This is a genomic window from Streptomyces sp. NPDC003038 (genome assembly GCF_040611115.1).
Lineage (GTDB): Bacteria > Actinomycetota > Actinomycetes > Streptomycetales > Streptomycetaceae > Streptomyces.
The window spans coordinates 1-56400 of the sequence record NZ_JBEXNN010000033.1 but is presented as its reverse complement, the minus strand read 5'-3'; the positions used below and the strand labels follow the sequence as shown (position 1 = coordinate 56400).

The following is a 56400-nucleotide window of genomic DNA, read 5'->3' as shown; positions in this document are numbered from 1 at the left end:
CTGACGACCATCGCGCCGTACGCCTTCGCGATGGCGCTGGTCGGTCTGATGGAGTCCCTGATGACCGCGAAGCTGGTCGACGACATCACCGACACCCACTCCTCCAAGACCCGCGAGTCCATCGGACAGGGCATCGCCAACATCGTCACCGGCTTCTTCGGTGGCATGGGCGGCTGCGCGATGATCGGCCAGACGATGATCAACGTGAAGGTGTCCGGTGCCCGCACCCGCCTCTCCACGTTCCTCGCGGGCGTGTTCCTGATGGTGCTGTGCATCGCCTTCGGGCCGGTCGTCTCCGACATCCCGATGGCCGCCCTGGTCGCCGTGATGGTGATGGTGTCGTTCGCGACCTTCGACTGGCACTCCATCGCCCCGCAGACCCTCAGGCGGATGCCCGTCGGGGAGATCGCCGTCATGGTCATCACCGTGATCTGCGTGGTCGCGACCGACAACCTGGCCATCGGCGTCATCGTCGGCTCCGTCACCGCCATGGTCATCTTCGCCAAGCGCGTCGCCCACCTCGCCAACGTCAGCGCCGTCACCGGCCCCGACGCGGGCACGGTGGTCTACTCGGTCACCGGCGAGCTGTTCTTCGCCTCCTCCAACGACCTCGTCGGCCAGTTCGACTACACGGGCGACCCCGACAAGGTCGTGATCGACCTTTCCTCCGCGCACATCTGGGATGCCTCCTCGGTGGCCGCGCTGGACGCCATCGAGACCAAATACGCCCAGCGCGGCAAGACGGTGGAGATCATCGGCCTGAACGACCCAAGCGCCGACCTCCACGGCAAGCTCACCGGTGAACTCGCCAGCCACTGACCCCGCCCCGCGATGAACACGAGAGGACCCCGGCCCGTCGGCCGGGGTCCTCCGTCGTTCTCGGGTTCAGAGCTGAGCGGCTGTGCGGGTGGAAGAAGCGGAATCGGTAAAATATTCTAAAAAGTGACATAACCACCTGAGGCGGGCGCGGTCGACTGGGCGTCGTCCAGCCATTCCCGCACCCGTTCGGGTCAGGAGGGGCACGCAATGGATCCCTGGCTGCTCTGGTTGATCGCCGCAGCGCTGTTGGCTGTGGCGGAGATCTTCACCCTCACCGCCGCGCTCGGACTCCTCGGTGGAGCCGCGTTGGTCACGGCGGGATTCGCGGCGGTCGGACTCCCGCTGCCCCTGCAATTCGTGGTCTTCACCGTCGTCGCGACGGTCAGCGTGCTGTTCGTGCGCCCTGTCGCGTTGCGCCACCTCATCCAGCCCCAGGGAGAGCGATTCGGCGTTGACGCACTGGTCGGCAAGGCCGCCTACGTCGTCTCCGAGGTGACGGGCCGGGGCGGCAGGGTCCGCATCGGCGGCGAGGAATGGACGGCCCGCGCCTATGACGAGACGCTGGTGATTCCTCCCGGAACGACCGTCGATGTCATAGAGATCAGCGGCACCACCGCCCTCGTCTACCCCCGGGAGTGAACCATGGAAGCTTCGGCGTTCCTCGTCGCCGCACTGATCGTGGCGCTCTTCGCAGTCTTCACCGTGCTGCGGGCGGTACGCATCGTGCCCCAGGCACGTGCTCGCAATGTCGAACGGCTCGGCCGCTACCACCGCACGCTGAAACCCGGCCTCAATGTCGTCATCCCTTACATCGACCGCGTCCATCCCGAAATCGACCTGCGGGAACAAGTCGTCTCCTTCAAACCGCAACCGGTCATCACCGAGGACAATCTGGTCGTCGAGATCGACACCGTCCTGTACTTCCAGGTCACCGACCCACGAGCGGCCGCCTATGAGATCGCGAACTTCCTTCAGGCGGTCGAGCAGCTCACCGTCACCACCTTGCGCAACGTGGTGGGGTCCATGGACCTGGAGAAAACCCTCACGTCACGCGACACGATCAACAACCAGCTCCGTGGCGTGCTCGACGAGGCCACCGGCAAGTGGGGGTTGAGGGTCAACCGGGTGGAGATCAAGGCCATCGACCCCCCGCAGTCCATCAAAGACGCGATGGAGAAGCAGATGCGGGCCGAGCGCGACAAGCGGGCCGCGATTCTCGGGGCCGAAGGGCAACGCCAGTCCCAGATACTCACCGCCGAAGGCGACAAGCAGTCCGCCGTCCTTCGCGCGGAGGGCAACCGGACCGCGGAGATCCTCAAGGCCGAGGGCCAGTCCCGCGCCATCGACGAGGTGTTCCAGGCGGTGCACCGCAACGACCCCGACCCCAAGCTGCTCGCCTACCAGTACCTGCAGATGCTGCCCCACCTCGCGCAAGGCCCGGGCAGCACGTTCTGGGTGATCCCCAGCGAGGTCACCTCCGCCCTCCAGGGAGTCTCCCGCGCCTTCAGCGAGGTGCTGCCCCAGTCGCCGGCCACCCGCGAGAGGCCCACCGACGCCACGGCTGCCCAGGCTGCCGACGACGCGGCACGGGCCGCGCAAGCCGCTGCCGAGGCCCTCGCCGACGCGGCCAAGGCCGATGGCACCACCTCCGGAGCCTTCCCGGCCCGCCCCCTCACCGACGGTGGATGAGAGCAGGGAGACACCAGGACGAACGGTTCGCACTCCGCGCTGACCGGCGAACGGGTGGGCGGAGTCAGCCGTGTCCGCCGGATCCGCAGGCCCGCCGGTCATGTTTGGCAGTCGCAACCGGGACGGCAGCCGCACGGATCGGCCTCACCGCCTGACGCCGTCGCAGCGGCCGCTGGTGTAGCGCAGCAGCCCTTGCCCTGCCAGGCGTCGCGGCCTTCCTTGACCGCGATGGCGGCGATGAGGAGGCCGGCGAGGGGGTCGGCCCAGGACCAGCCGAGGGTGGCGTTGAGAAGCAGGCCCACCAGGAGGACGGCCGACAGGTAGGTGCACAGCAGGGTCTGCTTGGAGTCGGCGACCGCCGAGGCGGAACCGAGTTCGCGGCCGGCTTTGCGCTGGGCGGCGGACAGGAACGGCATCACGGCCAGGGACAGCGCGGCGATGACGATGCCGGGGACGGAGCGTTCGGCCTCGCCCGTGCCGGCCAGAGCCCGGGCGGCGTCGACGCTGACGTACGCGGCGAGCGCGAAGAACGAGAGGCCGATGATCCGCAGGGTGGTCTTCTCCCTCGCCTCGCGCAGGGCGTGCTCCCGGGCGGAGAACTGCCAGGCGACCGCGGCGGCGGAGGAGACCTCGATGACCGAGTCCAGGCCGAAACCGATCAGCGCGGTGGAGGAGGCGAGCGTCCCGGCGGTGATCGCGACGATCGCCTCGATGGCGTTGTAGGTGATGGTCACCGCGACCAACAGACGGATCCGGCGGGCCAGTACATCCCGGCGGAGCGCCGCCGGAGCCGTGCCGATACATATCTCGGCGGTCATCTCAGCAGCAGCCCTTCTCTATCGCGTCCGGGCAGGCCTTGTCCGCCTCGACCGCCACGACGGCGGCGCGCAGGTCGTCCAACGCGTGTCCGAGGCGTCCGTCGGCCAGCTCGTAGCGAGTGCGGCGGCCGACCGGCACCGCGACGACCAGGCCGCAGTCGCGCAGGCACGCCAGGTGGTTCGACAGCCGGGTCCGGGAGATCTCCAGGGCGTCAGCCAGATCGGCAGGGTGAGCCGGGGCCTGGCGCAGCGCGAGGAGGATCCGGCAACGGATGGGGTCCGCGAGGGCGCGCCCGAACCGCGCCCGCACGGCCTCCCGCACATGCCAGCCGCCCGGTTCCCGCCGATGATGGGTAAATGGACGTCACCGAGGTACTTCTGCCCGGTGTGGGCCTGCGCTACGAGTTCACCAACCACCGCGGTGACCGGCTCGGTGTGGTGGCCAGGCGAACGGGCGACTTCGAGCTGGTCGTCTACGGCGCAGAGGACCCGGACGAAGGGAAGCCGGTCCTCCAGCTCAACGGCGAGGAGGCTGAGACGGTCGCGGAGATCCTGGGAGCACACCGGATCGCCGAGCGGTTCGCCGACCTGGCCAAGGAGGTGCCGCGGCTGCTGTCCGTGCAGGTCAAGGTGGCCTCGGGCAGCACGTACGCGGGCCGGCCGCTCGGAGACACGCGGGCACGGACGCGGACCGGTGCGTCGGTCGTCGCGATCGTCCGGGGAGAAGACATCGTCGCTTCGCCCACACCCCAGGAGATCCTCCAGGGCGGGGATGTGCTGGTGGTGATCGGAACAAACGAGGGCATCACGGGCGTGGAACAGATCATCCGGGGCTGAGGCCCGTGCGTACACCAGTCGCGTTGTTCCTGGAGCTCGGCATCATCCTGGGCGCTCTGAGCGTGCTGGGGACGCTGGCGCGGCACTTCACGCTCTCGCCCATCCCGCTCTACCTGCTCGCCGGGCTCGCCGTCGGCGAGGGCGGGATCGCACCCGTGCCCGCCGCCGGTGAGTTCGTCGAGACCGGCGCCGCCATCGGGGTGGTCCTCCTCCTGCTCACCCTGGGCCTGGAGTTCTCGCTGCCCGAGTTCGCGGTCGGCATGCGGCGCCATGTGCCGTCAGCCGTGGTGGACCTGGGACTGAACGCCGTCCCGGGAGCTGTGGCGGGCTGGCTGCTGGGACTGAACGGAGTCGGGATTCTCGCGCTGGCCGGCGCCACCTACATCTCCTCCTCCGGCATCGTCGCCCGCCTGCTGGAAGACCTGCGGCGGCTCGGCAACCGGGAGACACCGGCGGTCCTGTCGGTGCTGGTCATGGAGGACTTCGCCATGGCTCTGTACCTGCCCGTCCTCGCCGTCCTCGCGTCGGGCGGCCAGTGGTGGCAGGCGGTCCTCGGCGTGCTCGCGGCGGTGGGCGCCGTCACCGTGGCTTTCACCGTCTCCTACCGCTGGGGCCACCACGTCGGCCGCCTCGTCTCCCACCCGGACGCCGAGCAGCTCCTGTTGCGGGTGCTGGGCCTGACCCTGATCGTCGCGGCCCTGGCCGAGGCCGTTCACGCCTCGGCCGCTGTGGGAGCCTTCCTCGTCGGCCTCGCCCTCACCGGCGAGACGGCCGCCCGTACCCGCGCCGTGCTCAGCCCCCTGCGGGATCTGTTCGCCGCCGTGTTCTTCCTGGCCATCGGCCTGTCCGTCGACCCCGGCGAACTCCTGCCCGTCCTGCCCGCGGCGCTCGCGCTCGCCGCCGTCACCACCGCCACGAAGGTGATGACCGGCAGGTTCGCCGCGGCACGTGATCACGTCGGGCGACGCGGCCGGCTACGTGCCGGCACGGTGCTGATCGCCCGAGGCGAGTTCTCCCTGGTGATCGTCGGGCTCCTCGGCACCATGCACGACCCCCTCGGTCCGCTGGTGACCGCCTACGTCTTCATCCTCGCCCTCGCCGGCCCGCTCCTGACCCGGCTCGCCGGCACCGTCCCGCTCGGGAAGAGCCGGCCTCCCGATGCGAAAGACGGCGCGGCGTAGCGGCGGGTGAACCCCGCCGGCATGCCGGTCCGTGCCCGCCGCCCGGGCCGCGTGCCTCACGGGCGGCCGACGGTCCCGGAGTCGTCCATCGCTTCCCGCGGCTCCGGCCGGGCCGGAACCAGGCCCGGCTCCAGCGGCATCTCAGGCGTCTGCCGGCGACGGCGCCCGGTGAGGTAGCCGGCGATCGGTTCGGTGTAGCGGGCGGTGAGCGGGCCGACGATGACCAGGACCAGGACGTAGGCGGTGGCCAGCGGGCCGAGGGACGGCTCGATGCCCGCGGTGACGGCGAGGCCCGCGATGACGATGGAGAACTCGCCGCGCGCCACGAGCGTTCCGCCGGCGCGCCACCGTCCCTTGACCGAGATCCCGGCGCGCCGGGCGGCCCAGTAGCCGGTGGCGATCTTCGTGCCGGCCGTGACCACGGCCAGGGCCAGGGCGGGGAGGATCACCGGGGGGATGCTGGCCGGGTCGGTGTGCAGGCCGAAGAAGACGAAGAACACCGCGGCGAACAGGTCCCGCAGGGGGCTCAGGAGGGTGTGGGCGCCCTCCGCGACCTCCCCGGAGAGGGCGATGCCCACGAGGAAGGCACCGACGGCGGCGGAGACCTGGAGCTGCTGGGCGAGGCCCGCGACCAGCAGGGTCAGGCCCAGCACCACGAGGAGGAGCTTCTCGGGATCATCGCTGGAGACGAAGCGGGAGATGACCCGGCCGTAGCGGACGGCGAGGAAGAGGACGAGCCCGGCCACGCCGAGGGCGATGGCGAGGGTGAGGCTTCCGGCGGCCAGGCTCACGCCGGCCAGGAGGGCGGTGATGATCGGCAGGTAGACGGCCATCGCGAGGTCTTCGAGGACCAGGATGCTCAGGATCACCGGGGTTTCGCGGTTGCCGAGTCGTCCGAGGTCGCCCATCACCTTGGCGATGACGCCGGATGAGGAGATCCAGGTGACGCCTGCCAGGACGACGGCCGCGACGGGCCCCCACCCGAGGAGCAGGGCCATGGCCGCACCGGGAAGCGCGTTGAGCGCCGCGTCGACCAGGCCCGCCGGGTACTGGGTCTTGAGGTTGGAGACCAGGTCGCTTGCGGTGTACTCCAGGCCGAGCATGAGCAGGAGCAGGATGACGCCGATCTCGGCGCCGATCGCGACGAACTCCTCGCTCGTGCCCAGCGGCAGGAGTCCGCCCTCCCCGAAGGCGAGGCCGGCCAGGAGGTACAGGGGTATCGGCGAGAACTGGAAGCGTCCGGCGAAACGGCCCAGCAGTCCCAGGGCGAGGATGATCGCGCCGAACTCGATCAGGAAGACAGCGGAAGAGTGCATCGCGCTCACTCCCGGCCGAGAATCGCGGCAGCGGCCTCGAGACCCTCACGGGTGCCGATCACGATCAGCGTGTCGCCGCCCGCCAGCCGGAAGTCCGGAGCAGGTGACGGTATGGCGCCCGCACGGCGCAGGATGGCGACGATCGAGGCGCCGGTCTCGGTACGGATCCGCGTCTCCCCCAGCACCCGCCCGTTCCAGTGCGAGAGGGAGGACAGCTCGATCCGCTCCGCCACCAGACCGAGGTCGGTCGTGGACAGCAGGTTCGGGCTGTGGTGCGAAGGCATCAACGCGTCGATCAGCGCCTCCGTCTCACCGGCCGTCAGCTTCACCGACAACGCGCACTCGTCCGGGTCGTCCCTGCGGTAGGCGTTCAGCGTCCGGGCGCCGTCACGGTGGGCGATCACCGACAGACGGCGATGCTCGCGCGTGGTGAGGTCGTAACGGACCCCTATGCCCGGTAGCGGAGTACTGCTCAGACGTGGAACAGGCACGGCGAACCCCCAGGCTTATGGCGTTGTCGGCGGCAGACGGGACGGTAACGGAAGGCACGCCCCACCCCCGTGATCCTACCGATCAGCTGATCACTCGAATCAGTTGCCCGCCGATCAGCGGCTGCGTCCCTCCGCGCGCGAGCGGGCCCGGCCTCCGCTGGAGGAGACGCCGGGCCCGCTCGCTGAAGCTCGGGCGTGGTCGCTCACGCCGCGCCGGATGACTACGCCAGGGCGTCGTCGCACGCGTCGCCCCGGCGGGCCGGGAGACGCGAAGCGTGCGCCGGATCAGTCGGTGGACAGCGCCTGAAGGAGGTCGGCGACCTGCGGGTCGGGAAGGGCGCGGGCGACATCCGCCTGGGCGACGATCCCGACCAGGCGGTGGCCGTCGATGACGGGCAGGCGCCGTACCTTGTGTTCGCTCATGGTCCGCAGGATCTCCTGCGCGTCGTCATCCGCCCCGATGGTGACCGCCTCGCCCTGGGCCAGCTCACCGGCCTTGACCTGTGCCGGGTCCTTGCCTGCTCCCAGGACCTTCACCACGATGTCGCGGTCGGTGAGCATGCCCTTGAGCTTGTCGTCCGTACCGCAGATCGGCAGTGCTCCCACGCCGAGCTCGGTCATCTTCTTGGCGGCGGCAAGGACCGTCTCCTCAGCGCCGATGCACTCGGCGCCCTCCGTCATGATTTCGCGTGCTGTAGTCATCAGGCGGTGTTCCTCTCTGCGGATGAACGAGGCGGCCCCGACGGGGGACGGGGCCTGCCCCGGCGGGGAAGGGGACTCGGGTGAGGCCCCGACCCCGCGGTGTCGGATCAGGTGTGGAGGCGGCTGTTGGTTCCGTCGTGCTCGTCGGCGTGGTCCTCGTTGAACCAGTAGTCCCCCGCCGCCAGGTACCGGAAGGAATGAACGCGCTCGCGGGGCAGGGCGACGGTGACCGCGCGGGTGCCGTCACTGCGGGGCTCAAGGGTGTGGGTGCCGGGCTGCCAGTCGTTGAAGTCGCCGACGACGCTGACCGGGCCGGGTGGGGTGTCGGCGGGCAGGACGAAGGTGACCTGGGCGCGGTCCTTGAGCTGCTGGCGTTCGAGCATGGCAGAGGCTCCTGAGGTCGGGGTGGCTGTTTCAGCTCATCCTCCGGCCCGCGCCCAGGGTCGGCACCCGCATGCGTCCGGGTGGGTTCCGTCTTCACCCGCCCGGCACTGCGCGTACGTGCCCGCCTTCGATCCCCGGCGACGCGGAGCCGGCCGGGGCCGCGTCGCGGGACGTGCCCGACGGCGGCTCGGCCCCGATGGGCAGCGTCGGGCGGCGTCGGGCGGCGTCGCTCGGTCAGCTGCCGACGGCGGTGACACCGAACATCAGGGTGCGGCGGCCGATGTCGTAGTGGACGCTCGGCGTGCTGCTGAGGAGGTCCTGAAGGACGTCGGCGTCATCGGCGTCGACGGTCAGTACCTCTTCCCAGGCGCCCTCGTCGAGGACGAGTTGCAACGTGAGGGTGCCTCGGGCGCCGGGTTCACCGGCGACCCAGGTGAACTGATAGTGGTTGAGCTGACGCACCTTGATGCTGTCGTCGGTGACGGGTTGTGTGACCTTGGGCATGACGATTCTCCTTGGGTGCCGTACGGCGGGCTCGTGCCGACAGGTTGGTGCCGGCGGGCTGGGTGGCGGAGAGCACCGGGCAGCGCACCGCAAGCGGCCGTGTGAGGGGGGCCGGGAGCTCCAGACGGCGCTGCCGGTACTGCCGGCTGCGGGTTAGCAGTGCCGCATCTCGCCGTGCCGGCCGGCTCGCGCGACGGCGGCGGCCAGAGCGCTGCCTCCGGCCGCGGGCAGGGTCGAGGCCGTCCTGCGAAGGATCCCCAGCTTCTGCTGCAGGGGGCGCTGCTGCTCACCGTGGAGGGCGTTGAGTACCAGCACACCGGCCGTCAGCGCCGGTACGGCCCACTGCAGCACCGTGAGCTGTTGCTGTGCCTGCTGCAATTCCATCGGGTGATCGGCGGCCGCCTCGGCGTCCTGGGGATCCGGGGACGTAGCGAGCTCGACCCTCTTGCCCAGCACACGGCTGTAGGCCGTGGCGGCCAGCGCCGCTCCTGTGAGGACCGTCTTGGCCATGGTGGAAGCCCCGACTCCGCTCTGGTAGGCCAGCCGGGCTCTGTTCGCGCCGAGGAGGCCCGCTCCGCCCACCAGGTGGGCGGCGATCGCGGCCGCGTTCACCGGTGTCCAGGCGGCCCAGCCCGCGCTGGCGAACCGCGAGGCGGGCATCGGCTCGCCGCCGATCTTCCTCGCCGCCCCGTTCAGCCCGACGGCTCCCATCAAAGAGCCCCCGAACCAGGCCGCCAGGCCGATGTCGTGCATGCTCCGCAGAACCGTGTTGCGCTCCGTCATGTGAATCCTTCCAGGCTCAGGTCCCTGCGGTCGCAGGGCACCGCACCAGCCTCAAGGTGATCGACGGCGTCGGCCAGATGAGGCACGCACATGGGCGAACCCGTTCCCCGGACAGCGGACGAAAGGGAAGTGACGACGGGCAAGTACGTCCAGCTCGGCCCGTGAAGACCCGGTACGGCTAGGAAGGCGCGGGCGAACCGCTCGAGCTGATGCACGGGGGTCTGGACACCGACGGACAGCATCTTGGTCGCCAGGAGTAGATCGTAGCTCCGGTTGACGTACTGAGGATCTCCGTGCGGAGACCAACGTCCTCCGGACCACCGTGCGGCGGCCCCGGCGGGGCAGCGACGTCGGCCCTGCCGAGCGAGCCTCGCGGGCCGCGAGCGGACCGGGCTGGTGGAGGGTACGTGTGCGCAGGGCGTGCGCCGGCAAGGGCCCGGTACGTCCGCGCGCCGCCCGTATGGGCGATCCCCGGTGGCCGCGGCGCTGGTACTTCTCTTCATGATCAAGGCCGGGCCTGTGAGTGCGGGCAGCCCGGGAGCAGGTGGGCCACACAACGCCCCCTTCACACGATGACAACCCAGGAGTCTCAATGACGAAGTCAAGCCGCTTGCGTGACCGGCGGGGCGGAGGTGAAGACTCGCCCGTCACGCAGCAGGGCCCACCACACGCTGGCCCGTCGGCGGGCCAGAGCGATGACGGCCTGGATGTGTTTGCAGCCCTCGCCGCGCTTCTTGAGGTAGAAGTCCCGGTGAGGGCCTCGCGGATGATGCTGGTCTGCGCGGACATGTAGAACACCCGGCGCAGACGGCGGCTGTAACGCTTGGGCCGGTGCAGGTTGCCGGTCCGCCGCCCGGAATCACGCGGGACGGGCAACAGCACGGCCGCCGATGCCAGGTGACCGGCGTCCCCATCGGGTCCGCCGTATCGACGGCTCCGGCGTCCTGACGAGGGTCGCCGGGGGCGGCCTGCGTAGCTTCGCCGGGTAAGGCGCGGCCGCGGTGCGGGCCCGCCTCGCTTTCCCGGCCGCCCTTTCGGTCGAAGCGGGCGGGGGTGTGCTCGTCGCCGACGGGATGAATCACCGGGTCCGCCGGATGAGCCCCTCGGGCATCATCGACGCCGCTGTGGGAGACGGCTCCCGCGGTGGAGGCCCACGACCACGTCCCCGCCAGCCGATCCCCCGCATCCTCGGCCAGGTCAACAGCTGTTTGCGCCAGTGTCTGTGCACCCTGGCCCGGTATGGGGTGGCCCTGCGCCGGCGCGAGTCCGCGCACGCCCGCGTACTGCTCGACACGGTCCGCCGCGCGGTTCACCCACACCCCGTACCTGCACCGACCACGAGTGCATCGGCTACACGGCCCAGGTAGCCGCCATCGACGGTGCCACCGGGCCGTTACACCGACGGCGAACTGAAGGTGGGCGCCGCCAACCCCGTCAAGCTCAAGGGCCGCGTCCTCCACCCCGAGGAGGACCAGGCCGCCCAACGAAGTCCGCGGGCCTGGGCGGCATCACCCGGGAACCCCCGCAAACATCTCGCCTCGCAGTATGAAGGGAGCATCATGACGACAGCCGACCGGGCTCAGATGCGGATCATCCCCAGCAGTAACGGGGTGATCCATCCGGGAGGGCAAATCCACTTCATCCCCTACTTCAGCAACGACGGTCCGGGCACCGCCGACCGGATCACCATGGAGAGCACCGTCTCGCCTGGCCTGAAGGTCACCGGGCTCTACGGGGGACCGTGTCAGCGGACCGGCGAGAAAACGGTGGCCTGTGCATGGCCGAGCACCCCGCAAAAGGACCGGTTCGGCTGGACGAAGATCTCCGTCACCCTCGATGCCGACCACCCGGCCGGCACCACGGTCTCCGCCACGCTGGCACTGACGGCGTATCGCGATGGCGCCATCAGCGACCGGGCCGAGCACACCATCACCTGGCAGGTGAAACCCGCTCCCACTTACCCTCGTCCCGAGAGCACCGCTTTCCCCCATCCGCGCACCCTCTCCGTGCGGGCCCTGCCGTCGGCCGAGTCCGAGCGCCGCCGCCTTGCGCAGCAGTTCGCGTGGGCCGACTTCCAGCCCACCGGCTACTACCTCAACCCTCACACCGACCTGACCGTCACCGTCGCCGGTCTGGCGCCACACCACCGAGCCCGGCCACACCGCGCCGGAGGTCACGGTGGCACTCGGCGAGCAGGCCATGCCCGTCCCTCTGTACCGGCAGGGAATGACGACCCAGGCGCAGTGGGCGGCCATGCTGGATGCCTCCACCGTGCCACTGGTCGAGCACGCCGGGCGCCGCGTCATCCTCACCGGCCTCCTGCCCTACGTCAGGCGCCACCAAGACGAGGATCAGGAAGCGCTTCTCGCCCTGTACGAAGAGATCATCGGTGCGCAGGACGGCATCAGTGGCTTGGACGCGCAGTCAAAAGCGGGCGCGACACCCCCAGTTTCCTCCGGCCAATGGTCGTCACCACCCGGCGCGCGACCAATCCGAACTCCACGAACATCCGCGCCGCCATGCCTCTGGAAGGCGATGGCAGCGGCACCTACCGCGTGGACCGGCTGAAGACCAACTGGGGGCTGTGGCACGAACTCGGCCATCACCGCCAGCACACCAGCCACTGGAGCTGGCCCGCCCAGGGCGAAGACACCGTCAACATCTACAGCCTCGCCGTCCGACGCCTCTTCCCCGACCGCACTGCCGAACACGGCACACCAGCGGAGTGGCGCAAGGCCCAGCAGCACCTGGCCGCTGGCGGCACCTTCGACGCCGCCGACACTTCGTCCGCCTGGCCATGTTCGAACAGCTCCGTGTCCCATTCGGCGACACCTTCTACCACCACCTTCACCAACACGCCCGCAACTCCCCCACCGTGGTCGAGTCCAACCGCAAGCGATGGTTTGCCGTCACGGCATGCAGCATCACCGGACAAGACCTGACCGGCTACTTCACCGACTGGGGACTCCAACTCGATCGGCGCGCCCGCGACGAAATCGCTACCCTGAACCTCCCCGCATCCACCACAGACCTGACCACCACGCCGGTCTACCAGAGCCCTTGACCCAACCTCGTCGGTGGCGGTGGCGGTGGCGGTGTCGGCGATGCCGTATGGCTGGAGCTGGCCCGACCAACCTCCTTTGCGAGCGCGCCGCCGGTCACCCGGACAGCCCCATGCTCTACTCCTGACCGCGCAGTTCGTCGCCCGCTCCGTTGCTCTTCGCGGCCCGGCTCGACCGCCCTTATGCGCCGGACCCGGCGCACGCAGGCGCATAAGGGCGTGAATTCTCACTTGCGACTTACTCGACTCGACGTTCCGCGCTTCCGAATCACCCCATGAACGGTTACGGGTTGTGATCTCAAGATTGCTGTGCGTTACATTAGGGGAGGTTGGCGTGCTGCTCTCCAGCCCCATGGTCGGGGACTGCCAGCCCCTTTCCCCTGTGCGCCCCTGCGACGCGGGCCTAGTACTCCACCGACCCCTACGAGGACGTCATCCTCGGCGCCCTCGTCGTCCTCGGGCCGCTCCTGGCCGACCACGCATCCGGCGAACCCCCGTCCGAGACGAGCGGCGCCTGACTCAGGCGCTGCCTCACCCCCCCATGGGTCGATGTACCAGAACGGCCCACGGTAAGGAGTCCGCATGGTCACCCAGACCAAACCGCAGCCGCGCACCGGCGCATCCGTCTTCCCCATCACCGAAGCGTTCACCAACAGCCGCCCGGGCAATCCGAACTGGCGCCTTCTCGGCAGCGCTGAACTCAACGGCAGCCCGCAGCTCACCCCGGACGACTACAGCAAAGCCGGTGCCGCGCTCCTGGACGAGGCATTCCCCTCTTCCTGAGGGGTGGCAGACAGTTCCGCCGTCTGCTGGTCACATCGCTGGAGACCGCGGTGCGGACCGCCCAGCAGAGAGGCTGACAACCATCGCACTGGGGCAGGACTGGCCGCTCAGGCACCGTCCCCAGGCTGCACGAGAAGACGAAAAGGAAACCCGAATGACGCAACAGAACCTGATCCAAAATGGCACCTTCGCCAGCCCTGCCCTGCCGACAGGCAACAAGGAGTGGCGAAACGCGACCCAGTACACCACGTTCCGCACGGACTCCTGGGACATGGTCAGTAGCGGGGGGTACGACCACCTGAACGCCACGTTCGCCAACCATCCCAAGGGTTACCAGGCCGTCGACCTCGGGGCGGAATACCTGCAGGGCGGCATCCGGCAGACCGTCAGCACCAAGGCAGGCGTCACCTACAAGCTGACCTTCGACTGCAGCCCCAACGAATGGTCAAGCTGCCTCGGCACGTCCAACCCGTTCACCGTGAAGATCACGGACGACCGGGGCGGACAGCAGATCGAGCAACGGACCTTCGACGCCGGGACGAATTCCGGGCCTCCCCCGAACGGGAGCGCCGACTGGCAGCGCAAGGAGTTCACTTTCAAGGCCGCCGGTGACCGCACCGTCGTCGCCTTCCACGGCACCGGACCCGTCGGCGGCAGCTGCCAGGCAGCCATCACCGATGTGTGCGTCATCGCCGTCGACGACGTCTCCCCGAAACCGGATGACTCCACCGGGACCAACAGCGGCACCACGGTGAGCGACCTGCAAAAGCAGCTCACCGATCAGCAGAACAAGGCCACCGACCTCCAACGGCAGCTCACCGCATGCCAGGACCACGCCCGTCAGCTCGAACAGGACGCCAAGGACGCCGCCGGGGAGTACGTACGCGGCAAGCGCAAAGGCCGCGAAGACGCCATGAAGCAGTGGCAGGACACCGGCAAAGTCACCCTCTGACCACCCACTGCCACGCACACGAGCAAGGAAGGAAGGCGCAGGACATGACCGACAGCCGAATCGACACCAGCAAACAGGACGCGAACGACAAAGGGGAGGCCCAGGGGCGGGCGGACGCCCTGGCGGGCAAGCCGAACGCGGCCCCACAGCGAGACGGCAGCGGCGGCGCGGACGACTACTACGCCGACGGTTACGAGTACGGCTACCGCCAGGCCCTGAGCAGCCAGAAGGGGGCACCCGGCAGAACGCCCCAGAACGGCGACGGGCAGAAATCCAAGCCGGCCGGCGACCAGCCAACCTTCGCGCACAAGGACGGGACAACGCTTCGGGTGGACCAGGTCGAAAAACCGATGATCGAACTGGACGACCCCAAGGACGCCGGTCTGGCGCTGCTCATCAGCTCCGGAGGCCAGGCGGTCGATCCGGGCCGCATCGAGCAGCGGATCACCGCACCGTCCGGCATGGTCTTCAACGACTACCTGTCGGCCACCTACTTCTCCCACGCGCCGGTTCCCGACGCCGAGCAGCCCTCATACCGGCTGGAAGACGGCGGTCGGGTCATGGTCATCACCGGCAACCCCCATGTGCGGACCAACGAGGCCGACAAGGACGGCTGGCTCTACGGCTTCACCGTTCGGGCCACCAGTGACGCCAAACCCGGCAAACGCAAGGACGGCAGGGCCGAAGTGGGCTCAGCCGAGCCCGTCGCCCTGATCGGCGCCATCGTCTGACCACGGCGGTTCACCGGCAGCAGCAGCCGGCCGAGGCGCGGGCGCGGCCACCACACGCCCCGCGCTCCGGCCGGCGGAACCCGCACGCACAAAGCAGCCAACCAAGGAAGGTACAGCGATGGTCGATGGCCGCCCCACGCCGACGGCTCGTCCACCGAGAGCAGTACACGGGCCGCGAGGATGCACGACAACCGAACGCACCGGCGCGGCGCCTCCTTCGCCCCGCCCGGTACAGGGCGAGCGCACAGGCACTGCCCGTGTTCCGCTGTCCGTACTGGACGCGGCCATGGTGGGCACGGACATCACCGCCGGCCAGGCACTGCGCGAGTGCGTGCAGCTGGCCAGGCTCGCGGACCAACGTGGTTTCCACCGGTTCTGGGTGACCGAGCACCACTGCACGCCGTCGATCGCCAGTTCCTCACCGGCCGTCCTCCTGGCCCATCTGGCCGCGCACACCGCGCGCATCAGGCTCGGATCGGGCGGCGTCATGCTGCTCCACCACACGCCCCTGGTCATCGCCGAACAATTCGGCACCCTCCAAGCCCTGGCACCCGGCCGGGTCGACCTGGGCATCGGACGGGCAACCGGCGCCAACCAGGCCACCACCGCCGCCCTGCGGCCCACCGGCGACCGCACCGCAGAAGACTTCCCGCGCCTGTTGACCGAACTCCTCCACTTCCTGCACGACGACTTCCCCGAAGGCCATCCGTACAGCCACCTCCACCCCGTACCGGGACCCGCACACGACAAGGCCACCGGCCAGGCCCAGTTCACCGGTCGGCCTTCGGTATGGCTCCTGGGCTCCAGCGAAGGCGGCGCCCGCCTGGCCGCCGAACTGGGCCTGCCCTTCGTCTTCGCCCACCACCTCGCTCCAGCAGCCACCATCGCGGCACTCGACGCCTACCGGGACTCCTTCCGCCCCTCGGCCTTCCTGCACCGCCCCTACGCCGCCATCAGCGTCAGCGCGTTCGCCGCCGACGAGGCCAAGGAAGCTCGCCACCACATCCTGCCAGCAGCGCTCACCGCGCTCCACGCACGCCTCGGCGAGCCCCCCGCCCCCTCCCCTCCCCGAAGAACGCAGAAGCCCGCAAGCTGCGCCCCTTCGAACACGACTTCGTCGAACGCCACCTCATGCACGTCATGCACGGCACTTCGGACACGGTGTGCGAACAGCTCGATGACCTCATCACCCACACACGAGCCCAGGAAGTCCTCCTCACCACACCCGTTCACACCCCCACCGCCAGACTGCGCTCCTACGAGCTGATCGCCAACGCCTACGCCATGCCACACAGCTCTCGCACCCTCACGTAGCACGGACGGCACTACCGGCACAGCACCAACTCAATCAGCGGCCCACGGGATCCCAGTAAACGCCCGCGCCGTCACGCCGCCAGCGCCGCCTCCACCACCGCCAGCTCCTTCTCCGGGTCGGGCGTGCGGGCCAGTACGTCGAGGTCGTCCTGGCTGTAGCGGGCGCGTACGTCCTCGCGCCAGCGCGCGGCGGCTGCACGCAGCGGCTCGACGGCCTCCGCCAGGCGGCCCAGCCGGTGCAGGACGAGTCCGTAATACCCGGCGGCCTCCGTCCCGTACGCGGAACCGGTGCCCTGTTCCCAGGCCGTGCGCAGAAACGGCTCCGCCTCGGTGTACGCGCCGCGCTGGGCCTTCAGTTTGCCCGCGAGCATGGCGTTCAGCGGGGACCCGTCGCCGGCCGCGCGCACGTACCAGCGCTCCGCCTCCTGGTAGTCCCGGTGGTGCTCGGACAGCCAGCCCATCTGGTTGCACGCGTCGTGGTGCCCCGCCTCGGCGGCCCGCCGGTACCACTGGTCGCGCAGCGCGGGCCTGCGCAGCGAGCCGTACAGCTCGGCGAGGTCGTACGCCGCCTGCGGGTCGCCCGCCAGCGCGGCGGGTTCGATCCAGCGGACGAGGTGACGGTCGTCCGCGCCGGCCCAGTCGCCGAGGATCTTCCCGTACGCGTAGGAGGCGTGGACGTCGCCCGCCTCGGCCCGCTCGCGCAGCCCGGGCAGTCGGCGCAGGTCCTTGCCGGGGGCGATCGCGCCGCCCTCGCGGATCGCGGCGATCCGGGCGAGCTGTTCGACGACGTCCTCGTCGTCCTCCCCGACCTCCCGGAACCAGCGTTCGGCCTCTTCGTACCGACGCTGCCGCTTGCAGAGGAGCCCGAGGTTCCACTGGGCGGGCGGGTGGCCGTCGGCGGCCGCGAGGCCGTACCAGTGCTCGGCGTCGCCGAGGTCACCGCGCTGCTCGTGCAGGACACCGAGGACGTACGCGGCGCCCTCGTAGCCCTCTTCGCGGGCCTGGAGCAGCAGGCCGCGGGCCTCGGGCCAGGACGCCTCGCCGCCGGTCTCCGTCAGGAACACGGCGTGGTCCACGCGGGCGGAAGCGCTGAGGGCTGAAGCCCTGGCGTAGTAGCCGGCGGCCTCGGTGGTCAGGCCCGGGTAGTCGCGGAAGTGCCGTTCCATGTCGAAGAGCGGGCGGAGCGCGTCAGCCGCTGCCTCCCCGTCCCCGGAGGCCTCGGCGGCGTCGAGCCCCGCCGCGACGCGGTCGAAGTCCTCGCGGATCGACTCGAAGAGCTGCGCCCAGCGGAAGACCGCGATGTCGCCCAGGTCGATGTTGCTCATCAGGAACTTCGGCGCCTCGTCGAGTCGCCCCTCGGCCGCGAGCAGCTTGCCGAGCTCGATCTTGCAGTCGAGGTTGCGGCCCCGTTCCCAGCCGCGCCGGAACCATTCGGCGGCCTCCGGATCGCCGTCCTCCTGGAGCAGTACGCCCAGTCCGTACGCGCATCCGGCGTGCCGGTCGGCGACGGCCCGGTAGAGGGCCTCCGCCGCCGGCCGGTCGCCCCGGATCTTCCGGTACCGGGCAAGGGTGTAGTGCGAGAAGGCGTCGCTGGCCGCCACCGCCTGTTCCCAGTACGGGATGCCTTCGTCCACGTGCCTGCGGAGCACGAAGAAGTCGGTGTGGCGGCGGGCGGTCTCGGCGTCACCAGCCCGCGCGGCGGCGACGAGCGCCTCTCCGTGGGTCTGTATGTCCTGCGTCATGCGGGGCATCGTGCCAGGTGGATCCAACGACCGCCGAATTGGCGGGTGTTGCCGCCCCGGCCTTCGCGTGCTGCTTGTTGCCGGCAACCGGCAGTTGGCCTCGTCCGGCGTTACGAGTCGACGGCGCCGCGGGCCGTAGCCGGGTCGAGGGAATCGACGCCCTCCATGAAGCTCAGCATCCGGGCGTTGACCAGGTCGGGGTGGTCCATCTGCGGTCCGTGGCCCGTCTGGGCGACGATCTCGGCGCGGGCGCCGGGGATCAGGCGCGGCACCCGTTCCAGCTGCCGCTTGGGGTGCACGAGCAGGCTTCGCTTGCCGAGGACGAGGTAGAGCGGGGTACGGATGGTACGCAACTCGTCCTCGGTCAGTGGCAGCGGCGCGGGGCGGCGGATCCGGAAGGCCCGGACGCCGGCCTGGATCCACGCGCGCAGTTCCGGGACGACGAGTACGGGCTGCTCCAACCAGGAGGCCAGCCGCGGACGCAGCGCCTTGGGGGCGAAAGTCGCGAAGAGGCTGACGAAGATCCAGACGAAGAAGCGCAGGCCGACCTTCTCCAGACCGCCCGGGTCGAGCAGGGTGACCGAGGCGAGCCGTCCGGGCCGGCGGTGTGCCTGGTTCAGCACCAGCCAGCCGCCGTAGGAGGAGCCGACGAGGTGGACCCGGTCGAGGCCGAGGGCGTCGAGCGCCTCGTCCAGCCACTGGGCGGCGCGCTCGGGCTGCCACATGGGCTCTCGATGGACGCTGCGGCCCGGGTCGCCGGGGGTGTCGAGCGCGTACACGGGGCGTTCGCCGCTGAGCGCGGGGGTGTTGGGGTACCACTGGGCCGAGCAGCCGCCTGAACCGTGGATCAGGACGACCGGCGTACGGGTCTCGGCGGCGGGCTCCGCGGGGCCGTACCGGTAGACGTGGGTGGTGCCGAAGCTCGTCTCCACGTCCGTCTCGTAGCGCGCGGGCGCGCCCAGCGCGTAGACGGCGTCGCAGGCGGCGAAGTACCGGTCGCGCAAGGTGTCGTTGACGTAACGGCCGATGTCGTGGCGTACGCGGGTGCGGGCTCGGGTCGTGTTCTCGGGCACGGGCCACCTCCGGGAGGGTCGGGGTTTTCGTAATACGACCGTACCATGATGTTGATACGGCGGTACCATAGAGATCCGGGAGCCGGATTGCGAACCCACCATCGATGGGCGGAGACACCACACATGCCAAAGCGCGTGGACCACGAGGAACGGCGAGACCAGATCGCCGAGGCGCTCGTCCGGGTCGCCGGAAGGCGGGGACTGCACGCGGTCGGCATGCGCGACGTGGCCGCCGAGGCCGGCGTGTCGCTCCGGCTCGTCCAGTACTACTTCCAGACCAAGGAGAACCTGCTCCTCTACGGGCTCCGCCACCTCACCGACCGCTTCACCGCACGCGTGGGCGTCCGCCTCCGCGCCGCCGGTACGGACCCGGGCCCGCGCGCGACCATCGAGGCACTGCTCCTGTCCTCCCTCCCGACCGACGAGGAGAGCCGCACCTTCCACCTCCTCTACACCTCGTACGCGGTCCTGTCCGTGACCGACGGGGCGCTGGCCGCCCAGCCCTTCATCGACAAGCCCGACGCCGCCGAGACCGCCCTGACCGGTCTGCTCCGGCAGGCACAGGAAGCCGGTCTGGCCGACCCCGGAACGGACGCGCGCACGGAGGCGATCGGCCTGCTCGCCATGGCCGCGGGCCTGGGCACCAGCATCCTGGTGGGCCAACGGGGGCCGGAATCCGCCACCGAGGTGCTGCGCCACCACCTGGACCGGATCTTCACGCCCACGGGAAACACTCCCCGCGCCCCGCATGACCGCGACGGCGCCACGGCGGACCGGTCCTGAGGAGGGTGAAGAGCGCGGCCGCGCAGGGGAGCCGGCAACGGGAGCGGCCAGTGCTGTGACCGGGAAGGTTTGCCGGTAAGCCCGCGGCGTCCGGTGCACTGCACTCGCTTCGCTCGCTCCGTCTCGGCTCTTCGCCCCATCCTTCGGATGCCGAGCTGCATCGCAGGGCGGAGGGCCGCAGCTCGTACTCTCGCGTACTCGCGCGGTCCGACAGCTCGGCCTCCAAGTCCTCGAAGAGGAGCCGAGACGCAGTGAGCGCAGCGAACGCAGTGCAGCGAGGTGCCGTGCCGGGCGTCGCGGGCCGGTGAACCTTTCCGGTCACAGCACTAGGTAGATCCACACATGGCGCTCCGCCGGAATAACCCGGTCGGCGCCTGCCCGCGCCCGCACGGTGCCGACCAAGGCCCACAGCGATGACGAAATGCCCCGTTTGGAACCGGCTTCAGCGGTCAGTAGATCAACGATTCCGCCCAGGCGGCACGCAGACTTCCCGTCCGCGCTGCCCGCCCGCGTCTTGTTTCCGTCCCGTCCCCGACACCCGACAGAACAGATGAGGCCGATGTCCCACCGTCCCGTCCCCACCGGCTCGCAGACACCGCTCCGCAAGGTTCTCACCACCCGCCTGCTGTACTTCTTCATCCTCGGAGACGTTCTCGGCGCAGGGGTGTACGTGCTGATCGGCGAGGTGGCGGCCAAGTCGGGGGGCGCGGTGTGGGTTCCCCTCACCGTGGCGCTCCTGCTGGCGCTCCTGACCGCCGCCTCGTACGCGGAGCTCGCCACGAAGTACCCGCGTGCCGGCGGAGCCTCCCACTACGCCACGCGGGCCTACGGACCCGCCGTCGGGTTCTTCACGGGTTACTGCATGCTGGCCGCCGGCATCGTGTCGGTCGCGGCACTCGCACGCGGCTTCGCCGGCGACTACCTCACCGCCCTCGTCTCACTGCCGGTCGTGATCGTCGCCGTCGCCTTCCTCGTCCTGCTCGCGCTGCTCAACGCGCGCGGCATCCGAGAGTCCACCCGCGTCAACACCCTCGCCACGCTGGTCGAGACGGGCGGTCTGCTGCTCGTCGTGGGACTCGGGGTGTGGATCGTCGCGCGGGGCGATGGCGACGTCGGCAGGCTGACGCGGCTCGGCACCGACACCGCGTCGCCCGTGGCGGCCGTTCTGGGGGGAGCGGTGCTCGCCTACTACTCGTTCGTGGGGTTCGAGACATCGGTGAACGTGGCCGAGGAGACCCGAGACCCGAGGCGGTCCTATCCACGGGCCCTGTTCGGAGCGCTCGTCACCGCGGGACTGATGTACGCCGCCGTGGGCGCCGCGGCTTCCGCGGCCGTGCCGACGGCCTCCCTCGCCGCCTCCGACGGCCCCCTGCTGGAGGTCGTCCGGTCCGCCGGAGCCGTACCACCGCGACTGTTCGCGTTCATCGCTCTGGTCGGTGTGGCCAACGGAGCCCTGCTCACCGGGATCATGACCTCACGGCTGGCGTACGGAATGGGCAGGGAGGGCCTCCTCCCGGGCTTCCTCACCCGCGTCCACCCGACCCGGCGCACCCCTTGGGCCGCGATCGCCGCAACCACGGCGGTGTCCGCCCTGCTCGCGGCCACCGGCGAGATCGACATTCTGGCCGGCACCCTCGTCCTGCTCCTGCTGGCCGTCTTCCTCACCGTGAACACGGCAGTACTGGTCCTGCGCCGAGACCGTTCCGCCCCCGTCGCTCACTTCCGGGCGCCTGCGGCCGTCCCCGTACTCGGCGCCTTGTCGTGCATCGCCCTGGCGACCCAGGTCGAGGCCAGGGTGTGGGCGCGGGGGCTGGTCCTGATGGGCGTGGGCGTCGCCCTCGGCGTCCTCACCCTCTGGCGGCGACGGCGTACCGGGGCGGCGGCAGCAGAGGCAGTAGAGCGGGAAGTCCCCGTGCACGGCGGTCACTGACTGCGGCAGGCCTGCCCGGCCCCGCCCCGCAGTTGTTCGCCCACGAGACGAAAGGACGAAGACCTCGCACATGCGATGGTGGCGGTTGGCAGTCCAGGAAGCCCGAGCCGCACGCGGCGCTGTCCGGGCCGCGCTACGGGAGCCGGGGCCGGAACGCAATCAGGCGATCCAGGCACTGAAGGCCGCGGCAGCGGCCGTCCTGGCCTGGGCCCTCGCCGGCTGGTGGTGGGAGGCGCCGATGGCCATGATGGCGCCATGGTCGGCCGTCCTCCTCGTACGGGCCACCGTGTACCAGTCCGTGCGCTGCGCCGGGCAGCAGTTCCTCGCCATCGCCGTGGGCACGGTCACGGCGGCGGGAGCGGCGACGCTCACCGGGAACACCCTCGCCGCCATGATGCTCGCCCTCCCCCTCACCGCCCTGGCCGGCAACCACCCGAGGTTCGGTGAGTACGGGCTGTCCGCGTCCGCGACGGCCGTGTTCGTCCTCACCTACGGCACGTACTCGGGCGCGGACATCGGGTACCGGCTCCTCGAATCGATGCTCGGCTCCCTGATCGGCGTCGCCGTCAACGCGCTCGTCCTGCCGCCGACCGATATGCGCCAGGTCGAGCAGTCCCTCGAACACATGCGCCGCCGTACCGCCGACCTCCTCTCGGCGATCTCGGACGGCCTCGGGCAGGTCCACGAGGACCGCACCGCGGAATCGTGGCACGCGGAGGCCCGTAGCCTCGGATCGGCTCTCACCGCACTGCGCAACGCACGGCACCACACCGGCGAGAGCCACCGGATGAACCCGGCGGTTCTGGTCCGCGGCTGCGACGCACTGCCCGAGCAGTGGTGGGACGAACACTGGGAGAGGCTCGCCGAACACGTACGGGCCCTTACCGGCACACTCGTCCACGTATCGGAGAAGGCGTCCCCGCCCCTGCCGTGTCGAGCGGTCACCGACCTGGCCGAGGTCCTGGCCGCGTCGGCCCGCCTCTGTGAGATCGAACCCGTCTCACCCCGGGAACCACGCCCGCCCGGGTGCCCGGAGTCCGACGAAGTGTGGCGGACGGCATGGGACGCGCACGACCGGCTCACCCGGCACGTCGCGGGCACGGACTGCGCCGGGGCCGCCACGATCGGAGCGCTGTCAGCCCATGCGCGGCAACTGCTCCAGGAACTCCACCACGCACGCGGACGCGCCTGTGAACCGCAGGCGCCCGCCCGTCACGGGATCCGGAGGCGCCGGCGCCGATCGCGCCGCAGGAAGCGCCGGCTGACCACGGCGCCCTGATCCCGGAGCCGCCGCCCGCGAGGGCTCGCTCGCTTCCCCACCGGTCGCGCTCATTCGAGGCCGATCAGTGGCATCCAGTGCCGGTCCGCCTGCCGAAGGGTGACGAGGAGGACGGCCAGGGTGCCGGCGGCGCCGGTGAGCAGGGACATGTCGGTGCGGGCCAGAGCGGTGACGGCGTCGAGGCGGGGTGTGAGGCCGGCGAGAAGGCGTGCGCGCAGGGCAGCGGCCTCGCCCGGCCCGCCGGTATGGCAGAAGGCTTCGGTCAGGGCGAGCATTCCGGCAGAGCCGTGGCAGACGGCCAGGCGTGCTCCCGCCGGCTGCTCGTCGACCAGGTGGTCTTCTTCCCGGTAATGCCGGCATACGGATCGGAACGCGATGCGGGCCAGTTCACGCGCCGGAGTGCTTTCGGGGTGGCCGGCCCGTTCCAGGGCTCGGCCGGCCTGATGGAGGGCCCATGCGATACCGGGTGTGCCGTAGCACCAGGCCTGGCGCCTGGCGGGCTTTGCCGCGCGGCGGTCGGCGACCGGCCATCGGATCATGCCGTCCCGGTCGCTGGGGCCCTCCGTATGCGCGATGAGCCATCGGGTGAGGCGGGCCAGTGCCTCGGCTACGGCGCCGTCGCCGGGCCGGACCCGCAGGGCTGCGGCGAGAGCGACGGCGATGCCTGGTACTCCGTGGCCCAGGCCGGTGTTGACGCGGCCGTGGCACCAGGAGTTCAGCACGTCATCGCGGTAGGCCCCGATGCGCAGGCGGTTGAGGTCCTCGGCGTCGCACAGACGTGTGAGGTGTGCGGTGACGGCATGGGCGCGACGCATGCCGTCGGGGTTGAGGCTCTGAGCGAGGAGGACGCCTGAGGGGCCGCTGATCAGGTCATAGTCGGTGAAGGCGACGTGTTCAGTGGCCCAGAGTCCTTGTCTCCCGGCCGCATCGAGAGTGGCATCTGCTTGTTCCGCGACGGAGTCGAGGGCGGGCAGAAACGGGGAAAGGAGCCGAAGTCCCGCGAGCCGGGCGGCGAGTCCGCCGTTGTGGAGGCCGGGGTGTTGGGGCGCCGTGGACAGGCGGCGGAGCCACATGGTCATGGCCTCGGCGGTCAGGTCATCAGGCGTGCGCTGATGCAGGAGGACGGCGACCAGTGCCGGCCCGCAGTCGAACCGCACCTGGTCGCCCGCCCGCAGCCAGTGCCCCAAGGAGTCTCGGGCGGCGGCGATGACGTCGTCACGAGCCGCGTCGGCAGCGGGCGGCACCGGGGCCGGTAGCTCGGTGGGGACGGTGCGGGCACAGGGCTGCATGCGGTGGCTTTCGTACTGGACGTGGGGGCGGGCGGGCCGATGGCCGGTCCGGACACTGCCGGGCCGGCCATCGGCTGTCTTCACTCGCGCTGGTGCGGGGAAAAGGTCAGCCGCACTCAGTGGTCAGGCACTGGGTGTAGGTGCAGAACAACAGGGACACGGTCTGTGCGCCTTCGGCGGGCTCGGGCAGCGACAGTTCCTCGACCTGGGTGTGAAGGCTCTCGATCAGTTCGTCTACATCGTGGAGTTCGAGCGTGGGGGGCATGGCTTTCTCCTTCTGTGAGCCGGTTTTCCTCATGCCACCGGGGCGGAGTTGCCTTCGGTGGGGTCTGTGGGGCCCACACCGGCCAGCCTCGCGGCCAGCGTCCGGGGCGCGGTGTCCAGCGGCAGACGCAGCAACAGCTGGGCGGCGAGCCGGTCGGCGGGGCGGTCGGCAAGACGGCTGGCGGGGCGGCCGGCAAGGCGGTCGGCCGGGCGCGCGCTATCCGCCAGGAGCAGGTCGTCCGGGCCGGGCAGCATCTCCTCGACCACCAGGTCCTTGTCCGGCGCCAGACGTGCCAGCCGCTCCAGCGCCCGGACGGCCGCAAGGCTCGCCAGGTCCGCGGGTACCGGCTTGGCAGCTGCTTCGGCGGCGGCGAACACGAAGCGGGGCAGGCCCCGCAGCCGGGTCAGCTCCTCCAGCGCGCGCACCTTGTCGAGGGGCGGTGCGTCGGGGTGCCACAGCTCCTCGCGGCGTACGCGCCATTGGGCGCGGGTGACGACGAGGTCGTCGCCGATCGTGATGCGGGGCAGATGGTCAAGAGCGGGGAACGCGGCGATGGCGCCGCCGAGACGGATCGCGCGTGCCGGCACCGGCGTGTGGGCGGCGGTCAGCAGCGTCAGGACCACGTCCCAGGGCGGCAGCGGGGTACGAGTGGCGTGGTAGACCGGCCATACCGGCCGGCTTTCGCTCTCCGCCACGATGCGCTCGCCTTCCCGGCGCATGGTGATGCGATGCAGTGGCAGGTACTGGCCGTGCTGACCGTCGGGGTAGTAGGCGGCGGGATCGCTGTCGCCCGTCCAGCAGGTCGTGTACACGGGCCGGCGTACCGCGTTCGCCGCCCGTTCGGACAGTGGCGGAACGAGTACCTCCACGAAGCGTCCGCCGAGCCGGCGTTCGAGCTCGCGCAGAAAGTCGCGGTGGGCCTGGGTGTCAGGATCCGGACCGTGCAGCTGTTCCAGAGCCGGCCGGAAGCGCGCGTCGAGTCGGCCGGCCGGCCCCGCGGTCTCCACAACGGCGACCGGGCCGTGAGCAGGGGCGGGCAGCGGGTGCAGGAGACAGTCGAACGGCCCGAGGATCGGGGCGGGTGGTGCGCCCAGCTCATCGAGTAGATCGTCATCGACGACGAACGCCTCACCGGCGTCCCCGGCCCGGACCCCCTTCCCCACCCGGCCTGCGTGATCGGCGATGCGGCTGAGCAGACGCCCGTACGGCGACTGCGGCTCCTCGCCGCCCGCGTGCGCGGCGGGCCACCCCCCTGCCGGATGAGCCGATGCCGTCCAGCCGGGGTGCAGGTCGAGGAAGCTGCGGATGATCTCGCTGACAGGCCGGGCGGTGGTGTCGACCAGGTCGAGGACCGGATGCGTGGCCCGGCGGCCTTCGCCACGTACGAGGGCGGCCAGACGGAAGGCAGTCGGCATGGCGGCCTGCGCCCGTCCGGCGGCTTCCGCCGGAACGTGAGCCGACAGACGGCGGTATACGTCGGTGAACGAACCCGGCCGTGACGCGGACGTGGCTGCCTCCGAGCACGCGGACCCGGCGATGTCATGCCAGCCGGTCAGCGTTTGTGCGGGGGCCGCGCGTTCCTGCAGGAGGCCGAGGCCGACGAGATGGGAAACGAACCCGTCCAGCGCCGTCCGCCGCTTGTCGTCCCCGGCAGGGAGCAGGGTGCTCAGGAGGACCTCGCGGCTCATCGGACCGGCCGTCAGGGCGTCGGTGACCGCGCGGAGCACAGGTGACTCGGTGAGGGTGAGCTGCCGCATCCGGGTGCGGTCGGCCGGATCCGGTACCCAGCAGGCGAGTTGGCTCGCCTCCCGCCAGTGCAGGCCCGTCAGGGACAGCCGGACCGCGGCGGGATCCGTGGCGGCACCGGTGGCCGCGTCGAGCTCGCCCGCCGCGTGGACGTTCGCCACCTCATGACACGCGTACGTCCCTACGCGTGGCAGTGGGCCGGCGGCAGTCTGGGCCGCCAGCAGCGGGGACGCCCATGAGCCGTCCGGTGTGGCCGGGGTGGCGAGGAAGTGCGGCCGCAAGGGCAGCATGCCCACATGGCCCAACCACGAGCGTGGTGTGGTCTTCAGACAGGCCCGGCCGACCAGGCGCCACAGGTGGTCGCCCCGCGAGCGCAGCCGCTTGCTCTCCCATGCCTCGCCGCCGGCGAGTCTGCGGGTCACGTCCTCGGCGGCCTGGCCGTCCTGCGCCAGGACGGCGAGTCCCGAGGGCGAGGACCGCAGCAGCCGCCAGCCCAGGTCCCGGACACGGTCCTGCTCCTCACCGAACGCGGACACCAAGGCTTGCCGGGCGTCCTCCGCCTGCCCGGCCAGTTGCAGCACCGATGCCAGACGGAGAGCCGCCCCGGATTCTCCCAGCCCGCGCAGCAGCAGGGCGCCCCCGTGGACGAGGGCTTCGTCGAGGGGGAGGCGGGCGGCGTGGAGTGCACGGCGCAGTGCGATCAGGGTGCGGCGGTCGGGCCGGGCCAGCGTGGGAAGCGGGATGATCGCCTCGCTCAGCCAGGAGGCCAGGGCGCGAGCGTCAGCGGTGAAGAGATCGTGGCGGCGGCCGGCGTCGGCGCACCGGGCGAAGAGCTCGGGGCAGCCTCCCTGCAACCACAGCCCCACGGGCAGACCTGCCAGCCGAAGCAGCGCCCGCTCCGCGACGACCGGGTTCGGCGCCCGCTCACCGCGAGCTTCGCCCACCGCCACGGCCGTGGCCCCCGCCGTGCTCACCGCGCCCACCGCGCCCACCGCCAGAGCAGGCCTCACTGTTCCTCCCGCAGGCTGTCCGCAGGGTCGGCGAGAGCCTCGGCGAGGAGTGCCTGGGTCAGAGCGGGCAGAGCGGCCCGGTTCCAGTGGAAGACGGTATAGAAGGCGGCCGCCCGGCGCGGCCCCATGGTCGCCGCAGGGGTGTGGAAGTACTGGGTGCGCCAGCGCTCACCATCGCTCAGTACGGCGGTGCGGTGGCGCTCTGCCACCGCCTGCGCCCATACGGGCAGCCGCTCACGCAGCTCCTGCGGGCGCGCCCAGTAGGACGCCGCCCCCGCGGCGGCCTGCGCCCGGCCCGGCAGGCCCCGCATCTGCGCCGACAACTGCCGGCCGGTTTCCCGGCGCACCAGCTCCCACACACCGCGGTCCTCCCACCCCACGATCTCCAACGCGTCCAGGACGTCCCGGAGCATCAGCAGGGATACCGCCCAGGAGGCGACGGGCTGCTCGCCGCGCCGGCCATGGATGTCCAGCCACGCCAACGAGTCGTGGGTGAAAAGACGGTGGGCGTGTTCCATCGCACTCGGGCCACCGAAGAGCTGGGACTCCGCCTCATACAGGCCGTGGGCGACGTTTCCACCCGCGTAGGAGCCGGCCCACGTCTCGACGCGCGCTCTCAACGCCTCGCGTTCCCCGGTGCACGCTTGGAAACGCACGCGCAGGCCCGGCGGCTTGTGCATGAAGAAGAAATTCCGCGCCAACCCCTCGTCCAGCAGCCCAGCGGCGACGTCGGACAGCTCTCGGTACAAACCGATGCGGTCCGAGCTCGCCGCTTGGATACCGACCTGGATCCAGTCGCGGTCCGTGCCGGCGGCAGCGTGCACGGCGGCCAGACCGCCGGCCACGAACGCGTCGCGGACCGCTTCCCATTCCGGATCGCCGGTATGACCAGCGAGCAGGTGTCCCACCGGTACCGGCGTACCGCCCACTTCGATCACCGACCCCGCGGTCACAGGCCACCGGCCACACGCAGTAGTTCACCCGTCGTATTGCCGTTGCGGGCGGATCCGAGAAAGAGCACGGTCGACGCGACGTCATCCGCCGTCGACAGCCGGCCCGTCGCGGCCGGTTCCGCCACATGGTCCAGCACGTCCTGCGGAAGCATCCTGGACTTCTCCGTCAGCACCGCACCGGGCAGTACGGCATTGATGAGGATCCCGTCCCGCCCCAGCTCCCAGGCGAGACTCTTCGTCAGCCCGTGCAGCGCGGCCTTGGCCGCGGCGTAGGCGTGGACGCCCACCGCGCAGTCCTTCTCCAGTGTCATCCGCACCAGGGCGCCCTCCGCCTGGACTGAGGACACCGACACGATCCGGCCCCACCCCTTGCGGCGCATCGATGGAAGCACCTGCTGAACGGTGCACATCACCCCCTCGACCATGGGCCGCAGCATCGGCTTCCAGTCCGTCGCCGACAGGTCCTCGAACCGCTGCGGTGGCCCGTCCCCACGGTGCTGCGGCCAGGGGACCGCGTTGTTGATCAGCACATCCACGCCGCCCCACCGCTCGGCAACGGTCTCGACGGCGGCTTCGATCGAGACGTCATCCGCCAGGTCGTAGGGGGCCAGCAGGGCCTGAGCGCCCAGCGCCTCGACCTCCGCGAGGACGCGCTCGCCGGCAGCCTTGCGCGAGCAGTACGTCAGCGCCACACGAGCACCCTCGCGCGCCGCCTGTACGGCAACCGCCCGGCCGATACCCGACGTGGCACCGGTGACCATGACCACCCGGTCATGCAGACCAAGATCCATATCAAACTCCGCAGCCGCCGACCCGCTCGAAACTCCGAACCATCCGCACACAAAGTATCGACAATGTGACTCTACGCAACTGTCACGCTGCGTGTGGCGCGTCGGTTTCTTCCCGGTCTTCTTCGTGGCGGGGAGGTCGCGAACCCCGGCGTCCGCGGCGGGGTCGGCGCGTGCGGCTTCGCCCTCGCTGACGGCCTTTCTCCGGCATCGGCGCCTGCCCATCAGGGCGCGCCGGGCCAACTCCGCGACGGGCAGTGGCGCGTGGAGGTTTTCTCGGGCCCAGGCGAGTACCTCGGCGAACCACCAGTGGGTGGTGGCGCGTCGGCCGTCGAGCAGACCGGCGGCGGCGAGTGCGAACGTGCCGGCGCAGTGGGCCGCGACCAGCGCGCCGCGCTCGTGTGCGGTGGTCAGCGCGTCGAGCACGGCAGGTGCCGGCGGCGTGCGGAAATGATGTGGTGCTCAGCCCCCACCATCCGGACAACACCATGAACGTGGGGCTGTTCGGCCCCGCCCGAGTCCACGACCACAAGGCGATCTACGAGAACGACCAGTGGACCGACCGCGACGCCGAAGGCTGTGAACTCGCCCCTTCCCTACGGCTGATCCGCACTCCGGGGCACAGCGCCGAGGACATCACACTCCTGGCGGGCACGGAGGAGGGCGTGGAGGCGTTCGTGGGCGATCTGTGGTGGCACCCGAACGGTCCGGTGGACGACCCGGTGGCGCCGGACCACGACGTACTGCGGACCTCTCGGCTCCGGGTGCTGGCGGCCGCGGACCTGATCGTGCCCGGCCACGGTGGTCTCTTCAAAGCCGATGACACCGCGCCACGCCAGGCGTCCTGGCCCGGGCAAAGAGCCTCCGGCCGTGAGGCGGTGTGCGCCCGTGGGGGCGGGCACTAGCCCGGATGGCGAATGTTGGGCGTTTGCGAAGTTCCATCCCGGTTAGTCGTGTAGCCGAGGCACGTATGTTCCCCCAGCCGTCCGGGAGAGATTCATGCAGGAGCGTTCCGCTGACCATTCCGCCGCCGAGGACACCGCTCAGGACCTGCCAGGCCGTCCGGGCAGGGAGAGCCCGCCCATGGCTGAGCCGACGGTTCCCCGGGATCCGCTGCCGCCGAAGCCCGACCAGTCCGGTCCCGAGGCGGTGTCCCCGACCGGCAAGCCCACCGGCGCCGGCCCGGCGTCGCGCGCGCAGGGCGGAGCGTACCTGACCACCGCGCAGGGAGCGCGTCTGTACGACTCGGACCACTCCCTCAAGGCCGGGCCTCGCGGTCCGGTCCTGCTCCAGGACCACCACCTGCGCGAAAAGATCATGCATTTCGATCACGAGCGCATTCCGGAGCGCGTCGTCCACGCCCGGGGCGCCGCCGCGCACGGCGTCTTCCAGGCCTACGGCACGGCATCCGCGGTGACCAAGGCGGCCTTCCTGGGCAAGGACGTGGAGACGCCGGTGTTCGTACGGTTCTCCACCGTCCTCGGCTCGCGCGGGTCGGCGGACACGGTGCGTGACACCAGGGGGTTCGCCACCAAGTTCTACACGGACGAGGGCACTTTCGACCTGGTCGGCAACAACATCCCGGTGTTCTTCATCCAGGACGCGATCAAGTTCCCCGACATCATCCACGCCGCGAAGCCCCATCCGGACCGTGAGATCCCGCAGGCCCAGAGCGCCCATGACACCTTCTGGGACTTCGTCTCCCTGCACACCGAGGCCACCCACCACACCCTGTGGAACATGTCGGACCGCGGCCTGCCGCGCTCGTTCCGCATGATGGAGGGCTTCGGCGTCCACACCTTCCGCCTCGTCAACGCCGAGGGCGAGACGGCGCTGGTGAAGTTCCACTGGAAGCCCAAGGCCGGCGTGCACTCCCTCGTCTGGGAGGAAGCACAGATGATCAGCGGAATGGACCCCGACTTCCACCGCCGCGATCTCGCCGATGCCATCGAGGCGGGCGCCTTCCCGCAGTGGGAGCTGGGCATCCAGGTCTTCCCCGACACGGAGGAGCAGACGTTCGAGGGCATCGACCTGCTCGATCCGACCAAGATCGTCCCGGAGGAGCTCACTCCGGTCCAGCCCGTCGGCCTCATGACGCTCAACTCGAATCCGACCAACTTCTTCGCGGAGACGGAGCAGGTCGCCTTCCACCCGGGCCACCTCGTGCCCGGAATCGACATCACGGACGACCCGCTGCTGGCCGGCCGCCTGTTCTCGTACCTCGACACACAGCTCAGCCGCCTCGGCGGCCCGAACTTCGCTCAGCTCCCCATCAACCGTCCGCAGACCCCTGTCAACGACATGCTCCGCGACGGCATGCACCAGACCGCGGTCCACGCGGGCGCCGCCCCCTACCGGCCGAACTCTCTCGACGCGGGCTGCCCGTTCCTCGCCGGCGCCGACAACGGGGCCTACGTCGAGGTGCCGCGGCCCCTGCCGGCGGCGCAGAAGGTACGTGAAGCCCCCGCCTCCTTCGCCGACCACTTCAGCCAGCCGCGACTCTTCTGGAGCAGCCTGTCGCTGGTGGAGCGTGAGCACGTGATCGCCGCTTACACCTTCGAGCTCGGCAAGTGCTTCGAGAAGACCATCAGGGAGCGGAACCTCCAGGTCCTCGCCAACATCGACCCCGTGCTGTGCGCCCAGGTGGCCGAAGGCCTCGGGCTGCCGGCGCCGAAGCCGTCCGAACCGCCGGCCGCGGTCACGCCCAGCGCGGCCCTGACCCAGCTCGGACGGGAGTGGCCCGTCATCGGGCGCGTCATCGGCATCGTCGCCGACGACACGTGCGCGGTCGGCGACCTGCGGTCCCTGCGGCAGACCGTCCTGGATCAGGGGATGGTCCCGCTTCTCATCGGCCCCAGCGGCAAGGACCTGCAGGACGGCAGCGGCGAGCCGCTCGAGGTGCAGCGGACCTTCGCAACGGCGCGCTCGATCGAGTTCGACGCCGTGCTCCTCGCCTGCGCTCCCGCGCCCGCGCCCGACGCCTACGGGGCCCGGGACGCCCGCGCCGGCTCCCCGGGCCCGGAGCCGGCCGCCGTCGACCCCCGCGTCGTGCTGCTGGTCGAGGAGGCGTACCGCCACGCGAAGGCCCTGGGCTGCTGGGGCGACGGCGAGCAGGTTCTCGCCGCCGCCATGTGCCCGCCGGACGCCGCCGGGGTGGTACGGGCGGACGACGGGTCGGCCGCCCTGGAATCGGTCGTCGCGCTGCTGCCCTCCCATCGGGTGTGGGAGCGCTTCGCCGCGGCCGGTTAACGACGCGGCGCCCCGGGCCGCGACACGACCGCCGAGGACGGAGGGCGGCAGGCCGAAGGCCCTGAGACATGGTGCTCAGGGCCTTCGCAGGACGCGGGCGCGCGTCTCGTACCGGCCGGGTTTCATGCCCAGGGAAGGGTGGCGGCTGTGATCACGGTGGCGGTGGACAGGGTCAGCATGACCACGTGGATCCGCCAGGACCGGTCGGGTCCGCCGGTTTCCTCGTCGGGTACGGGTGAGGTGGCGTCGGCCGTGGCCGTCCGCGGGTCGGCCGGGCGGGCCGGGCCCTGACCGGTCACGGCGCAGTGGGTGTGCTGGGTGTTCCGGTCGGGTGCGGCCTGTGGCGGGTAGGCGGCCTCGGCCCGCGGGTGCGGAATGTGTGCGTGGGTTTCCACGTGGGGCACAACGTGCGTGCGTTCGGGTGGCAATGGCCTGGCGGGGGCTGAGATCGAATTGAGATGGTCGGGAGTCGACGCCTGGCCTGCGGGAGTCCGCTCCAGGGCGGCGCTGTCCACGAGCCGCCGCGTGGGAAACAAGCGAGCCGCGCGGGAAGCGAGCCGCGCACGGAGCGGCGCTCCGGCTCGGAGCGCCGACAGCAGCAGCGCCGTCGCCTCCAGGCCGCCGTGGCACCGCTTGAGGCCGCCGACCCGGGACGCACCGGCCGGCCCTCACCTGCCCCAGGCATGAGTACGCGTACTCATGCCCGGGGACGCGGCAGGCGGGAACAGTGGTCATCATGACGACTTCGCCCGCGGTGCAGCCATAGCGCACCGACGACAGCACCGTCGGCACGGGCGGTTCCGGCTGCGCCGCTTTCGGCCTGGTCCTCCTGGAGGTCTTGGCCGTTCTGGGCGTACTCGGAGCCCTGTTCGCGGCGTCGTTCCACCTCGCCCGCGTCTCACGTGCCTGCTCGTCGGCCGTCCGTCCGCCACGTGCCCAGCAGGTCCCAGGGCGACGCTGATCCGGCCGACTCTCGCGGCGCGCGCCTGCCACCCGGGTTGCCTTGGGGGTGCTGGTTGATCCACGACAGGCCCCCGAGATCGAGCTGATGGCGTGCGCGGGTGACGGCGACGTAGGCGAGGCGGGCCTCGGCGCCGTCGATGGCGCCGGGCAGGGGATCGCCGTTCTCGTCGGTCTCCTCCTGGTCGGCGGGTTCGGTGAAGTCCTCGCCGATACGGACGGAGTCCCATTCTCGGCCCTTGGCCTTGTGTGCGGTGGAAACGACGATCTGGGCGCCCTGCTCGGCGGCGAGTCGGTCCACCGCGTTGAGGATGACGTCCACGCCGTGTTCATCGACGAGGTCGACCAGCGGCAGCAGGTCCCGCCCGGAGGGGTCGTATTCGGCGTACTCCTGGAGTTCGCCCCAGGAGTCGAAAAGGATCAGTTCGGGGTGGGTGCTGCGTTTGCCGGCCTTCAGGTCGCGGGCGGCCCTCGCGAGTGCCCTCAGGGACTCTCCGCCACCGACGAGGGCGACACGGCGGCCTTGATCGAGCAGGCGCATGACTTCCACCATCGCGCCCACATTGGAGCGGCACAGGATCGCGTCAGGCTGCTGGACGCGCTCCAGACGGGTGTTGATCGCGGTAGTGCCGGCCAGCCGGATGGGTGCGTCCACGATGCCGAGCCACCGGTTGGCCTCCTCGGCGAGTGCGGGGCCGAAGCGGAACGACTGGGACAGCGCCAGCTCGGTGCCGTCGAATCCGCTCATCACGTCCCGCGCTCCGCGCCAGCCGTAGATGGCCTGGGCGGAGTCACCGACCATCACCAACTGGGTGTGCTCGCGCTGGTCGTTGAATACCTTCTCGACCACGGGGTTCGTGTCCTGGGCCTCGTCCAGGAGCAGAAAGTCCGCGGCGAGGCGCGGCTCCGTCAGGGCCCAGTGCTTGAGGTAGTGGTCGTGGTCGAAGCGGACGGCGCCTTCTTCGGGGTTCTCCAGGTCCTTCCATGCCCGGTTCGCGTACGGCAGGACGAGGTCGACGAGCTGGGCGTGGAGGTCTTCGGCCTCGATGCCGCGCAGACGCGGGACGTGATGGCGCCGGATGGCGGGGTCGGCGGACTGGCAGAAGCGGGTGACGGTCCGCAGCACGGTGTAGGAGAGGGCCTTGTTGGTGACGTTGCGCTCGCCGATGCGGACGCGCATGGTCAGGCCGATGCCCAGGGCCGCGCCGGTCTTCCACCCCGGAACGCGCGGCGCGTTCATCCGGTTCTTGAAGCGGTGACCGACGGCGGCGTACGCCAGCGAGTGCATCGTCCTGCACAGCACGTTGCCGGGGAACTTACGGGCGGCCTCGGTGGCGATGGCCTTGTTGAAGGCGATGTAGCGGCCGCCTTTGCCGGTGCTGGCGGCGATCATCGACAGGGTCGTCGTCTTGCCCGTTCCCGCGCCGGCCTGCAGGACGAGGTGGTCCCCACGCCGGAAGGTGTCGATCGCGTCGTCCTGTTCAGCGGTGGGTGCGGGCATGGTGCTCCTCGAAGGGTGGCTACGGGTTCACAACGCCATCGCAAGGTGACACACCGGGACGTCTCATGTCCGACGATCACCGAATCCGTACCCGCCCTGCGTACCTACCCGACGGACCTACCCGACGGACCCACCCTGCGCACGAAGGCACGCGACCCCCTCCCGTACGCGCCGGTCGCGTCCGGGCGGCGACGTTGGTCACCGCGCCGCGGCCCCGCCCGGCCTGGCGGGCAGGGGGCGGGGTGCTCGCAGACCGGAACGCAACCCGATCGGCCCAGACGGCGCTGCCGGGAGCTCCTTCCCCTCCTACGCTGACTGGATGAGCATCTGGTTCTCCGCCCGTGGGACGGTCCGGCGCGCCGGGGAAACCGCCCGGAAGGGCGAGGCCCGTGGGCGGTCCCGGCCGCGGGGAGTGACCTCCCGGTGAAGTGGGGTGGGCAGCGGACCGTTGGACATCGCGGCCGCCCCGCTCCGGGGGCATGCCGGCGGCCCCGCCGCGTTCCGTGCCCGGAGCCCAGTACACCGGGGGTGCCCGATGGTCGAGAGCGGTGACGCTGTCGCAGGGCTCGATGCCGCGCTGATGGAGACGGTACGGCGCACGGGTGCCTCGGCCGGCGGTCTCTACCTCCTGGAACCCGACCGCCAGCTGCTGCGGCTGGCCGTGATGTGCGGCGTACCGGTTGAGTTCGCAGCACCATGGACCAGGGTTCCGGTGACCGCCCCCATGCCGGCTGCCGACGCGGCCCGCGAAGGCCGGCTGGTGTGGGTGGGGAGCCGGGAGGAACTCGCGCGGGCGTATCCGCGTGCCGCCCTGGCACTGCCCTATCCGTTCTCGTTGGCCGCCGCTCCGGTCGCCTCGGAGCGCCGGGAATGGGGCGTACTGCTGCTGCTCTGGCCGGCCACGCATCCGCCGCACATGAGAGCGCGAGAGCGCGGTCACATCGCCTCCAGCTGCCGCCGTCTGGCCCGGGTACTGGAGGAGGCGGCCCAGGCCGGGCACCCGATCCTCGCCGGCCAACAGCCGCGCGCACTGCCAGCCCCCGACGCGGTCCGGCGAGGCGGGCAGCCGGCGCAGGCCGCCTCGGACTTCGCCGAGCGACTGCCCGGCGGGTGCTGCGCCCTCGACCTGGAAGGCCGCATCACCTTCGTCAGCGACACCGGAGTGGAGCTGTTGGGGCGAAGCGCCGAAGGGCTGCTCGGGACGCTTCCTTGGCAGTCGCTGCCCTGGCTGGACGATCCGGTCTACGAGGACCGCTACCGGGCCGCGGTGATCAGCCGTCAGCCCTTCACCTTCACGGCGTGCCGCCCGCCCGATCTGTGGCTGGAGTTTCATCTGTTCCCGGACCCCAGCGGTATCAGCGTGCGCATCATCCCCGTAGGTACCGGCGCTGCGCCTTCCGCCGCGTCCCCGGCAGCGCCTCCCGCCGTGCCGGCCCGGGCAGGGCAGCTCTACCAGCTCATGCACCTCGCCTCGGTTCTGACCGAAGCGGTCGGGGTGAGGGACGTGGTCGACCTGGTGGCCGACCAGATCCTGCCGGCCTTCGGCGCCGACGGCCTGGTGCTGTCGGCGGCCGACGCGGGCCGCCTGAAGATCACCGGGCACCGCGGATACCCCGCGCACGTCATCGAGCGGCTCGACGGCCTTCCGCTGGACACCTCCTTCACCCCGGCCGGACAGGCCCTCGCCAGTGGGATCCCCTCGTTCTTCAGCAGCGCAGAGGAGATGGCGCGTATCTATCCCGAGGCTCCACAGGTCAGCGGCAAACAGGCCTGGGCCTTCCTGCCACTGATCATCTCCGGTCGGCCGGTCGGCTGCTGCGTCCTGTCCTACGACCAGCCCCGCGACTTCCCCGCGCAGGAGCGGGCCGTCTTGACCTCGCTGGCCGGGCTCATCGCCCAAGCACTGGACCGCGCCCGGCTGTACGACGCCAAGCACGACCTCGCCCACGGCCTCCAACAAGCCCTGCTCCCCCACGCCCTGCCCGCCGTCGCCGGGGTCCGGGTCGCCGCCCGCTACCTGCCCGCCACCCGCGGTATGGACATCGGGGGCGACTTCTACGACCTCATCCGCCTCAGCGACACCACATGCGCCGCGGTCATCGGTGACGTCCAGGGCCACAACGTCGCCGCCGCCGCGCTCATGGGACAGGTCCGCACCGCCGTCCACGCCCACGCCGCCGCAGGCGCGGCGCCCGACGAAGTCCTCGCCCGCACCAACCGTCTTCTGACCGACCTCGACCCCGGCCTCTTCACCTCCTGCCTCTACGCCCACCTCGATCTCGCCGGCCGGCGCGCCACCCTTGCCAGCGCCGGCCACCCGGCGCCGCTCCTGCGACATCCCGACGGTCACTGCCGGGTCCTCGCCGTTCCGCCCGGACTCCTTCTGGGCATCGATCCCAGCGCCACCTATGCGGTGACGGACATCGCCCTGCCGTACGGGTCCGTCCTCGCCCTGTACACGGACGGCCTCGTCGAAACCCCGGGCACGGACTTCGACGACTCCGTCGAGAACCTCGCCCGCCACCTCGCCGACGCCACCGACGAGAACATCGAGAGCCTGATCGACGTCCTCCTCCGCCACGCCCGCCAGGAGCCGCGCACCGACGACATCGCGCTGATGCTGCTCCAGACGCACCCCCTCGTATGAGGCTGCCATCGGCGGGCGACTTCCCTTGCCAGCCGCTGTCCGGATGTGACAGGGAATCGTCATTGCGGTCACAGGTGGTGGCGGTGACGATGGGTTCATGCCCATTCCGCACCGTGTCGTCATCGCGGTCTTCCCCGATGTAGATCTTCTCGACGTCACCGGCCCGGCCGAGGTCTTCGCGCTGGCCAACCGGGAGACTTCGGGCCGAGCCGGCTACCAGGTCCGCCTGGCCGGGCCGGCCGCCGGCGAGGTGCGGACGTCGGCGGGGGTGCGCCTGATCGCCGATCTGGCCTTCGACCAGGTCGGCGGACAGGTGGACACTCTCCTGGTGCCCGGAGCGGTCGACATGACCGACGACGGCCCCCTCGCCCGCATCGACACCGATGTCGTGGCGTGGGTGAAGGAGACCGCCCCGCACGCCCGGCGGGTCGCATCGGTGTGCGTGGGCGCCCACGTACTGGCCGCGGCCGGACTCCTCGACGGCAGGACGGCGACCACCCACTGGTCGACCGCCGCCCAGCTCGCCGCCGACTACCCGGCCGTCACCGTCGACCCGGATCCGATCTTCGTCCGCACCGACCGCGGCCGCGTGTGGACCGGGGCCGGGATCAGCGCCTGCCTGGACCTCGCGCTGGCCCTGGTGGCCGAAGACCAGGGGGAGGACGTTGCCCTGGCCGTGGCCCGGCAGTTGGTCATGTACCTCAGGCGGCAGGGCGGCCAGAGCCAGTTCTCCGTCCCGCTCAGCCGGCCCGCCGCCTCCCGCCGTGACATCGACGAGCTGCGGCTGTGGATCGCCGACCACCTCGACGAGGACCTGTCGGCCGAAGCCCTGGCCGTCCGGATGCGCCTGAGCGAGCGGCACTTCGCCCGCGTCTTCAAACAGGAGACCGGTGCCAGCCCCGCCGCCTACGTCGAAGCCGCCCGGGTCGAAGTGGCCCGGCGCCTCCTTGAAACCACCGACTGCCCGCTCAACCAGGTCGCAGCCACGGCCGGGCTCGGCTCGGCCGAGACCCTGCACCGGGCCTTCAAAAGGCAGCTCGCCACCACCCCCGCCGCCTACCGCCGGCGCTTCCGCACCCAGACCACCTGACCCTGATCCACGTCACCCGCGTCACTCCGTACGCAGGCGAGCCTCACAGCTTCGCCATGCCTCAATTCCCTCTGAAAGAGCACACCATGAGCATGAACACCCCGTCCACGACCCTGCGCGACGTGATCGGCCTGGACAACCAGCCGCCCAAGCTGAGCGACTCCGTCCTGATCATGATCGACTTCCAGAACACCTACCGCACCGGTGTCATGGCCCTGGAAGGCGTCGAGGAAGCCCTGGCGGCCGGCGCCCGCCTCTTGGAGCGCGCCCGCGCCGCGGGTACCCCGGTCGTCCACATCATCAACGACGGCGGCGAGAACACGCCCTACGACATCCGCGCCCACATCGGCGCCATCAGCGACGAAGTCGCCCCGAGGGACGGCGAACCGGTCGTCATCAAGCAGTTCCCCAACTCCTTCCACCTCACCGAACTCGAAAAGACTCTGACCGACTTGGGCGCAGCCCCGGGCAGCGGCAAGGACCTGATACTGGCCGGCTTCATGACGCACATGTGCGTCAACTACACCTCCCAGGGCGCCTTCAACCTCGGCTACCGCCCCACCCTCGTCGCCGAGACCACCGCCACCCGCGCCCTCACCGCTCCCGACGGCACCGTGCTGCCCGCCGCCACCCTCCAGACCGCCGCCCTCACCTCGATCACCGACCTCTTCGGCACCGTCATCCCCACCGTCGACACCCTCCCCGCCTAAACCGAGGCCCAGCGGTGCTCGGCCGGACAGCTGGTTGCCCGGCATTCGCCGACCCCATCGGCGACGCCGATTCACCGGATGGGGCAGTCCCTCACGTCACCCCGCTCGACTGGCGCAATCGGCTCGTCGGTTCGTACGGGGGCGCAGGCGACAGGACTACTTCGTGGAAGCGTTCTGCGCCGTCTGAAGGGCCTGGGCGGCGATGGTGATTGCCTCTTCGTCGTGGCCCGCCGCCTTTTTTTCCTGGGCGTCGTAGAGGGACATGCGCAGCAGCTCCATGGTGTGTTCCGGCAGGGCGTTCGACGACACGATGTCTTCCAGTTGCCGGATGGTCCGTGTTGCCAGGTCGTCAGACATGCGTCGTCTCCTCTGTTGTGGATCAGGACCAAGGGACGGTGCCACGCCTCGCAGGACAGAACAAGGCGGCTTGTACCCAAACCACTCTCACGTGTGACCGGAGGTACCCCCATGCGCGGACGGCCCAGCCCCCTTGCTCGGCAGGACGCCGCACGTCCCTCCGGTCCTCGGCCTGGCTCTCGTTATGGCCGCGGAGCGCGCCGGATCCGCGTGATCACGCGCCAAGGCGGCCCGGTGCTGCGGCCTCAGAGCTGGGGGACGTACGGGGCGAGGCCGACGATCAGGATGCAGCGTTCTCCCGGGCCCGGCTTGTCACCCAGACGAACCGGTCCCACGTAGTGGCTGACCCTGTGGTCGTGCACGGCGTAGCCGTCCAGCGGTTCGGTCAGGGTGAAGCGCGCGTGGATGTCCATCGCCGGGAGGTCCTCGGGTTGGAGGCCCGCGCTGTCTGGCGTGGCGATGACGTTCTCCCCGCCGGTGATGTTGCGACAGCTGATCAGGTGGGCGAACGTGAACGTCCTTGACGAGCCGCCGTCCTGGTGCAGGCAGTTCGGGGAGGAGATCGCGACCTGGGCGGGACCGTCTACACCGAGTTTGATCAGATGGACACCGGCCCACAGCGGCCGCCTTCCCAGATCCTCCAGCCACAACGTCTGCTCGATGTCCCAGCGGATGAGCCGCTCCAGCAGAGGGTTGGTCCGCAGGTGTTCGGGGAGGTCGGGGAGAGCGCGCCGCATGCGCGGATACTCGGGGTTGTGTTCGTCCTGGTAGTACTCGGTGACGGTGCCGTGCTCCGGATCGGGGGCCCCGGGAATCCAGGACAGCTCGTCCTTCCACGGCAGGTAGACGGCATGGGAATACCGGCGGAAGCGGTTGGTACCCGGGGCGTGCGGGTCAGGCGGAAGGTCCGCGAACGCCTTCCGGATCTTCACCAAGTCCCCGGCGGCGGAGCCGGCCGGGTCGATACCGAGCTCCCCCGGGCGGTATCGGGCGAACCCGTTCTCGCGCAGGCCGTTCATGCCCTCGGCCGGGGCTTTCGCGTCGGAGAGCGGCCGTCGGTCGGACCGGACATCTTCCACGTGCTCCTCCATCAGGTTGGTTGGTCGCAGTTGCCTTCAGCGCTGGCGGAGACGGCGGCCCGTCCGAGAGCCCCTCGCACGCCGACCGGACGGGCCGCCCGCTGCGCGAGCAGTGGTTGAGGCGCCTGCCCGTGGACGACAGTGGTATCACGGGGCAGGGCGGTCCTCCGCCGGCCCCGGCGACGCCCGCCGCTCGGCCTCCACCGTGGCGAGGACGTACGCCGCCGTGACTCCGGCGGGTCAGCGGTCGCGCAGCAGCGCGCAGACGAAGCGCTCCTCGGCTGCCCGCAGCCGGGCCAGCAGCGCCGGGTTCCCCGGCACCTGGCTGCTGACGGACACCGTCACCGAGCGCCGCCCGTCCGGAGTGGCCGCCGCGAACTGGGTGTAGCCCGCCGTGTTGCCGGTGTGCCCGAGTACGACCCCGCAACGCGTCGTGTACCGGAAGATGCCCAGCCCGGCGGCGTTGGCGCCCGGACCCGCCGGTTGCGACGCGCCGCCCGGTACGAACCGCTGCTGCTGCCGGCGTGTCGGCGGCGACAGAAGCTTCGGACCGGCGTAGCCGCGGATGAACGCGGTCAGATCGCGCGGCGTGGAGACGATACCGCCCGACGCCCACGCCCCCGACGCGCTGATCGCCTCGCTGACGTCTTGTGGCGGGTCGGGCGGCTGGACCGCGTAGCCGTGCAGGTACGGCTCCGGCAGCTGATGACCCTGCGGCAGGCTGGTGGACCGCAGCCCCAGCGGCCGGTACACGAATTCCCGCAGCAGCTGCTCGTACGGTCGCCCGGTCACCTGCTCCGCCATCAGCGCGACCGCGATGTTGTCCGAGTTGGAGTAGGCGTACCGGCTGCCCGGCGGGAAGAGCAGGTCCTCGCCCGCCACGAAGTCCAGCAGCCTGCGGGAGTCGAAGCGGTGCCGGGGATTCTCGCGGATGATCTCCAGGAACGCATCGCTCCCGCTGTAGTCGGGCAGCCCGCTGGTGTGGTTCAGCAGCTGGCGGAGGGTCACTCGATGCCAGTCGGAGGGCAGGTGCGGCAACCGCTGCCCGATCGTGTCGTCCAGGCCGAGCCGATTGCGGTCGACCAGACTTAGCGCGACCGCCCCGCTGAACGCCTTCGCCACGCTCGCGATCCGCATGTGGTCGTCCGGGTGCGGCGCCCGCCGGGTGCCCACCTCGGCGGTTCCCGCCGTGTACACCTGCCGCTCGCCGTCCCGGGTGAGGACCGCGATGGCGCCGGGCGGGCCGCCCGGGGCCCCGACCAGCTCCGCCAGCTCCCGCTGGAGCGCTGGGTCCCGCGTGGGCGGCTCGCCCGCACCGCTGCTCGCGGCGGCGGCCGGCGTGAGACCGCCGGTCAACGTGGCCGCGGCCATGACGGCGACGGCCGCCCGCCGGATGCGGGCCGGCCGGGCAGGGGCGGCGGTGGGGTGTTCCGGGTGCTGCACGGGCACGTTGGTACCTCCTCGGAAGCGGGCCGCGCGGCCGGACCTGCCCGCCCCGCGGATTTCAGGACCCAGCATCCGGCCGCCCTGGCACCACCGCCCCCTGCCTGCTCCATCCGGCCCTCTCTCCGGGCCCGCCCCGGTACGCGGGGGGCGGCGGTCGGGGGCCGGGGGCCGGACCGGGCGCCGGCGCTCGGGTCCGGGCCCGGACGCGTAGCGCGCGGGCGTACCGCATCACCAGGTGCGGAGGTGCTTCCCGACGATCCGACCGCATGACCTGCGCACCACGATGGAACCACTCGCATCCCGCGAGGACGACTCCGGTCCCTGGAGCAGGCACCGTGGGATGGGGCAAGACCGGCGGCCTCTACGGTTACAACACCGCCGTGCCCGGGACCCCCGACCTGAGCCGCACCCTCGTCCACTCGGTCAACTCCACCCAGGTCAAGGGCAGGAACATGAACAGGGTCGTCGGACGCATCATCGCGGCCGCGTTCACCCACTGAGCACCCCGCTCAGCCTCGGACCCGTTCACCAGTCGGCGCCGGGTGTTGCTCAGGGAGACGGCCGTACGTCTCGGGACGCGGGCCGTACACCGCGGGTACGTGTCAGGTCGAACAGAACGGGGAGGTCTCCCCCGGAGGGTGCTTTACAAGCAACTGGGGTGCGATCTGGTGTCGCATCGACCCTTACTGCGTACCATCGCGTCACACACGTTCCACACGAAAGACGGAGAAGGTTCCATGACGACAGCCACCCACACGGCCCACATCAAAGACGACTACGCGCAGCAGATCGCCAGCGACCTGTCGGCGAACCAGGCTGCGCAGGAACAGACGCGAACCGAACTGCAGCGGCTCCAGGAGGAGTTGAGCCGACTGGAGGACAACGAGAAGGTTCTCCTGAAGATGCGGGAGGCGTTGGGCATCCCGTCGAAGTCCGAGTCGGCCCAGGTCACGAAGCGCGGTGCGAAGCGGACTTCCGTGCCTGCCGCCCGCAGCGCCTCCCCGGCGGGGAAGAAGGCGGTGGCTGCCAAGTCCACAGCGGCCGACAAGGCGTCCCGCCCGCGGGCGACCGCTGCGAAGGCCGAGTCGGGGAAGAAGGACGAGTCGGGACAGACCTGGCTCGAACTGGTCACCGCTGTCATCGCCGGCCAGACCGAACCGAAGTCGGCCGCCGAAGTCACCGACGTCGTGAGCGCGACGCACCCCGAACGCAACGTGCAGGCGACAGTCATCCGCAACGCCCTCGAACAGGGCGTCGCCCGCGGTCTCCTCGAACGCTCCAAGCAGGGCCGCTCCGTCTACTACACCCCCGCCGTCTCCGCCTCGACGGACGCGGACACCACCTCGGCCCCGCAGTCCTGATCGCCGCGCCGTAGCGGTGCGGCGATCCTCTCCGGCGCGGTCGGGGTTCGTCAGTCGGCGGCCGCCCCCTCCGGGGTGGGCGCGGGAGGAATTCCCTTCTCCGGCGGCGTCGTGGTCGAGGAGCGGTCGCCGCGGCGGACCGCGCCGAGGCTGGCCGCCACCACGCAGACGATGCCCGTGATCTGCAGGAGGGTCATCGTCTGGTGGAGCAGCAGGAAGCCGATGAAGGTGGCGAAGGCCGGTTCGAAGCTGAGGAGCGTGCCGAACGAAGCCGTGGTGAGCCTGCCGAGGGCGAGCATCTCCAGGACGTACGGCAGTACGGGCAGCAGAATCGCGGCGGCCGCCGCACCGAGGAGGATCTCCGGGGTGAGGACCGGGACGGCGTGGACCAGTCCGAACGGTGAAGTGCACAGGGCGGCGACCGTCAGGTCGATGGCGATGCCCTCGACCCCGGAGAAGCGGTCACCCACGTGCTGGGTGAAGACGACGTAGCCGCCGAGCGCCGCGCCGGAGACGGCGCCGAACGCGAGGCCCACCAAGTCGATCGAGCCGTTCCAGGGCTGGGTGAGCGCGAGGACGCCGCAGCCCGCGAGGAGTGGCCAGATGGCGTCGATCCACCGGCGGAGCCCGAACACGGCGTTTCCCAGCTGCCGAACTCGACGTTCTCCAGGTCCGCGGGACCGGTGAGGACAACGACCCCCGCGCTCACGCCCCCGGCTGCGCGGCCGTTGATCTCGCACGCCGCGTGACTCGGCCGGCGTCCGGCGCGCCCTGGTCACGCACGGCCCGCATGTTGGACCGCACGGGCCGGGTGCAGCTTCCGCAGAAGTTCCTGGAGGCCCTGGGCGGCCCGGTCTGGCCTACCTGCTGACGGGCAGGCAATTCCACGGCACCGCTCAGAACCGGCGGACGGCGTGACCGGGCCGGTGGCGGAGGGAGGTGACACGAAGAAAACGACTTCGTGCGCGCTCTCTTGACGCCCTTTCATACGAGCCACATATTACGTGCCAGTAAACCGAGTAGTAACTGCGCGCAGCCCCTCGCACCATCCAGGCAGGCGGACGGGACCGCCTTGCCGACGGTTTCGTGCGCCTTCCTGCCTCCGCCGGCCGGAAGGCGCACACCCTCCCCCCCCCCACCATGAGAGGCACCGCCATGCGATCAGTCCCATCGAGCCGCCACGCCCGCACCACCGTCGCCGCCCTCACGGCCACGGCCGCGCTGGCCACCACGGTCGGGCTCGGCGCGAGCTCCGCCTCGGCCGCCGGCACCGCCGTCGACCGCTATGTGGCTCTGGGGGATTCGTACGCCTCGGCGGCCGGGGTGCCGGACCAGGTCGACTCCGCCTGCATGCGCTCCCACCGCAACTACCCCGCACTGGTGAACGCCGCGCTGACCCCGACCGCCCACAAGGACGTCACTTGCGGCGGCGCCACCACCGTGCACATGACCTCGGCCCAGCACCCTTCGGCGCCACCGCAGTTGGACGCGCTGGGCGCCGGCACGGATCTGGTCACGCTCACCATCGGGGGCAACGACGTCGGCTTCGCCGGCATCATCGTCCGCTGCGTGACCCTCGGCGTGTTCAACCCGGGCGGTTCGCCCTGCAAGAGCAGCTACACCTGGACCGGCACCGACCAGCTCGCCACCGCCCTCAACTCCACCGCCCCCAAGATCGCCGCCACCCTCGAGGGAATCCGTCAGCGCGCCCCCAAGGCCAGGATCCTGGTCACCGGCTACCCCGCGATCCTTCCCGACGACGGCACCAACTGCCCCTGGGTCGTGTCGATAGCCAAGGGCGACGCCCCTTGGCTGAGGGACACGCACAAGCGCCTCAACGCGGTGATCGCCTCACAGGCCGCCGCACACGGTGCCGTCTACGTCGACACCTACACCAAGTCCGTGGGTCACGACATCTGCAAGCCTGCCGGGACCCGGTGGATGGAACCCCTCATCGCCACCGACGCCGCCGCGTTCCACCCCAACGCGGCCGGCGAACAGGCGATGGCGAACGCCGTCCTCGCCCTGCGCTGACCGGCGGAGGTTTCGGCCGGGGCATGCCTTGTAGGGAGGTGCCGACCGGGAGGCGCCGATCAGTGAGGGGGCGAGCTGATGACAGCGGATGCCGGGCGACGGACCGGACGGGGGTGGGGCGGCGTCCTGCCGCGACTGGCCTCAGTGGCTGCCGGAGTGGTGGTGGCGGCGCTTTTCGTCGTCGACTTCCGGCTGACCGGTGAGCCGGGCCGACAGGCGCTGATGGTGGCGTTGACGGCCGTGCTCATCGCCACGGCGGTGTCGATGACGTCGCTCCTGGTGGTCCGCCTGACACGGCCCTCCGTGCGGGGGGTCCAGCGGCTCCTGGGCGAAGAGCCGGATCTCGGAGCGTCTGACGAAGAGTTCTTCGCCCCCGTGCGCCGCCTGTTCCTCATCGGTGTGCTCACCACCCTGGTCAGTGTGCTGACCGTGGTGGCCTTGTATCCGCTCGCGCTCTGGGCCGGCGTGCGGATCTGCGCGGCGGTGGGTCTGCCCGCGCAGCTGACCGGGCTGTGGCCCGTCTTCGTGTCCGGCCTGGTCGTCGCGACCGTGGCGAAGACGGCCCAGATCTTCTTCGCCCTGTTCCGCGGACGTACGAGGCGGCGCGCGGCGGTCCGCTGGCTGGCGGCCGTGGTGCTCAACGCCGCCGGCCTCGCGCTCGCCGTGCTCCTGCTCGACGGTGTCCGGCTCGAAGCCGCGCCGGCCTGGCGGCAGTCGGTCACCCTGTGCGCGGTGGTGTGCCTCTTCATGCTGCCGCGCGTCACTCTGTCCCTGCCCGTGCCCGGTGCCGCCTCGCTCGTTCTCGTCGCGTACCACTGCCTGATCCTGTGGCTGATCTGCCAGGTCCTCCCCCTCACCGAACCTCGTCTGTCCATCGAAGGCTTCTGGCAGCTGGCGGGGGCCGCCGCGATCATGTGGGCGGTGGAATGGCCCGCACGGCTGGCGACCCGGCACGCTCAGGCGGCCACTCAGCCGCCGCCCGCCCTGCCCGATCCCTTCCCGCCGGACCACATGTTCCCCTCGGGCCCGCTGTACTGACGAACCGCAGTACTGACGCCACCGCTGTACGGGCCGGCGTGCCGGCCCGTCGGGGGCCACCTACGTCAGGGGCGGGCCGGCCGAGTCTCTCTCCTCGCGGTCCCACAAGCGGGCCAGTTCGACGCGTGAACGCACTCCCAGCAGGGCGAAGACGTTCCGCAGGTGGTGGTCGACGGTGCGCGGGCTCAGTGAGAGGCGGGTCGCCACCTCCCGGTTGGTCGCGCCCTGCGCCACGCACCGGGCGATGCGCTGCTGCTGCGGAGTCAGCAGGACCAGCGGGCCGGTGTCGGTGTCGCCCTGCACCGTCTCACCGGCGGCGCGCAGTTCCCCCGAGGCGCGCTCGGCCCAGACCCGGGCGCCGCAGCGTTCGAAGGCGACCAGGGCGTCGCGCAGGGGTCCGCGTGCTTCCCGGGTCCTGCGCTGCCTGCGCAGCCACTGCCCGTACAGCAGTTGTGTACGGGCCCCCTCGAAGTCGCCGCCCGCGCGCGCGTGGTGGGCGAGCGCCTCCTGGTACTGGGCGGCGGCTTCCTGGGGCGGAGCCAGCAGCGCCCGGCAGCGGGCCAGTTGGGCGGGGGCCTGGGGGTCCGCGGTTCCGGCCGTCCACACCGCGAACTCCCCGGCCGCCGCCTGGGCCTCGGGTGCGCGGCCCGCGAGCACCGCGGCCTCCACGAAGCACGGCACCAGCAGCATCCGGGCGGCGAAGTGACCGCGCTGGGGGCCGGGGCCGACGAGGGGTGAGAGCCGTGCGGTGGCCTCGGCGGATCTGCCCTCGGCGAGGTCCGCGCGGGCGACCGCCCAAGTGGCGAGGGTGGCCGCCTGGGCGAGGCCGTGCGGGCCGGCGTCCTTCGCGGCGGCTTCGGCATGCTCCGCGCAGGCCACCGCACCGCCCTCCACGGAGGCGGCGAGTGCGAGTACGGCGTGCAGGTGGGCCGCCTTGTTGCGCTGGCCCATCCGGTGCGCGGCGAGCAGCCCCTCACCCGCGTGGGCGCGGGCGCGCGCGTGTCGGCCCGCCCGCAGTTCCCCGTACGCGAGGTGCTCCAGCGCCTGCGGCAGCAGCGACTCCGGTCCGTGGACGCGGACGGCGGCCAGCGCTCTGGCTCCGGCCCGGCAGGCCGCGTCGATCTCGCCGAGCACCAGCGCGGCGGCCGCGGTACGCAGCAGCGCGGCCGGAGCGCCGGTGGCGGCGGCCGCGGAGTCGAGGCAGCCTCGCAGCAGGACGCGGCCCTCGTGCCACCGCCCTTCGCCGAACACCGCGCACATGCCCGCCCGGTACCGCTCCAGCGCCGGGTCGGGCAGGGGCGCCGGTATGCGGCGGAGCGCGTCCAGGCAGGCGGCCGCGTCCCCCATCGCCCAGGCTGCCTCGGCCGCGCCGAGCAGGGCTTCCACGGCCCGCTCGGCGTCGCGCGGGGCCAGCAGCACCGCCGCGGTGAGCAGCGCCTCCCGGGCGTCGGCCACAGGCCCGTCACGCAGGGCGAGCAGCCCGCGTACGTGGTGAGCGCGCCCGGGAGCCGGTTCGCAGCGGACCTGGGCCAGGAGGTCGCGGGCCCGCCCGGGGTCCCCGCCGAGCAGGGCGTGCTCGGCCGCGGCGGCCAGCCGGTCTCCGCGCAGGACCTCGTCGGGGGAGAGTACGGCGGACCGGGCCAACGCCACGGCTCGCTCCGCATGCGGCCGGGGTGCCACGGCCGCCCGTACCAGCGCCTCCGCGAGCGCCGGATCGTAGCGGTCCGCCGCACAGGCCCGCTGGACCAGGCGCGGCAGGCTAAGGTGCGGGCCGTCGAGCAGGGTGGCCAGCAGGAGGTGTACGGCACGGCGGCGGGCGGGCGGGGTGCGGCGCAGGAGGGCGGTGCGCAGCAGCGGATGGGTGAAGCGGATCCGTACGCCGTCGTCGTGGACCGCACCTGCCCGCTCGGCCGGTGCCAGGAGACCGGGTTGGAGCCCGGCCGACTGCCCGGCGCGCAGCAGCAGCGCGCGCTCCGCGCCGGCCTGGTGGGGCTCGTGTTCCTCCGCGGCGGCGGCGAACAGCAGCAGCAGGCGGGTGTCTCGGGGGAGGGAGTCGAGGAGGGCGGCGTACGCCTCCAGTACGCGTTCGGCGCCCGGCAGCGGACGGGGCAGCGGGGCGCGGCCGGCCAACTGGTCCCGGCTGAGCCGCTCGGCCGCCGCGGTGAGGATCAGCGGATTCCCGGCCGCGGCGCGCCGCAGTTCCTCGCGCACGGCGGGGTCGGTCCGGCCGGCGGTCAGCCGGTCGAGGAGGGCAGTGGCCGCGTGGTCGTCGAGCGGGCCGGGACGCAGGCGGGTGAAGCCCGCGAACTCGTCGACCGGGTCAGGACGTTGACCCTCGCTGATCACTACGGCGATCCCCCGGGCGGGCTCGAGCCGTCGAGCGGCGAAGCCGAGCGCCGCCCGTGAGTCGCGGTCCCAGACGTGGGCGTCGTCGACGCAGACGAGCAGCGGGCGGCGGGCTCCCAGGGTGCGCAGCAGGTCGAGGAGTGCGGTGGGCGCCGCACCGGCGCGCAGGGCGTCGGCGGCCGGCGCGGGCAGCGGATCGGGGGCCGAGCAGAGCAGTGCGTGCAGGCCGCTGTAGGGCAGCGGCTGTTCCGCGGGGGTGGCGGCGGCGTACAGCACGGGCCCGTCGCGGTAGCCGTTCATGGCGTGCCGGATGAGGGCGGTGCGGCCGAGACCGGGTGGGGCGGTGAGGACGAGCGTACTGCCGAGCCCGTCGCGCAGCTGCGCCAACAAGGTGTCCAGAGCAGCGAGTTCACCACTTCGGCCGTACAGCCGGAGGGGACTGCGCACGGTCGTCGATGAGGTCACGACCCTTTACGCTACTTCCGCGTAACCGGGCCCGGAAGCCTCACGTCCGCGCGTACCGCCGCCGCCGGAGAGGTACTGGACCGGTACCCAACCGTGCGCGCCGGCGGCTGTGCGGGGACACAGCCGCCGACGATCGGGCCGCCGGGGTCAGGACGTGTGCGGGCAGTTGCCGCGGTACTCCTCGATGGTCGCGCTCGGACGCGGCAGCGGACAGAGGAACTGTTCGTAGCGGGTGTCGTTGTCGATGAACCGCTTCAACCAGGAGACGCTGTACTTCGCGATGGTCGTGTCGGAGGTGTTCGGCGTGGTGTGCGTAGCGCCGTTGAGCTCCAGATACGCCTTGTCGAGGGTGCCGGGCAGTGAGGTGTAGAACGGCTCGGAGTGCGAGGAGACGGGAGCGACGGTGTCACCGTCGGCGCCCACGACAAGGGTGGGTGTCCGCACCTCGGGCCACGTCTTGTCGGTGTTCCAGCCGGTCAGCGGGATCGCCGCCTGCAGGGACGGGCGGCTCTTGGCCGCCTCCAGGGCGCCGCCTCCGCCCATCGAGTGGCCCATGACACCGAGCCGTGTGCTGTCGATCCGGGCGCGGACCGCGCTCCTGCCGGTCAGGTAGTCGAGCGCCGCGAGGAGTTGCTGCCCCCGGCTCGCGGGCTGGTCGTACCGGGAGTTGGTGTCGATGACGAAGACGACGAAGCCCTGTGAGGCGAGGCGCGGACCGAGCCAGGCGACGCTGGACTGGCCGGCGGTGAAACCGGGCGAGACGGCGACGGCCCCGAAGGTGCCGTCCGCGGTGGCCGTCGGGTAGTAGATGGTGCCGCCGCCGAAACCTGTGACGCTCAGTGAGGAGACCGAGGTCTGCGCGAAGGCGTAGGGGCCGCGGGAGGCTTCGATGCTCGAGACGGTCGGGGCGGGACCGCGCTCGTACGGGTTGTCGGCAGCCTGAGCGCCCGGCATCAGCGCGGTGGACAGGGCGGTGGCCATGAGGGCTGCGGTCAGCCCCCAGCGGGTCGTACGCGAGCGGCTCGTCGAAGCGGGGCGGCGGCGGCGGAAGTCGGGGAGGTGTCGCACGAGGGGGTCCTCTCGGCCGTGGGGGAACCACGCCGGCAGGGGATCAAGGCCCGCGGCTGCGAGCCTTCGAGTGCACCGGGTGGCTGCCACCGTGTGGGTTGGCGGTAGCCACACGGTCGGGGTGCACCCCGTGGACACACATCGGCTAGTTCACCGGTTCTCTCGGCGTGCACCGGCGACCCGACGCGAAACCGGCGGAACGGCGAAACCGCGGACCGGCGGACCGGCCCGGCACGTGGGCACTGGCCACCGGGACGTACGACCGCCGTCCGCGAGCGCGTGGGCCTCTCCCGGCCCCACGACACCGTCCCGACCCAAACGGTCCTCGTACCGCTGCCCCGGGCGGCCGTGGCTGCCGCCGGGTAGGCGCCTAACGGGACGCGGTGACAAGCCACACGGAGCCCGGAATGAGGACCCCTTCGGCGGTTTCGAACTCCCGCAGTGTGCCGGTCACTTCCGCGCGGATCCTGGTGACGGCCGCCGGGTCGACGTCCCGCAGGTTGTGGCGCGTCGGGCCCATCGCGAAGATGAAGTCCGCGGCGTCGTGGGCGGTGGAGCCGAAGGACATGGGGGCCGAGACGGACACTACGTCGATGTCGGCGAATCCGGCCGCGTCCAGCACCTGGTGGATGCGCGCCGTTTCGACGAGGGAGCCCATGCCCCGGGCCGCGGGCGACGGCTCGCGCAGGAACGGAGTGAGCGCGGCGGTCGCGCGGGCGTAGGGGCTGTCGGGGCCCCCGGGCTGCGGGACGACGAACGCGAGTCGGCCCGCGGGGACGAGCGAGCGCCTGAGGTGGGCGAACGCGGCGACGTGGTCGGCGAAGAACATGACGCCCCCACGGCTGATGACGGCGTCGAACCCGCCCTCGGGGAACGGGTACACCTGGGCGTCGCCCTGCTCGAAGGTGATGTTGCCGAGCCCTTCCGCGGCGGCATCTCGGCGGGCTCGTTCCAGCATCGGCGCGGACAGGTCGATTCCGGCGACGTGGCCGTCGCAGGCCAGCCGCGCGGCGAGGCGCGTCGTCTGGCCGGCTCCGCACCCGACGTCGAGGATCCGGTCCCTGGCAGTGATGCCCGCGGCGCGCAACAGCGGTGCGTTGAACCCGCCCATCATCCCGTTGTAGCGCTCGGGATGTTCGGCCCAGTGGGCGCCCTCCCAGCCGTTCCACGCCTCGGCCTGTCGATGGTTGGCGATCGCGTACATGGCCACTCCCCGGTCCTTGCCTCAAAAAGTTCAATAGAGCTGACCTCTAGAGTTCACCACTAGATATAGACTCCAGTAATGAGCGGAGTCAAGGGCAAGCGGGGCGAAAAGGCGGCGGAGACGCGGCGGCGGATCATCGACGCGGCCGGCGCGCTCTTCGTCGAGCAGGGATACGGGGCGACCAAGCTGCAAGAAGTCGCCGATCGGGCGGGTGTGGCGGTGCAGACGGTCTACTTCGTCTTCCGGAACAAGCCCACGCTGCTCAAGGAACTGGTCGACGTCACCATCGCCGGCGACGACGAGCCGGTGGCCACGATGGACCGGCCGTGGTTCGCGGTGATCAGCGAGGCGACCACCGCCCGGTCCGCCCTGGCGGCCCTGGTCGCCGGTACCTGCTCCACGCTGCAACGCGTCGCGGGAATCACCGAGATGCTCCGCGCGGCGGCGGCCACCGACCCCGAGGTTCGAGACCTGTGGCCGGACGAGCCCGATCCGCGGTACACGGTCATCTCGACAGCGGTGGAATCCGTGATGCGCAAGCCGGGCGCCCGCTTCGACGTCCCCGCCGAGGAGGCGATGGACATCGTCTACGCGCTGCTGAGCCCGGAGCTCTATCTGGTCCTGACCCGGGACCGGGCGTGGCCGCCTGCCAAATGGGAGCAATGGGCGTACGACACGCTCGCCTCCCAACTCGTCGGCGGGGAGGGGCAGTGACCCACTCCGAGGGTAAGCCGAGCCGTTCCAGGGCGGTGAGGACCTCCATCGTTCGATCGGCTGAAGGTAGACGCCGAGCCAGTAGGCCGTCACGGCCCGGTTGGAGCGGGCGTGGGTCGCGAGTACCACCTGTTGGCCCGCGAAGCGCAGCCGCTCCCCCGCGAGCCGGGGACGGCGACCGGCTGTTCTACCTGCGGGCGCAGGTCCAAGCGCCCATGCCCTGAATCGAGGCCAGTCTCCTGGCTGTGGCGATCTGCTCCGCCTTTGTGGCGAGGTCCGCTCGCGGCGCGTACTTGCGGCCTCCCGCGGCCTTCCAGCTCGACTGGGTGAACTGGAGCCCCCCGTAATGGCCGTTGCCGGTGTTGGCGCGCCAGTTCCCGCCCGACTCGCACCGGGCGATGGCGTCCCAGTCGGTACGCGGTTTGGAATGCGATACGGCGGCATGGGCGCCGGAGATGTTGAGCAGCACAGCGGGGAACAGAACCACTGCGCAGAGCAGCTTCCTGACGGTGGTGGTGGTTCCGGCTCGCTGGCCGTCCTGGTGACGAGACATCAGTCCTCCTTCGCTGTTCGGGCAGGCCTGCCTGAAAACAGCGGGCGGGCCCGCGTACGACCTTCGGCCGTTGACCCAGCACAGCACGCATCGGGACACCGCAGCGGTACGTATGACAAGCGAACGGGTTACGCCACCCGAACGGAGCCACCCCACGCCGACGTCAGCGCACGGGGCGATCAGCCCTCGCCCATCCGGCGCGTCCTCACGGTGAAAGGCAACCGAAAATGATATGGGCGGCCCGGGTGAGCCCGGCGGTGACAAGGGATGGCCGCGCTCCAGGTCCAGGTCCAGGCGGCGCCCGGCAGATCACCGAGCCGCGGGGACGAGGGGTCGTTGAGTCAGCCCTGCGGGAGGTGCGCGGCGGGCGGCTTGTTCAGGCGCAGCCACGCGGTGAGTGCGGCGTGCAGTTCGACGATGTCCCGGTGGTCAAGGGTCTCACCGGCTCGACCGGCTCGGATGCGCACCGTGTCGGCGGTGACGGTGTAGCCGACCGTGCGGCCTGCCGGGGATGCGATCTCGGCTCCGTGGGCCAGGACCCGCAGTAACCCCTCAACCCGGGACGGCGGCGCCGGCGCCGGCGCCGGCGGGACCAGCCGATGCTGGTGCCGGGGCCGGGCCGGAAGCCCGAGGGCGGTGTAGAGGCCTTCCCTGAGGCGAAGAAGAACTCGACCGCTTCGACCGGCTCGCTCCCTGCCCTGGTCCTCGCCTTCGAGGGCGAACGCCCGTACAACTACGCGGCCGCCTTCCAGGCCCCCATCGACGAGAGCCCCCTGGACAAGGATGGTGAAGGACCCGCCGGTCCGGCCGCGGTCAAGCGGTTGCTGAAGCATCACGCATTCGTCAGCCGGCGCCGGCCCGACATCAAGTCCGGGCGCGTCCTGACCTATGACCCGCAGATCGACGAGCTCCTGAACAACCTCCAGGACACGGGCGCGACGGCCGTGACCTCTGCCGAGGAGCTGACGGCGTGACCACGCACGTCCTGCTGGTGCGGCTCGCCGCCCCCTTGCAGGCCTGGGGGGTGGCATCCCGGTTCTCCCATCGCGACAGCCATGACCGCCCCACCAAGTCGGCAGTCGTCGGCCTGTGCGCGGCCGCCCTCGGCCGTGACCGGACCGACCCCGTGGACGACCTCGCATCGCTCGTCTTCGGAGTCCGCGCCGACCACCCCGGCACCCCGGTCCGCGACTACCACACGGTCGGAGGCGGCCGGTTCCCCCTACGGCCGCGGGACGTCATAACCGACCACCGGCGTGCCGCGGCCGTCGCCAGGAGCATGGAGAGCGCCGACGGGCCGGGCTTCGGACACCACGAACTGGCCGACTGGTACGGGGCCCCCAAGAAGATCACTGCTGACCTTGTATCCGGGACCCTCGTGTCGGCCGAGCTGTCCCGCACGGCGATGATCACCGAGCGCTGGTACCTGTCGGACGCCGCATTCGTCGTCGGACTCCAGCACCAGGACCGGGCGCTGCTGGAGAAGATCGCGTACGCCCTGGAGCACCCGAAGCGGCTGTTGTGGCTCGGCCGGAAGTCCTGCCCACCCTCCGGCACCCTGGCCGCAGAGATCCTGCCCGGACAGATCGCCACCGCGTTCGCCACCAAGCGCCTGCTCCCGGGCCCGGAGGCACCCGACGCCTCAGGCCGACGCCCCTGGGCCTGGATCCAGGCGCCCTCGGGCACGCGCGGCGCGGTGCAGGTCCACGACCAGCCGGTCAGCTTCGATCCCGCCCGCCGGTCTCACGCCTCACGCTGGGAGACCCGTACCCGCATCACCATCTCCCCCACCGCCACCGAATGGGACATCATCCCGTGAACAGCACACGGGCCTCGACCGCCCGCTTCGTCGCCACCCACTCCATCCTCTCCCTCAACGCCCGCCACCCCCTGGTTGCCAAGTCCCTGGTCGACGCCCACGAAATGCACCGCACCGTGATGAGCGGCTTCCGCGGCTGGGTCGAGGACGGCGAGGAGGCCGCGCGCTCCCAGATGGGCGTCCTGTCAACCTGGTCGGTGGACCTGAAGGCGGCGGCTCTCGTCCTGGTCGTGCAGTCCAGGATACCGGGAGACTGGGCCCGTATACCGCGCGAGGCCTTCACCACCGCGCCGCACATCATCACCGTCGACCGCACCTTCAAGGCCGGCGAAGTCGTCGGCTTCCGCACGGTCGTCAACCCGACCCGCAGCAGGCCGTCCGTCAAGCCTGGAACCGAGAAGGTCCGTGGCATCCGCACCGACCACACCACACCGGAACATGTAAAGCGGTGGTTCTCACGCCGCCTCCAGGCAGATGGGGAGCCGGCGACCGCCGAGGACGGCGTCGCCCGCATCGGTGCCACCGCCGCCCCCGACACTCTCGGGATCCGCATGCTGCCGACTGTCTCCAGCGCCCACCGCAGCAAACCGGTCCGGATCGGCCGCGCCGAGATCCGCGGCTCGCTCACGGTCACCGACCCGGACACCCTCGTGGGAGTCCTGTCGAACGGCCTCGGCCACGCCCGCGCCTACAGCCGCGGACTCATCCTGACCCGCTGAGCGGGATCTCGGCAGGAACCACCTGGGAGAGCCGGACTGTGTCCATGAGCCAGGATCCAACTCCCAGGGGCCGTGCGAAACGATGCCCGGCCGACCCGAAGGAGCAGCTGCTCCTTCGGGTCGGCCGGGCGCCGGTGTGGAAGACATTCCCGCACATGCGGGAGCCAGCAAGGAGCGTCTGCTCCTAACAGGGGCCATCCCCGCACACGCGGGAAGACCCATCAGGTGCCGAGAGTAGGCCCTGCGCCTTGCGGGTGCCAGGCCCGCAGGGCGTCACCGGGATCAACGCTTCCGGTCGCGACGCATCAGGATCGTCAGCGTCGCCCGGGCGTCGCGCCGGCGCTGCGGGGTGCGGAAGAGAACGGAGGAGGCAGCTACCGTCACAACGGCTCCGGCGTAGACCAGGCCGGTAGCGGCGGACAGAGTGGCAGCCTCCTGGAACACGGACTCCACAACGCTCAGCAGAACGGACACGCGAATCCCCTTCGGGTTGTCGCCCGATGGCCTTCTCCGCCGGGCGCGGTCCCATAGGTATCCGCCCTCCGGATGGTGTCCGGCGAACTCCACGACAACCGGAACTGCCGCATAAGCGCAGCTCAGAGGGGGGAATCAAAATGTGTCCGGTGAACTCTTCCGCAGGCAGGGAAACAAGTGGCGCCCGCGACGAACCTGCATCCACGCTGGGGGATAACCTGAAGCGGCTCCACGAAGCCGCAGGAGGGCCTAGGCCGTTTCTCTCGGATCATCTGATCGTTGGTTGATGTGTGTCGTTGACTGACGCGCAGTGGGCGCGGATCGAGCCGTTGCTGCCGGACCG

Annotated in this window: 51 protein-coding genes and 5 pseudogenes (1 of these 56 only partly in view); 27 read left to right on the top strand and 29 right to left on the bottom strand. The window is 71.0% G+C overall.

What is annotated here, in order from left to right:
- The 3 genes from ABZX75_RS28950 to ABZX75_RS28940 all read left to right on the top strand — a co-directional run.
- Positions 1 to 819: the 3' portion of a SulP family inorganic anion transporter gene (locus ABZX75_RS28950; RefSeq protein ID WP_355415616.1), read on the top strand. 669 nt of this gene lie to the left of the window's left edge; only the last 819 of its 1488 coding nucleotides appear in the window; the start codon falls outside the window, past its left edge; it ends in the stop codon at positions 817 to 819.
- 207 nt (positions 820 to 1026) lie between these two features.
- Positions 1027 to 1458, top strand: a complete 432-nt coding sequence (locus tag ABZX75_RS28945; RefSeq protein WP_355415614.1) for an NfeD family protein — start codon at positions 1027 to 1029, stop codon at positions 1456 to 1458.
- A 3-nt stretch (positions 1459 to 1461) separates the two neighbouring features.
- The gene (locus ABZX75_RS28940; RefSeq protein ID WP_355415612.1) at positions 1462 to 2508 is read left to right on the top strand and encodes an SPFH domain-containing protein; all 1047 of its coding nucleotides are present in this window, start codon (positions 1462 to 1464) and stop codon (positions 2506 to 2508) included.
- A 98-nt stretch (positions 2509 to 2606) separates the two neighbouring features.
- Here the strand turns inward: ABZX75_RS28940 and ABZX75_RS28935 are convergent, their stop codons facing one another.
- The gene (locus ABZX75_RS28935; protein WP_355415610.1) at positions 2607 to 3326 is read right to left on the bottom strand and encodes a cation transporter; all 720 of its coding nucleotides are present in this window, start codon (positions 3324 to 3326) and stop codon (positions 2607 to 2609) included.
- A gap of 1 nt (position 3327) precedes the next feature.
- Positions 3328 to 3636 (bottom strand): metalloregulator ArsR/SmtB family transcription factor, encoded by a 309-nt coding sequence (locus ABZX75_RS28930; protein WP_355415608.1) that lies wholly within the window; start codon positions 3634 to 3636, stop codon positions 3328 to 3330.
- Positions 3637 to 3683: 47 nt separating this feature from the next.
- Between ABZX75_RS28930 and ABZX75_RS28925 the strand changes: the two genes are divergently transcribed.
- Together ABZX75_RS28925 and ABZX75_RS28920 are read left to right on the top strand one after the other, a co-directional pair.
- Positions 3684 to 4163, top strand: coding sequence for a cation:proton antiporter regulatory subunit (locus tag ABZX75_RS28925; RefSeq protein ID WP_355415606.1), 480 nt, complete (start codon positions 3684 to 3686; stop codon positions 4161 to 4163).
- Between the two features lie 5 nt (positions 4164 to 4168).
- Positions 4169 to 5344, top strand: a complete 1176-nt coding sequence (locus ABZX75_RS28920; protein ID WP_355415604.1) for a cation:proton antiporter — start codon at positions 4169 to 4171, stop codon at positions 5342 to 5344.
- A gap of 56 nt (positions 5345 to 5400) precedes the next feature.
- Here ABZX75_RS28920 and ABZX75_RS28915 read toward each other — a convergent pair whose 3' ends face one another.
- The 7 genes and pseudogenes from ABZX75_RS28915 to ABZX75_RS28885 all read right to left on the bottom strand — a co-directional run.
- Positions 5401 to 6660, bottom strand: a complete 1260-nt coding sequence (locus ABZX75_RS28915; RefSeq protein WP_355415602.1) for a cation:proton antiporter — start codon at positions 6658 to 6660, stop codon at positions 5401 to 5403.
- Positions 6661 to 6665: 5 nt separating this feature from the next.
- Entirely contained in the window at positions 6666 to 7151 is a 486-nt protein-coding gene (locus tag ABZX75_RS28910) for a TrkA C-terminal domain-containing protein (RefSeq protein WP_355415600.1), read from the bottom strand.
- A 285-nt stretch (positions 7152 to 7436) separates the two neighbouring features.
- The gene (locus ABZX75_RS28905; RefSeq protein ID WP_355415598.1) at positions 7437 to 7853 is read right to left on the bottom strand and encodes a CBS domain-containing protein; all 417 of its coding nucleotides are present in this window, start codon (positions 7851 to 7853) and stop codon (positions 7437 to 7439) included.
- A gap of 107 nt (positions 7854 to 7960) precedes the next feature.
- Positions 7961 to 8236 carry an isoamylase early set domain-containing protein gene (locus tag ABZX75_RS28900; protein WP_355415596.1) on the bottom strand — a complete coding sequence of 92 codons (276 nt, stop codon included), beginning with the start codon at positions 8234 to 8236 and terminating at the stop codon, positions 7961 to 7963.
- A gap of 235 nt (positions 8237 to 8471) precedes the next feature.
- Positions 8472 to 8741: a hypothetical protein gene (locus ABZX75_RS28895; protein WP_355415594.1), complete on the bottom strand. Its 270-nt coding sequence runs from the start codon at positions 8739 to 8741 to the stop codon at positions 8472 to 8474.
- A 153-nt stretch (positions 8742 to 8894) separates the two neighbouring features.
- On the bottom strand, positions 8895 to 9524 hold the full coding sequence (locus tag ABZX75_RS28890; protein WP_355415592.1) for a hypothetical protein: 630 nt from the start codon (positions 9522 to 9524) through the stop codon (positions 8895 to 8897).
- Positions 9525 to 10125: 601 nt separating this feature from the next.
- A pseudogene (locus tag ABZX75_RS28885) lies at positions 10126 to 10427 on the bottom strand (transposase); the annotation flags it as partial.
- A gap of 1296 nt (positions 10428 to 11723) precedes the next feature.
- On the opposite strand from ABZX75_RS28885, the gene ABZX75_RS28880 reads away from it, so the two are divergent.
- From ABZX75_RS28880 to ABZX75_RS28855, 6 genes and pseudogenes are all read left to right on the top strand, one after another.
- Positions 11724 to 12092, top strand: a complete 369-nt coding sequence (locus tag ABZX75_RS28880) for a M60 family metallopeptidase (RefSeq protein ID WP_355415634.1) — start codon at positions 11724 to 11726, stop codon at positions 12090 to 12092.
- Positions 11987 to 12588: pseudogene (locus tag ABZX75_RS28875) on the top strand (M60 family metallopeptidase). The gene ABZX75_RS28880 and the pseudogene ABZX75_RS28875 overlap by 106 nt, the downstream one beginning before the upstream one ends.
- 579 nt (positions 12589 to 13167) lie before the next feature.
- Entirely contained in the window at positions 13168 to 13368 is a 201-nt protein-coding gene (locus tag ABZX75_RS28870; RefSeq protein ID WP_355415590.1) for a hypothetical protein, read from the top strand.
- A gap of 154 nt (positions 13369 to 13522) precedes the next feature.
- Positions 13523 to 14320 carry a DUF642 domain-containing protein gene (locus ABZX75_RS28865; protein WP_355415588.1) on the top strand — a complete coding sequence of 266 codons (798 nt, stop codon included), beginning with the start codon at positions 13523 to 13525 and terminating at the stop codon, positions 14318 to 14320.
- 44 nt (positions 14321 to 14364) lie between these two features.
- The gene (locus ABZX75_RS28860) at positions 14365 to 15051 is read left to right on the top strand and encodes a hypothetical protein (RefSeq protein WP_355415586.1); all 687 of its coding nucleotides are present in this window, start codon (positions 14365 to 14367) and stop codon (positions 15049 to 15051) included.
- 265 nt (positions 15052 to 15316) lie between these two features.
- Positions 15317 to 16365, top strand: a pseudogene (locus ABZX75_RS28855) (LLM class flavin-dependent oxidoreductase).
- A 71-nt stretch (positions 16366 to 16436) separates the two neighbouring features.
- Here the strand turns inward: ABZX75_RS28855 and ABZX75_RS28850 are convergent.
- Together ABZX75_RS28850 and ABZX75_RS28845 are read right to left on the bottom strand one after the other, a co-directional pair.
- Complete coding sequence (locus tag ABZX75_RS28850; protein WP_355415584.1) at positions 16437 to 18107, bottom strand: tetratricopeptide repeat protein; 1671 nt, start codon at positions 18105 to 18107, stop codon at positions 16437 to 16439.
- Between the two features lie 110 nt (positions 18108 to 18217).
- Positions 18218 to 19180, bottom strand: a complete 963-nt coding sequence (locus ABZX75_RS28845; RefSeq protein WP_355415582.1) for an alpha/beta fold hydrolase — start codon at positions 19178 to 19180, stop codon at positions 18218 to 18220.
- A 123-nt stretch (positions 19181 to 19303) separates the two neighbouring features.
- Between ABZX75_RS28845 and ABZX75_RS28840 the strand changes: the two genes are divergently transcribed.
- From ABZX75_RS28840 to ABZX75_RS28830, 3 genes are all read left to right on the top strand, one after another.
- Complete coding sequence (locus ABZX75_RS28840; protein ID WP_355415580.1) at positions 19304 to 19963, top strand: TetR/AcrR family transcriptional regulator; 660 nt, start codon at positions 19304 to 19306, stop codon at positions 19961 to 19963.
- Between the two features lie 550 nt (positions 19964 to 20513).
- Positions 20514 to 21893, top strand: a complete 1380-nt coding sequence (locus ABZX75_RS28835; protein ID WP_355415578.1) for an APC family permease — start codon at positions 20514 to 20516, stop codon at positions 21891 to 21893.
- 85 nt (positions 21894 to 21978) lie between these two features.
- Positions 21979 to 23172, top strand: a complete 1194-nt coding sequence (locus tag ABZX75_RS28830) for an aromatic acid exporter family protein (RefSeq protein WP_355415576.1) — start codon at positions 21979 to 21981, stop codon at positions 23170 to 23172.
- A gap of 50 nt (positions 23173 to 23222) precedes the next feature.
- On the opposite strand, the gene ABZX75_RS28825 is transcribed toward ABZX75_RS28830, so the two are convergent.
- The 6 genes and pseudogenes from ABZX75_RS28825 to ABZX75_RS28800 all read right to left on the bottom strand — a co-directional run.
- Positions 23223 to 24461 carry a lanthionine synthetase LanC family protein gene (locus tag ABZX75_RS28825; RefSeq protein WP_355415574.1) on the bottom strand — a complete coding sequence of 413 codons (1239 nt, stop codon included), beginning with the start codon at positions 24459 to 24461 and terminating at the stop codon, positions 23223 to 23225.
- A 106-nt stretch (positions 24462 to 24567) separates the two neighbouring features.
- Positions 24568 to 24726, bottom strand: coding sequence for a hypothetical protein (locus ABZX75_RS28820; protein WP_355415572.1), 159 nt, complete (start codon positions 24724 to 24726; stop codon positions 24568 to 24570).
- A 29-nt stretch (positions 24727 to 24755) separates the two neighbouring features.
- Positions 24756 to 27482 (bottom strand): lantibiotic dehydratase, encoded by a 2727-nt coding sequence (locus ABZX75_RS28815; RefSeq protein WP_355415570.1) that lies wholly within the window; start codon positions 27480 to 27482, stop codon positions 24756 to 24758.
- Positions 27479 to 28390: a thiopeptide-type bacteriocin biosynthesis protein gene (locus ABZX75_RS28810; protein WP_355415568.1), complete on the bottom strand. Its 912-nt coding sequence runs from the start codon at positions 28388 to 28390 to the stop codon at positions 27479 to 27481. Before ABZX75_RS28810 ends, ABZX75_RS28815 begins: the two co-directional genes overlap by 4 nt.
- A 41-nt stretch (positions 28391 to 28431) precedes the next feature.
- Positions 28432 to 29226, bottom strand: coding sequence for an SDR family NAD(P)-dependent oxidoreductase (locus tag ABZX75_RS28805; RefSeq protein WP_355415632.1), 795 nt, complete (start codon positions 29224 to 29226; stop codon positions 28432 to 28434).
- Positions 29227 to 29523: 297 nt separating this feature from the next.
- Positions 29524 to 29649, bottom strand: a pseudogene (locus ABZX75_RS28800) (DJ-1/PfpI family protein); the annotation flags it as partial.
- A 26-nt stretch (positions 29650 to 29675) separates the two neighbouring features.
- On the opposite strand from ABZX75_RS28800, the pseudogene ABZX75_RS28795 reads away from it, so the two are divergent.
- Positions 29676 to 30059 (top strand): annotated as a pseudogene (locus ABZX75_RS28795) (MBL fold metallo-hydrolase); the annotation flags it as partial.
- Between the two features lie 247 nt (positions 30060 to 30306).
- Positions 30307 to 32472 carry a catalase gene (locus tag ABZX75_RS28790; RefSeq protein WP_355415566.1) on the top strand — a complete coding sequence of 722 codons (2166 nt, stop codon included), beginning with the start codon at positions 30307 to 30309 and terminating at the stop codon, positions 32470 to 32472.
- A gap of 122 nt (positions 32473 to 32594) precedes the next feature.
- Here ABZX75_RS28790 and ABZX75_RS28785 read toward each other — a convergent pair whose 3' ends face one another.
- Both ABZX75_RS28785 and ABZX75_RS28780 read right to left on the bottom strand, forming a co-directional pair.
- Entirely contained in the window at positions 32595 to 32867 is a 273-nt protein-coding gene (locus ABZX75_RS28785) for a hypothetical protein (protein WP_355415564.1), read from the bottom strand.
- A gap of 503 nt (positions 32868 to 33370) precedes the next feature.
- Positions 33371 to 34933 (bottom strand): UvrD-helicase domain-containing protein, encoded by a 1563-nt coding sequence (locus tag ABZX75_RS28780; protein ID WP_355415562.1) that lies wholly within the window; start codon positions 34931 to 34933, stop codon positions 33371 to 33373.
- Between the two features lie 535 nt (positions 34934 to 35468).
- On the opposite strand from ABZX75_RS28780, the gene ABZX75_RS28775 reads away from it, so the two are divergent.
- From ABZX75_RS28775 to ABZX75_RS28765, 3 genes are all read left to right on the top strand, one after another.
- On the top strand, positions 35469 to 37580 hold the full coding sequence (locus tag ABZX75_RS28775) for a SpoIIE family protein phosphatase (RefSeq protein WP_355415560.1): 2112 nt from the start codon (positions 35469 to 35471) through the stop codon (positions 37578 to 37580).
- A 97-nt stretch (positions 37581 to 37677) separates the two neighbouring features.
- Positions 37678 to 38670, top strand: coding sequence for a GlxA family transcriptional regulator (locus tag ABZX75_RS28770; protein ID WP_355415558.1), 993 nt, complete (start codon positions 37678 to 37680; stop codon positions 38668 to 38670).
- An 86-nt stretch (positions 38671 to 38756) separates the two neighbouring features.
- A complete protein-coding gene (locus tag ABZX75_RS28765) occupies positions 38757 to 39380 on the top strand; it encodes a cysteine hydrolase family protein (RefSeq protein ID WP_355415556.1) in 624 nt (207 codons plus the stop codon).
- Positions 39381 to 39536: 156 nt separating this feature from the next.
- On the opposite strand, the gene ABZX75_RS28760 is transcribed toward ABZX75_RS28765, so the two are convergent.
- The 3 genes from ABZX75_RS28760 to ABZX75_RS28750 all read right to left on the bottom strand — a co-directional run bounded on the left by ABZX75_RS28760 (position 39537) and on the right by ABZX75_RS28750 (position 42265).
- Positions 39537 to 39737, bottom strand: a complete 201-nt coding sequence (locus ABZX75_RS28760; RefSeq protein ID WP_355415554.1) for a hypothetical protein — start codon at positions 39735 to 39737, stop codon at positions 39537 to 39539.
- Positions 39738 to 39982: 245 nt separating this feature from the next.
- Positions 39983 to 40816 (bottom strand): 2OG-Fe dioxygenase family protein, encoded by an 834-nt coding sequence (locus tag ABZX75_RS28755; RefSeq protein ID WP_355415552.1) that lies wholly within the window; start codon positions 40814 to 40816, stop codon positions 39983 to 39985.
- A 240-nt stretch (positions 40817 to 41056) separates the two neighbouring features.
- Complete coding sequence (locus ABZX75_RS28750) at positions 41057 to 42265, bottom strand: serine hydrolase domain-containing protein (RefSeq protein WP_355415551.1); 1209 nt, start codon at positions 42263 to 42265, stop codon at positions 41057 to 41059.
- Between the two features lie 332 nt (positions 42266 to 42597).
- On the opposite strand from ABZX75_RS28750, the gene ABZX75_RS28745 reads away from it, so the two are divergent.
- Together ABZX75_RS28745 and ABZX75_RS28740 are read left to right on the top strand one after the other, a co-directional pair.
- Complete coding sequence (locus ABZX75_RS28745; protein ID WP_355415550.1) at positions 42598 to 42762, top strand: hypothetical protein; 165 nt, start codon at positions 42598 to 42600, stop codon at positions 42760 to 42762.
- Positions 42763 to 42999: 237 nt separating this feature from the next.
- Entirely contained in the window at positions 43000 to 43623 is a 624-nt protein-coding gene (locus ABZX75_RS28740) for a hypothetical protein (protein ID WP_355415548.1), read from the top strand.
- A gap of 50 nt (positions 43624 to 43673) precedes the next feature.
- On the opposite strand, the gene ABZX75_RS28735 is transcribed toward ABZX75_RS28740, so the two are convergent.
- Positions 43674 to 44258 (bottom strand): EamA family transporter, encoded by a 585-nt coding sequence (locus ABZX75_RS28735; protein ID WP_355415546.1) that lies wholly within the window; start codon positions 44256 to 44258, stop codon positions 43674 to 43676.
- A gap of 520 nt (positions 44259 to 44778) precedes the next feature.
- On the opposite strand from ABZX75_RS28735, the gene ABZX75_RS28730 reads away from it, so the two are divergent.
- Positions 44779 to 45657, top strand: a complete 879-nt coding sequence (locus ABZX75_RS28730) for an SGNH/GDSL hydrolase family protein (protein ID WP_355415544.1) — start codon at positions 44779 to 44781, stop codon at positions 45655 to 45657.
- A gap of 144 nt (positions 45658 to 45801) precedes the next feature.
- The gene (locus ABZX75_RS28725) at positions 45802 to 46695 is read left to right on the top strand and encodes a hypothetical protein (protein ID WP_355415542.1); all 894 of its coding nucleotides are present in this window, start codon (positions 45802 to 45804) and stop codon (positions 46693 to 46695) included.
- Positions 46696 to 46755: 60 nt separating this feature from the next.
- Here the strand turns inward: ABZX75_RS28725 and ABZX75_RS28720 are convergent, their stop codons facing one another.
- The 3 genes from ABZX75_RS28720 to ABZX75_RS28710 all read right to left on the bottom strand — a co-directional run bounded on the left by ABZX75_RS28720 (position 46756) and on the right by ABZX75_RS28710 (position 51778).
- Positions 46756 to 49506 (bottom strand): AAA family ATPase, encoded by a 2751-nt coding sequence (locus tag ABZX75_RS28720; RefSeq protein WP_355415540.1) that lies wholly within the window; start codon positions 49504 to 49506, stop codon positions 46756 to 46758.
- A 147-nt stretch (positions 49507 to 49653) separates the two neighbouring features.
- The gene (locus ABZX75_RS28715; protein ID WP_355415630.1) at positions 49654 to 50487 is read right to left on the bottom strand and encodes a dienelactone hydrolase family protein; all 834 of its coding nucleotides are present in this window, start codon (positions 50485 to 50487) and stop codon (positions 49654 to 49656) included.
- A gap of 457 nt (positions 50488 to 50944) precedes the next feature.
- On the bottom strand, positions 50945 to 51778 hold the full coding sequence (locus ABZX75_RS28710) for a methyltransferase domain-containing protein (protein WP_355415628.1): 834 nt from the start codon (positions 51776 to 51778) through the stop codon (positions 50945 to 50947).
- A gap of 78 nt (positions 51779 to 51856) precedes the next feature.
- Between ABZX75_RS28710 and ABZX75_RS28705 the strand changes: the two genes are divergently transcribed.
- On the top strand, positions 51857 to 52492 hold the full coding sequence (locus tag ABZX75_RS28705) for a TetR/AcrR family transcriptional regulator (protein ID WP_355415538.1): 636 nt from the start codon (positions 51857 to 51859) through the stop codon (positions 52490 to 52492).
- A gap of 187 nt (positions 52493 to 52679) precedes the next feature.
- Here the strand turns inward: ABZX75_RS28705 and ABZX75_RS28700 are convergent, their stop codons facing one another.
- Positions 52680 to 53045 carry a transglycosylase family protein gene (locus ABZX75_RS28700; protein ID WP_355415536.1) on the bottom strand — a complete coding sequence of 122 codons (366 nt, stop codon included), beginning with the start codon at positions 53043 to 53045 and terminating at the stop codon, positions 52680 to 52682.
- 341 nt (positions 53046 to 53386) lie between these two features.
- Positions 53387 to 53512, bottom strand: coding sequence for a hypothetical protein (locus ABZX75_RS28695; RefSeq protein ID WP_355415534.1), 126 nt, complete (start codon positions 53510 to 53512; stop codon positions 53387 to 53389).
- A 132-nt stretch (positions 53513 to 53644) separates the two neighbouring features.
- On the opposite strand from ABZX75_RS28695, the gene ABZX75_RS28690 reads away from it, so the two are divergent.
- From ABZX75_RS28690 to ABZX75_RS28680, 3 genes are read left to right on the top strand one after another with little or no spacing between them, the layout of a single operon-like run.
- Complete coding sequence (locus tag ABZX75_RS28690) at positions 53645 to 54019, top strand: hypothetical protein (protein WP_355415533.1); 375 nt, start codon at positions 53645 to 53647, stop codon at positions 54017 to 54019.
- On the top strand, positions 54016 to 54864 hold the full coding sequence (gene cas5e / locus ABZX75_RS28685) for a type I-E CRISPR-associated protein Cas5/CasD (RefSeq protein WP_355415531.1): 849 nt from the start codon (positions 54016 to 54018) through the stop codon (positions 54862 to 54864). The genes ABZX75_RS28690 and cas5e overlap by 4 nt, the downstream gene beginning before the upstream one ends.
- Complete coding sequence (locus tag ABZX75_RS28680; RefSeq protein WP_355415529.1) at positions 54861 to 55583, top strand: type I-E CRISPR-associated protein Cas6/Cse3/CasE; 723 nt, start codon at positions 54861 to 54863, stop codon at positions 55581 to 55583. Before cas5e ends, ABZX75_RS28680 begins: the two co-directional genes overlap by 4 nt.
- Before the next feature lie 282 nt (positions 55584 to 55865).
- On the opposite strand, the gene ABZX75_RS28675 is transcribed toward ABZX75_RS28680, so the two are convergent.
- Entirely contained in the window at positions 55866 to 56057 is a 192-nt protein-coding gene (locus ABZX75_RS28675) for a hypothetical protein (protein ID WP_355415527.1), read from the bottom strand.
- Between the last annotated feature and the right edge of the window lie 343 nt (positions 56058 to 56400).

What these genes read in the sequence shown, in the direction of transcription:
- ABZX75_RS28945 (WP_355415614.1), top strand. Translation starts at nt 1,027, where the DNA reads ATGGATCCCTGGCTGCTCTGGTTGATCGCCGCAGCGCTGTTGGCTGTG.
- ABZX75_RS28940 (WP_355415612.1), top strand. Translation starts at nt 1,462, where the DNA reads ATGGAAGCTTCGGCGTTCCTCGTCGCCGCACTGATCGTGGCGCTCTTC.
- ABZX75_RS28935 (WP_355415610.1), bottom strand. Translation starts at nt 3,326, where the DNA reads ATGACCGCCGAGATATGTATCGGCACGGCTCCGGCGGCGCTCCGCCGG.
- ABZX75_RS28925 (WP_355415606.1), top strand. Translation starts at nt 3,684, where the DNA reads ATGGACGTCACCGAGGTACTTCTGCCCGGTGTGGGCCTGCGCTACGAG.
- ABZX75_RS28915 (WP_355415602.1), bottom strand. Translation starts at nt 6,660, where the DNA reads ATGCACTCTTCCGCTGTCTTCCTGATCGAGTTCGGCGCGATCATCCTC.
- ABZX75_RS28905 (WP_355415598.1), bottom strand. Translation starts at nt 7,853, where the DNA reads ATGACTACAGCACGCGAAATCATGACGGAGGGCGCCGAGTGCATCGGC.
- ABZX75_RS28900 (WP_355415596.1), bottom strand. Translation starts at nt 8,236, where the DNA reads ATGCTCGAACGCCAGCAGCTCAAGGACCGCGCCCAGGTCACCTTCGTC.
- ABZX75_RS28895 (WP_355415594.1), bottom strand. Translation starts at nt 8,741, where the DNA reads ATGCCCAAGGTCACACAACCCGTCACCGACGACAGCATCAAGGTGCGT.
- ABZX75_RS28890 (WP_355415592.1), bottom strand. Translation starts at nt 9,524, where the DNA reads ATGACGGAGCGCAACACGGTTCTGCGGAGCATGCACGACATCGGCCTG.
- ABZX75_RS28880 (WP_355415634.1), top strand. Translation starts at nt 11,724, where the DNA reads ATGCCCGTCCCTCTGTACCGGCAGGGAATGACGACCCAGGCGCAGTGG.
- ABZX75_RS28870 (WP_355415590.1), top strand. Translation starts at nt 13,168, where the DNA reads ATGGTCACCCAGACCAAACCGCAGCCGCGCACCGGCGCATCCGTCTTC.
- ABZX75_RS28865 (WP_355415588.1), top strand. Translation starts at nt 13,523, where the DNA reads ATGACGCAACAGAACCTGATCCAAAATGGCACCTTCGCCAGCCCTGCC.
- ABZX75_RS28860 (WP_355415586.1), top strand. Translation starts at nt 14,365, where the DNA reads ATGACCGACAGCCGAATCGACACCAGCAAACAGGACGCGAACGACAAA.
- ABZX75_RS28850 (WP_355415584.1), bottom strand. Translation starts at nt 18,107, where the DNA reads ATGACGCAGGACATACAGACCCACGGAGAGGCGCTCGTCGCCGCCGCG.
- ABZX75_RS28840 (WP_355415580.1), top strand. Translation starts at nt 19,304, where the DNA reads ATGCCAAAGCGCGTGGACCACGAGGAACGGCGAGACCAGATCGCCGAG.
- ABZX75_RS28835 (WP_355415578.1), top strand. Translation starts at nt 20,514, where the DNA reads ATGAGGCCGATGTCCCACCGTCCCGTCCCCACCGGCTCGCAGACACCG.
- ABZX75_RS28825 (WP_355415574.1), bottom strand. Translation starts at nt 24,461, where the DNA reads ATGCAGCCCTGTGCCCGCACCGTCCCCACCGAGCTACCGGCCCCGGTG.
- ABZX75_RS28820 (WP_355415572.1), bottom strand. Translation starts at nt 24,726, where the DNA reads ATGCCCCCCACGCTCGAACTCCACGATGTAGACGAACTGATCGAGAGC.
- ABZX75_RS28805 (WP_355415632.1), bottom strand. Translation starts at nt 29,226, where the DNA reads ATGGATCTTGGTCTGCATGACCGGGTGGTCATGGTCACCGGTGCCACG.
- ABZX75_RS28790 (WP_355415566.1), top strand. Translation starts at nt 30,307, where the DNA reads ATGGCTGAGCCGACGGTTCCCCGGGATCCGCTGCCGCCGAAGCCCGAC.
- ABZX75_RS28780 (WP_355415562.1), bottom strand. Translation starts at nt 34,933, where the DNA reads ATGCCCGCACCCACCGCTGAACAGGACGACGCGATCGACACCTTCCGG.
- ABZX75_RS28775 (WP_355415560.1), top strand. Translation starts at nt 35,469, where the DNA reads ATGGTCGAGAGCGGTGACGCTGTCGCAGGGCTCGATGCCGCGCTGATG.
- ABZX75_RS28770 (WP_355415558.1), top strand. Translation starts at nt 37,678, where the DNA reads ATGCCCATTCCGCACCGTGTCGTCATCGCGGTCTTCCCCGATGTAGAT.
- ABZX75_RS28765 (WP_355415556.1), top strand. Translation starts at nt 38,757, where the DNA reads ATGAGCATGAACACCCCGTCCACGACCCTGCGCGACGTGATCGGCCTG.
- ABZX75_RS28760 (WP_355415554.1), bottom strand. Translation starts at nt 39,737, where the DNA reads ATGTCTGACGACCTGGCAACACGGACCATCCGGCAACTGGAAGACATC.
- ABZX75_RS28740 (WP_355415548.1), top strand. Translation starts at nt 43,000, where the DNA reads ATGACGACAGCCACCCACACGGCCCACATCAAAGACGACTACGCGCAG.
- ABZX75_RS28730 (WP_355415544.1), top strand. Translation starts at nt 44,779, where the DNA reads ATGCGATCAGTCCCATCGAGCCGCCACGCCCGCACCACCGTCGCCGCC.
- ABZX75_RS28715 (WP_355415630.1), bottom strand. Translation starts at nt 50,487, where the DNA reads ATGGCCACCGCCCTGTCCACCGCGCTGATGCCGGGCGCTCAGGCTGCC.
- ABZX75_RS28710 (WP_355415628.1), bottom strand. Translation starts at nt 51,778, where the DNA reads ATGTACGCGATCGCCAACCATCGACAGGCCGAGGCGTGGAACGGCTGG.
- ABZX75_RS28705 (WP_355415538.1), top strand. Translation starts at nt 51,857, where the DNA reads ATGAGCGGAGTCAAGGGCAAGCGGGGCGAAAAGGCGGCGGAGACGCGG.
- ABZX75_RS28700 (WP_355415536.1), bottom strand. Translation starts at nt 53,045, where the DNA reads ATGTCTCGTCACCAGGACGGCCAGCGAGCCGGAACCACCACCACCGTC.
- ABZX75_RS28690 (WP_355415533.1), top strand. Translation starts at nt 53,645, where the DNA reads ATGCTGGTGCCGGGGCCGGGCCGGAAGCCCGAGGGCGGTGTAGAGGCC.